At 38.6% G+C, this 57,671-nt stretch carries 62 protein-coding genes, 1 other RNA gene, 1 CRISPR repeat array and 1 riboswitch (1 of these 65 running past the window's edge); of the genes, 12 read left to right on the top strand and 51 right to left on the bottom strand.

Features of this window, described 5'->3' with window-relative positions; all coding sequences use genetic code 11:
- Positions 1–292 carry the 5' end (the start) of a LysR family transcriptional regulator gene (locus tag IEW44_RS13995; RefSeq protein WP_188615679.1) on the bottom strand. The gene continues 578 nt to the left of window position 1, outside the view, so 292 of the gene's 870 nt are visible here — the first part of the coding sequence; it begins with the start codon at positions 290–292; its stop codon lies off the left edge, out of view.
- A 110-nt stretch (positions 293–402) separates the two neighbouring features.
- Between IEW44_RS13995 and IEW44_RS13990 the strand changes: the two genes are divergently transcribed.
- Positions 403–1,539, top strand: coding sequence for an MFS transporter (locus IEW44_RS13990; RefSeq protein WP_188615678.1), 1,137 nt, complete (start codon positions 403–405; stop codon positions 1,537–1,539).
- A 57-nt stretch (positions 1,540–1,596) separates the two neighbouring features.
- Positions 1,597–2,163, top strand: a complete 567-nt coding sequence (locus IEW44_RS13985; RefSeq protein WP_188615677.1) for a YdcF family protein — start codon at positions 1,597–1,599, stop codon at positions 2,161–2,163.
- A gap of 49 nt (positions 2,164–2,212) precedes the next feature.
- On the opposite strand, the gene IEW44_RS13980 is transcribed toward IEW44_RS13985, so the two are convergent.
- The 17 genes from IEW44_RS13980 to IEW44_RS13900 all read right to left on the bottom strand — a co-directional run bounded on the left by IEW44_RS13980 (position 2,213) and on the right by IEW44_RS13900 (position 16,089).
- A complete protein-coding gene (locus IEW44_RS13980; protein ID WP_188615676.1) occupies positions 2,213–2,875 on the bottom strand; it encodes a methionine ABC transporter permease in 663 nt (220 codons plus the stop codon).
- On the bottom strand, positions 2,865–3,866 hold the full coding sequence (locus IEW44_RS13975; RefSeq protein ID WP_188615675.1) for a methionine ABC transporter ATP-binding protein: 1,002 nt from the start codon (positions 3,864–3,866) through the stop codon (positions 2,865–2,867). The genes IEW44_RS13980 and IEW44_RS13975 overlap by 11 nt, the downstream gene beginning before the upstream one ends.
- On the bottom strand, positions 3,866–4,696 hold the full coding sequence (locus tag IEW44_RS13970) for a MetQ/NlpA family ABC transporter substrate-binding protein (protein ID WP_188615674.1): 831 nt from the start codon (positions 4,694–4,696) through the stop codon (positions 3,866–3,868). The genes IEW44_RS13975 and IEW44_RS13970 overlap by 1 nt, the downstream gene beginning before the upstream one ends.
- 80 nt (positions 4,697–4,776) lie before the next feature.
- A complete protein-coding gene (locus tag IEW44_RS13965; RefSeq protein ID WP_188615673.1) occupies positions 4,777–4,923 on the bottom strand; it encodes a YezD family protein in 147 nt (48 codons plus the stop codon).
- A gap of 79 nt (positions 4,924–5,002) precedes the next feature.
- Positions 5,003–5,105, bottom strand: a riboswitch (SAM riboswitch).
- A gap of 178 nt (positions 5,106–5,283) precedes the next feature.
- Positions 5,284–5,736, bottom strand: coding sequence for a hypothetical protein (locus tag IEW44_RS13960; RefSeq protein WP_188615672.1), 453 nt, complete (start codon positions 5,734–5,736; stop codon positions 5,284–5,286).
- Between the two features lie 81 nt (positions 5,737–5,817).
- Positions 5,818–6,858 (bottom strand): ribonucleotide-diphosphate reductase subunit beta, encoded by a 1,041-nt coding sequence (locus IEW44_RS13955; protein ID WP_188615671.1) that lies wholly within the window; start codon positions 6,856–6,858, stop codon positions 5,818–5,820.
- 14 nt (positions 6,859–6,872) lie between these two features.
- Entirely contained in the window at positions 6,873–9,095 is a 2,223-nt protein-coding gene (locus IEW44_RS13950; RefSeq protein ID WP_188615670.1) for a ribonucleoside-diphosphate reductase subunit alpha, read from the bottom strand.
- Between the two features lie 353 nt (positions 9,096–9,448).
- The gene (locus IEW44_RS13945) at positions 9,449–10,129 is read right to left on the bottom strand and encodes a hypothetical protein (RefSeq protein WP_188615669.1); all 681 of its coding nucleotides are present in this window, start codon (positions 10,127–10,129) and stop codon (positions 9,449–9,451) included.
- Positions 10,126–10,623 carry an ECF transporter S component gene (locus IEW44_RS13940; RefSeq protein ID WP_188615668.1) on the bottom strand — a complete coding sequence of 166 codons (498 nt, stop codon included), beginning with the start codon at positions 10,621–10,623 and terminating at the stop codon, positions 10,126–10,128. Before IEW44_RS13940 ends, IEW44_RS13945 begins: the two co-directional genes overlap by 4 nt.
- A gap of 16 nt (positions 10,624–10,639) precedes the next feature.
- Entirely contained in the window at positions 10,640–11,026 is a 387-nt protein-coding gene (locus IEW44_RS13935; RefSeq protein WP_188615667.1) for a bifunctional adenosylcobinamide kinase/adenosylcobinamide-phosphate guanylyltransferase, read from the bottom strand.
- On the bottom strand, positions 10,966–11,568 hold the full coding sequence (locus tag IEW44_RS13930) for a histidine phosphatase family protein (protein ID WP_188615666.1): 603 nt from the start codon (positions 11,566–11,568) through the stop codon (positions 10,966–10,968). The genes IEW44_RS13935 and IEW44_RS13930 overlap by 61 nt, the downstream gene beginning before the upstream one ends.
- Positions 11,538–12,311 (bottom strand): adenosylcobinamide-GDP ribazoletransferase, encoded by a 774-nt coding sequence (gene cobS, locus IEW44_RS13925; protein ID WP_188615665.1) that lies wholly within the window; start codon positions 12,309–12,311, stop codon positions 11,538–11,540. Before cobS ends, IEW44_RS13930 begins: the two co-directional genes overlap by 31 nt.
- 12 nt (positions 12,312–12,323) lie before the next feature.
- Complete coding sequence (locus IEW44_RS13920) at positions 12,324–12,869, bottom strand: bifunctional adenosylcobinamide kinase/adenosylcobinamide-phosphate guanylyltransferase (protein ID WP_188615664.1); 546 nt, start codon at positions 12,867–12,869, stop codon at positions 12,324–12,326.
- Entirely contained in the window at positions 12,866–13,429 is a 564-nt protein-coding gene (locus IEW44_RS13915) for a histidine phosphatase family protein (protein ID WP_188615663.1), read from the bottom strand. Before IEW44_RS13915 ends, IEW44_RS13920 begins: the two co-directional genes overlap by 4 nt.
- Positions 13,426–14,481 (bottom strand): pyridoxal phosphate-dependent aminotransferase, encoded by a 1,056-nt coding sequence (locus IEW44_RS13910; protein ID WP_229704257.1) that lies wholly within the window; start codon positions 14,479–14,481, stop codon positions 13,426–13,428. The genes IEW44_RS13915 and IEW44_RS13910 overlap by 4 nt, the downstream gene beginning before the upstream one ends.
- On the bottom strand, positions 14,471–15,415 hold the full coding sequence (gene cbiB, locus IEW44_RS13905; protein ID WP_188615662.1) for an adenosylcobinamide-phosphate synthase CbiB: 945 nt from the start codon (positions 15,413–15,415) through the stop codon (positions 14,471–14,473). The genes IEW44_RS13910 and cbiB overlap by 11 nt, the downstream gene beginning before the upstream one ends.
- Positions 15,412–16,089, bottom strand: a complete 678-nt coding sequence (locus IEW44_RS13900) for an adenosylcobinamide amidohydrolase (protein ID WP_229704256.1) — start codon at positions 16,087–16,089, stop codon at positions 15,412–15,414. Before IEW44_RS13900 ends, cbiB begins: the two co-directional genes overlap by 4 nt.
- A gap of 173 nt (positions 16,090–16,262) precedes the next feature.
- On the opposite strand from IEW44_RS13900, the gene IEW44_RS13895 reads away from it, so the two are divergent.
- From IEW44_RS13895 to IEW44_RS13885, 3 genes are read left to right on the top strand one after another with little or no spacing between them, the layout of a single operon-like run.
- Positions 16,263–16,592 (top strand): DMT family transporter, encoded by a 330-nt coding sequence (locus IEW44_RS13895; protein WP_188615661.1) that lies wholly within the window; start codon positions 16,263–16,265, stop codon positions 16,590–16,592.
- Complete coding sequence (locus IEW44_RS13890; protein WP_188615660.1) at positions 16,592–16,903, top strand: DMT family transporter; 312 nt, start codon at positions 16,592–16,594, stop codon at positions 16,901–16,903. The genes IEW44_RS13895 and IEW44_RS13890 overlap by 1 nt, the downstream gene beginning before the upstream one ends.
- Positions 16,904–16,914: 11 nt before the next feature.
- Positions 16,915–17,478, top strand: a complete 564-nt coding sequence (locus IEW44_RS13885) for a TetR/AcrR family transcriptional regulator (RefSeq protein WP_188615659.1) — start codon at positions 16,915–16,917, stop codon at positions 17,476–17,478.
- Between the two features lie 37 nt (positions 17,479–17,515).
- On the opposite strand, the gene IEW44_RS13880 is transcribed toward IEW44_RS13885, so the two are convergent.
- The gene (locus IEW44_RS13880; protein WP_188615658.1) at positions 17,516–17,737 is read right to left on the bottom strand and encodes a hypothetical protein; all 222 of its coding nucleotides are present in this window, start codon (positions 17,735–17,737) and stop codon (positions 17,516–17,518) included.
- Positions 17,738–17,813: 76 nt separating this feature from the next.
- The gene (locus IEW44_RS13875; protein ID WP_188615657.1) at positions 17,814–19,172 is read right to left on the bottom strand and encodes an aspartate kinase; all 1,359 of its coding nucleotides are present in this window, start codon (positions 19,170–19,172) and stop codon (positions 17,814–17,816) included.
- A gap of 255 nt (positions 19,173–19,427) precedes the next feature.
- On the opposite strand from IEW44_RS13875, the gene IEW44_RS13870 reads away from it, so the two are divergent.
- Positions 19,428–19,811, top strand: coding sequence for a glucosamine 6-phosphate synthetase (locus tag IEW44_RS13870; protein ID WP_188615656.1), 384 nt, complete (start codon positions 19,428–19,430; stop codon positions 19,809–19,811).
- A gap of 50 nt (positions 19,812–19,861) precedes the next feature.
- Here IEW44_RS13870 and IEW44_RS13865 read toward each other — a convergent pair whose 3' ends face one another.
- The 12 genes from IEW44_RS13865 to IEW44_RS13810 all read right to left on the bottom strand — a co-directional run bounded on the left by IEW44_RS13865 (position 19,862) and on the right by IEW44_RS13810 (position 29,469).
- Entirely contained in the window at positions 19,862–20,083 is a 222-nt protein-coding gene (locus IEW44_RS13865; protein ID WP_188615655.1) for a hypothetical protein, read from the bottom strand.
- Positions 20,084–20,434: 351 nt separating this feature from the next.
- On the bottom strand, positions 20,435–20,605 hold the full coding sequence (locus IEW44_RS13860) for a hypothetical protein (protein ID WP_188615654.1): 171 nt from the start codon (positions 20,603–20,605) through the stop codon (positions 20,435–20,437).
- Positions 20,598–20,798, bottom strand: a complete 201-nt coding sequence (locus IEW44_RS13855; RefSeq protein WP_229704255.1) for a helix-hairpin-helix domain-containing protein — start codon at positions 20,796–20,798, stop codon at positions 20,598–20,600. Before IEW44_RS13855 ends, IEW44_RS13860 begins: the two co-directional genes overlap by 8 nt.
- A gap of 2 nt (positions 20,799–20,800) precedes the next feature.
- Positions 20,801–20,989, bottom strand: coding sequence for a hypothetical protein (locus IEW44_RS13850; RefSeq protein WP_188615652.1), 189 nt, complete (start codon positions 20,987–20,989; stop codon positions 20,801–20,803).
- A gap of 12 nt (positions 20,990–21,001) precedes the next feature.
- Positions 21,002–21,154, bottom strand: a complete 153-nt coding sequence (locus IEW44_RS13845) for a sterol carrier protein domain-containing protein (RefSeq protein WP_268236388.1) — start codon at positions 21,152–21,154, stop codon at positions 21,002–21,004.
- Positions 21,155–21,711: 557 nt separating this feature from the next.
- Positions 21,712–22,269 (bottom strand): signal peptidase I, encoded by a 558-nt coding sequence (gene lepB / locus IEW44_RS13840; protein ID WP_308421649.1) that lies wholly within the window; start codon positions 22,267–22,269, stop codon positions 21,712–21,714.
- A 250-nt stretch (positions 22,270–22,519) separates the two neighbouring features.
- The gene (locus tag IEW44_RS13835) at positions 22,520–23,230 is read right to left on the bottom strand and encodes an ABC transporter permease (protein WP_188615650.1); all 711 of its coding nucleotides are present in this window, start codon (positions 23,228–23,230) and stop codon (positions 22,520–22,522) included.
- Between the two features lie 2 nt (positions 23,231–23,232).
- Positions 23,233–24,132: an ABC transporter ATP-binding protein gene (locus IEW44_RS13830; RefSeq protein WP_188615649.1), complete on the bottom strand. Its 900-nt coding sequence runs from the start codon at positions 24,130–24,132 to the stop codon at positions 23,233–23,235.
- A 1,472-nt stretch (positions 24,133–25,604) separates the two neighbouring features.
- Positions 25,605–26,834, bottom strand: a complete 1,230-nt coding sequence (locus IEW44_RS13825) for a GNAT family N-acetyltransferase (protein ID WP_188615697.1) — start codon at positions 26,832–26,834, stop codon at positions 25,605–25,607.
- Positions 26,835–26,849: 15 nt separating this feature from the next.
- Positions 26,850–27,557 carry an AAA family ATPase gene (locus IEW44_RS13820; RefSeq protein ID WP_188615648.1) on the bottom strand — a complete coding sequence of 236 codons (708 nt, stop codon included), beginning with the start codon at positions 27,555–27,557 and terminating at the stop codon, positions 26,850–26,852.
- Positions 27,548–28,981, bottom strand: a complete 1,434-nt coding sequence (locus IEW44_RS13815) for a PH domain-containing protein (protein WP_188615647.1) — start codon at positions 28,979–28,981, stop codon at positions 27,548–27,550. The genes IEW44_RS13820 and IEW44_RS13815 overlap by 10 nt, the downstream gene beginning before the upstream one ends.
- Positions 28,981–29,469 (bottom strand): PH domain-containing protein, encoded by a 489-nt coding sequence (locus IEW44_RS13810; protein ID WP_188615646.1) that lies wholly within the window; start codon positions 29,467–29,469, stop codon positions 28,981–28,983. Before IEW44_RS13810 ends, IEW44_RS13815 begins: the two co-directional genes overlap by 1 nt.
- Positions 29,470–29,616: 147 nt before the next feature.
- On the opposite strand from IEW44_RS13810, the gene IEW44_RS13805 reads away from it, so the two are divergent.
- Positions 29,617–30,285 (top strand): DUF4184 family protein, encoded by a 669-nt coding sequence (locus IEW44_RS13805; RefSeq protein ID WP_188615645.1) that lies wholly within the window; start codon positions 29,617–29,619, stop codon positions 30,283–30,285.
- 56 nt (positions 30,286–30,341) lie between these two features.
- On the opposite strand, the gene IEW44_RS13800 is transcribed toward IEW44_RS13805, so the two are convergent.
- The 9 genes from IEW44_RS13800 to IEW44_RS13760 form a co-directional block, all read right to left on the bottom strand.
- Positions 30,342–31,805: a methyl-accepting chemotaxis protein gene (locus IEW44_RS13800; RefSeq protein ID WP_188615644.1), complete on the bottom strand. Its 1,464-nt coding sequence runs from the start codon at positions 31,803–31,805 to the stop codon at positions 30,342–30,344.
- A gap of 267 nt (positions 31,806–32,072) precedes the next feature.
- The gene (locus tag IEW44_RS13795) at positions 32,073–33,977 is read right to left on the bottom strand and encodes an ATP-dependent DNA helicase (protein WP_188615643.1); all 1,905 of its coding nucleotides are present in this window, start codon (positions 33,975–33,977) and stop codon (positions 32,073–32,075) included.
- A gap of 65 nt (positions 33,978–34,042) precedes the next feature.
- Positions 34,043–35,176 carry a THUMP domain-containing class I SAM-dependent RNA methyltransferase gene (locus tag IEW44_RS13790; protein WP_188615642.1) on the bottom strand — a complete coding sequence of 378 codons (1,134 nt, stop codon included), beginning with the start codon at positions 35,174–35,176 and terminating at the stop codon, positions 34,043–34,045.
- Between the two features lie 9 nt (positions 35,177–35,185).
- Positions 35,186–36,913 carry a putative bifunctional diguanylate cyclase/phosphodiesterase gene (locus tag IEW44_RS13785; protein WP_229704252.1) on the bottom strand — a complete coding sequence of 576 codons (1,728 nt, stop codon included), beginning with the start codon at positions 36,911–36,913 and terminating at the stop codon, positions 35,186–35,188.
- A gap of 102 nt (positions 36,914–37,015) precedes the next feature.
- Positions 37,016–37,389, bottom strand: an RNA gene (gene rnpB / locus IEW44_RS13780) — RNase P RNA component class B.
- A 152-nt stretch (positions 37,390–37,541) separates the two neighbouring features.
- Complete coding sequence (gene gpsB, locus IEW44_RS13775) at positions 37,542–37,841, bottom strand: cell division regulator GpsB (RefSeq protein WP_188615641.1); 300 nt, start codon at positions 37,839–37,841, stop codon at positions 37,542–37,544.
- An 80-nt stretch (positions 37,842–37,921) separates the two neighbouring features.
- Positions 37,922–39,169, bottom strand: coding sequence for a ribonuclease H-like domain-containing protein (locus tag IEW44_RS13770; RefSeq protein ID WP_188615640.1), 1,248 nt, complete (start codon positions 39,167–39,169; stop codon positions 37,922–37,924).
- Positions 39,170–39,377: 208 nt separating this feature from the next.
- Positions 39,378–41,678, bottom strand: coding sequence for a DEAD/DEAH box helicase (locus IEW44_RS13765; protein WP_188615639.1), 2,301 nt, complete (start codon positions 41,676–41,678; stop codon positions 39,378–39,380).
- A 5-nt stretch (positions 41,679–41,683) separates the two neighbouring features.
- The gene (locus IEW44_RS13760) at positions 41,684–42,034 is read right to left on the bottom strand and encodes a YppE family protein (protein ID WP_188615638.1); all 351 of its coding nucleotides are present in this window, start codon (positions 42,032–42,034) and stop codon (positions 41,684–41,686) included.
- Positions 42,035–42,198: 164 nt separating this feature from the next.
- Between IEW44_RS13760 and recU the strand changes: the two genes are divergently transcribed.
- The 5 genes from recU (at position 42,199) to IEW44_RS13735 (ending at position 50,505) form a co-directional block, all read left to right on the top strand.
- Positions 42,199–42,816 (top strand): Holliday junction resolvase RecU, encoded by a 618-nt coding sequence (gene recU, locus IEW44_RS13755; protein WP_188615637.1) that lies wholly within the window; start codon positions 42,199–42,201, stop codon positions 42,814–42,816.
- Positions 42,813–45,479 carry a transglycosylase domain-containing protein gene (locus IEW44_RS13750; RefSeq protein WP_188615636.1) on the top strand — a complete coding sequence of 889 codons (2,667 nt, stop codon included), beginning with the start codon at positions 42,813–42,815 and terminating at the stop codon, positions 45,477–45,479. Before recU ends, IEW44_RS13750 begins: the two co-directional genes overlap by 4 nt.
- A gap of 265 nt (positions 45,480–45,744) precedes the next feature.
- Positions 45,745–48,777: a hybrid sensor histidine kinase/response regulator gene (locus IEW44_RS13745; RefSeq protein WP_188615635.1), complete on the top strand. Its 3,033-nt coding sequence runs from the start codon at positions 45,745–45,747 to the stop codon at positions 48,775–48,777.
- Positions 48,778–48,854: 77 nt separating this feature from the next.
- Positions 48,855–49,436, top strand: coding sequence for a TetR/AcrR family transcriptional regulator (locus tag IEW44_RS13740; protein WP_188615634.1), 582 nt, complete (start codon positions 48,855–48,857; stop codon positions 49,434–49,436).
- Complete coding sequence (locus IEW44_RS13735) at positions 49,429–50,505, top strand: DUF418 domain-containing protein (RefSeq protein ID WP_268236387.1); 1,077 nt, start codon at positions 49,429–49,431, stop codon at positions 50,503–50,505. Before IEW44_RS13740 ends, IEW44_RS13735 begins: the two co-directional genes overlap by 8 nt.
- 307 nt (positions 50,506–50,812) lie before the next feature.
- On the opposite strand, the gene IEW44_RS13730 is transcribed toward IEW44_RS13735, so the two are convergent.
- The 10 genes from IEW44_RS13730 to IEW44_RS13690 form a co-directional block, all read right to left on the bottom strand.
- Positions 50,813–51,337, bottom strand: a complete 525-nt coding sequence (locus IEW44_RS13730; protein ID WP_188615632.1) for a glutathione reductase — start codon at positions 51,335–51,337, stop codon at positions 50,813–50,815.
- Positions 51,321–52,130 carry a class I SAM-dependent methyltransferase gene (locus IEW44_RS13725; RefSeq protein WP_188615631.1) on the bottom strand — a complete coding sequence of 270 codons (810 nt, stop codon included), beginning with the start codon at positions 52,128–52,130 and terminating at the stop codon, positions 51,321–51,323. The genes IEW44_RS13730 and IEW44_RS13725 overlap by 17 nt, the downstream gene beginning before the upstream one ends.
- Positions 52,118–52,549 (bottom strand): BrxA/BrxB family bacilliredoxin, encoded by a 432-nt coding sequence (locus IEW44_RS13720; protein WP_188615630.1) that lies wholly within the window; start codon positions 52,547–52,549, stop codon positions 52,118–52,120. The genes IEW44_RS13725 and IEW44_RS13720 overlap by 13 nt, the downstream gene beginning before the upstream one ends.
- Before the next feature lie 390 nt (positions 52,550–52,939).
- Positions 52,940–53,432: direct repeats of the CRISPR family, unit length 32 nt; unit sequence ATTTCAATCCACACTCCCATGTAGGGAGTGAC.
- Positions 53,433–53,610: 178 nt separating this feature from the next.
- Positions 53,611–54,366, bottom strand: a complete 756-nt coding sequence (locus tag IEW44_RS13715) for an N-acetylmuramoyl-L-alanine amidase (RefSeq protein ID WP_188615629.1) — start codon at positions 54,364–54,366, stop codon at positions 53,611–53,613.
- Between the two features lie 121 nt (positions 54,367–54,487).
- Positions 54,488–54,751, bottom strand: coding sequence for a phage holin (locus IEW44_RS13710; protein WP_229704251.1), 264 nt, complete (start codon positions 54,749–54,751; stop codon positions 54,488–54,490).
- Entirely contained in the window at positions 54,738–55,028 is a 291-nt protein-coding gene (locus IEW44_RS13705) for a hypothetical protein (protein ID WP_188615628.1), read from the bottom strand. The genes IEW44_RS13710 and IEW44_RS13705 overlap by 14 nt, the downstream gene beginning before the upstream one ends.
- 101 nt (positions 55,029–55,129) lie before the next feature.
- Positions 55,130–55,417, bottom strand: coding sequence for a hypothetical protein (locus IEW44_RS13700; RefSeq protein WP_188615627.1), 288 nt, complete (start codon positions 55,415–55,417; stop codon positions 55,130–55,132).
- Positions 55,418–55,515: 98 nt separating this feature from the next.
- Positions 55,516–55,629: a CD1375 family protein gene (locus IEW44_RS16035; RefSeq protein WP_268236386.1), complete on the bottom strand. Its 114-nt coding sequence runs from the start codon at positions 55,627–55,629 to the stop codon at positions 55,516–55,518.
- 3 nt (positions 55,630–55,632) lie between these two features.
- Positions 55,633–55,893, bottom strand: a complete 261-nt coding sequence (locus tag IEW44_RS13695) for a hypothetical protein (protein ID WP_188615626.1) — start codon at positions 55,891–55,893, stop codon at positions 55,633–55,635.
- Positions 55,894–55,937: 44 nt separating this feature from the next.
- On the bottom strand, positions 55,938–57,671 hold a 1,734-nt coding region (locus IEW44_RS13690), incomplete at its 5' end, for a glycoside hydrolase family 78 protein (RefSeq protein ID WP_444543219.1).

The raw sequence follows: 57,671 nt of genomic DNA, 5'->3' as shown, positions 1-57,671 counted from the left end.
ATACAGCAACACGCAAATGTCCACGATGCTCCTGTTGCAAATCTTTTAATTCCGCTTGGACATTGGCTACTGCTTGTTGAATAGCCTTTCCTTGCTTCTCTAGTATGTCACCTGCTGCTGTTTTCATGGTGCGTTTGCCAATGCGATCGAATAAAGGCATGCCAATCTCATCTTCTAATACTTTAATTTGTTGACTGAGTGTAGGTTGTGAAATACCTAATGCTTCTGCTGCTCTCGAAAAATGTAAATGCTCACATAATGTTAAAAAATAATGCAGTTGTCGTAATTCCATCATTAACTCCCATAGGTTTTTTCTATTATTATAATAGAAAAAATAGTATTGTTCTATCATAAAGCGTTATCTATAATAAATAGCACTGATGAAGAGAGGAAGTTGCTGTAATGCGTACGCTGTATTTATTACTTATTATTTTTTTAACATCCCTTAATTTAAGACCTGCTCTAACATCTATTGGACCTGTATTAAGCTTTATTCAAGATGAGCTACAGATGAGCAATGTAGCAGCTAGCTTTTTGACAACCTTACCTGTTTTTTGTATGGGCGTGTTCTCCCTTGTAGCGATTAAGATGAGTAAAACACTTGGTGTTGAGCGTTCTTTATTTATTGCCATGCTCATTTTGCTAATGACCACTGCCTTACGCTTCTTCACCCATTCTAGTGTGATGTTAATTATCACAGCGCTATTTGCTGGGGTTGGCATTGGGATTGCTGGGCCACTGATCGCAGGCTTTGTCAAAGAATATTTTCCAACAAAATTAAATGTCATGAGTGTTTACTCCGTATCGATGATTATTGGAGCTGCAGCCGCATCAAGTTTTGCGATGCCACTTTATCATATGGGGCGAGAGTCGTGGCGCTTCTCTTTAAGTTTTTGGGCAATTTTTGCTTTATTAGCAGCGTTATTGTTGTTACCACTATTACGTGACGGCAATAAAAACAAAGCACAGACCTCACCTGCTACACGCCACCCGCATATTATAGTATTAGTTTTTTATTTTGCTTGTATGTGCTCCATCTTCTATATGATGACGGCGTGGCTTGCTACCATTGCACTTGCACTTGATTTTACGCCTACACAAGCAGGGTTATTACTAAGTTTATTTACAGCTGTACAAGTACCTATGGGTATTGTTGTAACAGAGCTTGTGACACGCTTCCAACGCCGACGTTTATGGTTACTTTTATGTGCGTTTTCGGAATGTATTGGCCTATTGTTATTGATTTTCCAATTTTCACCTTGGGTAGCTACAGTGTTGATTGGCATTGGGGCGGGCGGTTTATTTCCCCTTGCATTACTCATTCCTGTACAAGATGCGATTACATCACAACAAGCTACAAATACTTCAGCGATTATGCAGTGCTTTGGCTTTATGATCGGCTCACTCGGTCCATTGGTATTAGGCTTTTTATTTGATGCGACTGACCATGTCATCTATCCTTTATTATTTGTATTAGCTGTCAATGTGATGTTAATGTTACTCATTACACGTATTAAACAACCGAAACAATTAGCATAGCGCCCACGGTTTTTTTGCGGTACAATTTGGATAACGTATACTTTGGAGGCAATGCTGATGAAAAAATCAATGATAGCTGGTATTGGGCTAGGTGTAATGACAAGTTTACACATTTTTTTTGACCGCTTAGTAAAAAATGGCTACAAAAATAAAGCAAATGGCGAGTTTGATTATGTCATTGTATTAGGCGCAAAAGTAAATGCTGGTGCAGAGCCATCAGAAGCATTAAAAAATCGCTTAAACAAAGCAGTGGCTTATGCCAATAAATACCCACACGTATGTTTTGTTGTCACAGGTGGACAAGGCGCTGATGAAGATGCCACTGAAGCTTCTGTCATGTTTCAATATATGATTCAACATGGTGTTGCACCTGAACGCATCATTATTGAAGATGCTTCCACTTCCACTTATGAAAATATTCGCAATAGCTTATATTTGTTGCCGCATGTTGAAGGCGTGACAATTATTACGAGTGATTACCATTGCGAGCGGGCAAAAATCATTGCTAAACGCTTCGGTTTACAAGCGAATGCTGTCCCTGCTGATACACCGGAAAATATTAAGTTTAAAGTTGTACAACGTGAGCGTGTACTCATTTTAAAAGCTGCAATTACAGGACGATAAAACAAAAAGTACGACTGAAACAATACAGTCGTACTTTCTTTTGGTCTAGTTAGGATTGAGCTACTTTTTTTGCTCGCTTGGCCAGGCGATCGCCTAGCCATTGAATGAGCTGTACGAGTATAATTAAAATAATAACAGTGGCTATCATAACTTCAGTTTGGAAACGGTGATAACCAAAGCGAATCGCTAAATCGCCTAAACCACCACCACCAATCATACCTGCCATTGCCGAGTAACCGAGTAAACTAATCATCGTGATGGTTAACCCTGCAATCATCCCTGATTTTGCTTCTGGTATTAAAACTTCCTTAATAATTAACCAAGAAGATGCCCCGCAAGCTTCAGCAGCTTCAATAACGCCTCTGTCGATTTCACGCAAAGCTGTCTCGACTAAACGTGCATAAAAAGGAATACCTGCAATCGTTAATGAAATACTCGCTGCTGTTGGCCCCGTCGTGGTCCCAAGTAGCCATTTTGTAAGCGGGATTAACAAAATAAGCAATATCATGTATGGCAATGACCGAAAAATATTAATAATCGTCCCTGCAAGTGACTGAATCATTTTATTTTGCCAAAACATGCCCTTACTAGTGGCAAATAGAAAAATGCCGAGTGGAACACCAATAATGATTGAAAATAAGGTAGCAATACCTAGCATCCAAGCTGTTTCCCATAATGCTGTTTGAAACTCCCCTGCCATATCAAGCAACATGAGCAAGCACCTCCAAATGTTTAATGCGTTCGTTTAGCCACGCCATAATAGTCGCATGTTGAGTGCTGCTTCCTACTATCTCAACAATGAGCGTGCCGAGTGCTTGGTCTTGAATATACGTAATTTGCCCGTGTAAAATATTTATTTTTACATTAAACTGAGCGGCTGCCTCCGAGATAATCGCTTCTTCTGCACGCGCCCCGCGAAATGTTAAGCGTACAATCGTCCCCGTTGTCTGTTGTAATAAACGGGCGGGCAACTCTAGTTTGTGTACAGTATCGACAAATTGTTTAGCAAGCTTTGTTTGTGGTTCGGCAAAGATATCATATACCTTCCCTTCCTCTACAATTTTGCCGTCCTCCATCACTGCCACACGATGACAGATTTCTTGCACTACTTCCATTTCATGCGTGATAAGTACGATAGTCAATTGTAGCTGTTCGTTAATTTCTTTTAACAATTGTAAGATAGAAGCCGTTGTCGTTGGGTCTAATGCAGATGTTGCTTCATCACATAATAACACCGTTGGCTCATTAGCTAATGCCCTTGCAATCCCTACACGCTGTTTTTGACCACCGGATAATTGTGCAGGATAATAAGCTGCACGCTCCGTTAACCCTACAAGTGCTAACAATTCTGGTACGCGCTTCGCAATTTCTGCTTTTGATTTGCCTGCACACTTTAAGGAAAAAGCAATATTATCAAACACCGTTTTAGTGGAAATTAAATGAAAGTGTTGAAAAATCATACCAATATTACGCCTTGCCAATCTTAATTGTTGTTTGGTAATAGCTGTAATCTCTACACCATCTACCATAATGCGCCCTGTCGTAGGTTGTTCTAAACCATTAAGGCAACGTAATAATGTACTTTTACCTGCGCCACTATAACCAATCATGCCAAAGATCTCACCTGTTTTAATCGTTACTGAAATATGTTGTAGGGCTTGTAATTTGCCATATGTTTTACTTACATCTTGCACTTCAATCATTATTTTGCCTCCCGTTCTTGTTGATAAGGCGGTAGCACATAGCCTTTTGCGTGTTCTTTCGTATATTCATAAAAAGCATCTGACTCATATACTTTTTGCAACGCTTTAACAAAATCTTCATTCTCATCACCCTCACGAATGGCTAAGTAAATTAAAAAGTCTTCTGATGTTTGCTCCACGTCTACCGCTTCTGTAAACTTTAAACCAGAAGCAATGGCATAATTCCCATTTACAAATGCAAAGTCGGCATCATCTAAAGAACGTGCTGTCGCCGCCGCATCTAACGGTTTGATGACTAAATTCAACGGATTTTCTGTAATATCTTTCTCACTTACTGTGACATGGTCAATATCGGGATTTACGGTAATCCAGCCGTAATTTTGCAACATATTTAAGCTGCGCGCTAAATTGACTGTATCATTAGGTAATGTAATCGTCATGCCTTCCTTGACATCATCTAATGACTGATGTGTTGTAGAGTATAAAGCAATAGGAGCACTTGGCACAGCAAATAAATAGTGCAGATGCGTCCCTTTTTCTTTATTAAAGTTAGTTAAATACAAGCGATTTTGATAAAGGTTGGCATCAATATCCCCTTCTTCTAATGCATTATTTGGTTGAATATAATCATGGAACTCTACTACTTTTAACTCATAGCCTTCTTCTTTTAATAACGGAGCAATCCCTTCTTTTAATTGGTCACTATAAGGCCCTGCTGTTGCACCAATCGTGATTGTTTTAGCATCGTTATTTTGTTCTTTTTTTGCCTCTCCCTTACTACATGCACTCAATAATAGTGCGATAGTTACTACCCATACTAGTTTCTTCATTTTTCTCTCTCCTTTGTCCATCAAAAAAGGCATTCCACTCGTGTCATGTGAAATGCCTCTAGTTTTCTAGTCAGCTCATATTATTGTGTAATGCGAATTTTTTCGGTGCGTTCAATTTGTACAACGCGCCCCTCATGTACTGTAATGTGTACAGTGCCAAATTGTAGTTGTGCCAATGCTTTTTCAATTTCCGCAAACACTGTTTTTGGCTGTTGTTGAACCGTCATGCTTTGTCCCTCCTTTTAGAGTAAACAAAAAAATCTCTATCTGTTGAGAGATAGAGACCGCTACACTAGCCGTTTACTCCTCTCATTTCCCAAAGTTTCCCTTGCTGGATTTGGCACCGTTTGACGCATCAATGGTTGCCGAGGTTTCGTAGGGCCAGTCCCTCCACCTCTCTTCATAAGAGTATTGCTTATTGGATTAATTAAAATCTTATATGATAACTTGGTTTAATGTCAAGCATTTTATTGTAAAATTAAAAATAATCGAATAATGGCATAGTACACAGGGACAAGTATTAACTTATCTACACTATTACGTAAAAAAGGTAAGGGTCACAACGTTTCCCCTTACCTTTTATTATGTTATGACTTTGTCAAATACCAGCCATACATAGTAGAATGCCCCGCTTTTTTAAGCTGCTTACCAGCTTCACCATCTATTAATTGTATTATAGCGTGTTTAGGCAACGTATTTTTACCTGTTTCATTGACAATGCCAAAAGTAATCGTATCATCATAAGGGATGCTATTGCGATCTGTAAAATTTTGATTGGCAATAGGTACGTAACGAATGGTTTTAGCCTTCCATCCAAAGAGATGCTTAGTTGCTGCAACGAAACCAAAGTCCTTCTCATTCTTCATAAAAAAATAATACGCCACTTGCTCTGTAACATGTGCAGGGATAACTTGCACAGCTCCGTCCAATTCATGTATGGCATCTACAGGGTTTTTAAAGCTTTGTTCCTTCTCGTTAATAAACCAAATACTCGCCATTACAAATAATAATACACCCGCAAACATCAATCGTCTCTTCATGCACATTCCACACTTCTTTCCACAGTATACTGCATTATATCATACTAAAAAACGAGACGACATATGTCGCCCCGCCCTTTACTATAATTCATCAAAACCATTATCTTCAACATTTACTTTGACGTATTGTCGTGACTTTTGTTCAAAGAAATCCGTTTTCCCTTGATCTACGTCTTCATATGCTTTAATCCATTTCATAGGATTTTTACGATATCCTTCAAACGGACGTTCATAACCCAATTGATTGCAACGCACATTGGCATAAAAATACACATAGTCTTGAACTTCTTCATAATCAAGCCCATCCATTTTATCGCCTATAATTTCTCGCGCCCACTCGGCTTCTAGCTGCGCTGCTTCACAGAAAATCGCTTGCACTTGCGCAGCACGTTCAGGTGTATCTAATTCGGGATGCTCTATTAAAATCTCGCGATAAATTTTAACAAATAAATCCGCATGGAGTTGTTCATCACGATTAATATAATTAATCATTGTACTTGTTGCAAGCATTTTTTGATTGCGTGCCAAATGATAAAAATAGGCAAACCCTGAATAGAAAAATAAGCCTTCCAAAATGACATCATACACAATAGATGTGAGGAGATTCTCTACAGTTGGATTTTCAGTAAAGGCGCGATACCCCTTAATCACAAAGTCATTACGCTTTTGCAAAATAGGCTCTGTACGCCAAAAATTAAAGGTCTCATCTTGTACATCTTTCGTGGCAATGCTTGATAAGACGTAACTATAAGAGTGATTATGCACCACTTCTTGTTGCGCTAAAATAATCATTAAGGCGTGTAGACTAGAGTCTGTTAAATAATCCGCCACATGCCCTGCATAATCGGTTTGAATGCTATCAAGCAGTGCTAATAAGCCAATAATTTTTAAAAAGGCATTTTTCTCATCATCACTTAACGTGGGGAATTGTTTCACATCATTACTCATATTAATTTCAAAGGGCGTCCAAAAATTGCCTAGCATTTGTTTATACTTAGGGTATGCCCAATTAAAACGTACATCATCCCAATTTAAAATATTAGAAGAACGTCCATTAATAATACCTGTTGAAGCGTTAGGTGCTTCTTTATCCATAATATTACGCTTTTTTACTAAAGTCATTATCCTCTCTCCTTTTAACTTTCACATGCATGACAATCCATTAATTCAACAGATGTAGAACGCACATAATAGGTCGTTTTTATGCCCGAGTCCCACGCATTTACATGCAGTTGTAGTAAATCTTTCGCTTTAACTGTATTTTGCACATAAATATTAAAAGAAATGCCTTGGTCAATGTGGCGAGCTCTAGCTGCATTTTGTTTAACTGACCAGTTTTGGTCAATAAAATAAGCCGATTTATAAAACCATGTCGTCTGCTCATTTAAGCTAGGTGCGGTTACTGGGATTTTATAATCCTTTTTCTCTTCCGAATAACTCTTTTGAAAGATTGGGTCGATTGAGGCAGTTGAACCTGCAATAATCGCTGTTGATGAGTTAGGTGCAACCGCCATCACATAGCCATTACGTATACCGTATTTGGCTACTTGCTCCTTTAAAGTGAGCCAAGCCTCACTTTTATAATCGCGCGTATCAAAGTAGCTGCCCGTCTGCCATTCCGAACCTTCAAACAAGGGGTACGCTCCCTTTTCCTTCGCCAATGTTTGTGAGGCTTGAATCGTTAAATAGGCAATTTGCTCATATAAGGTATCCGCATAGGCAACCGCCTCTTCTGATTCCCACACAATTTTTTCTAGTGCAAGTAAGTGATGCCACCCAAACGTCCCTAATCCAATCCCTCGATAACGCTGATTTGTATACTCCGCTTGCTTCACTGGTATCGTATTATGGTCAATCACATTGTCTAACATGCGTACTTGAATCGGAATTAAACGCGACAATACGTTGGCTGGTACAGCTCGTCCTAGGTTAATGGAAGACAAATTACAAACGACAAAATCGCCTGCGGTATGCTTTGTCATAATAATGCCATCCTCTAATTCCACACTGTCAAATGTTGTAGGCGACATATTTTGAAAAATCTCTGTACAAAGGTTACTTGAGTAAATCATACCCTTATGTTTATTAGGGTTTTTACGATTCACTTCATCACGATAAAACATAAAAGGTACGCCCGTCTCAAGTTGCGAGCGCATAATACGTTTCATAATATCAATCGCTGGCACAACTGTACGTGTTAACTCTTCATGCGCTACACATGCTTGGTATCGTTGGCGGAATGAACCTTGACCGCGTACCTCATCATAGTAATCCTCTAGGCTAAAGCCCATTACTTCACGTACTTCGTGAGGGTCGAATAAATACCAATCTTCACGTGCTACAACAGCCTCCATAAATAAATCTGGTAAGCAAAGCCCCGTAAAAATATCATGTGCTCGTAAACGTTCGTCCCCGTTATTAAGCTTTACATCTAAAAAAGGCAATACATCTTTGTGCCAAACATCAAGGTATACGGCGATGGCACCTTGTCGCTGTCCGAGTTGGTCAACAGAGACTGCGGTATTATTTAATTGCTTAATCCACGGCAACACGCCGCTTGAAGCGCCTTTAAAACCACGAATTGCAGAACCTCTACTGCGTATTTTACCCATGTAGACACCAATGCCTCCACCAAACTTAGATAAAGTAGCAACATCCGTATTGGAGTTGTAAATCCCTTGTAAACTATCATCAACTGTATCAATAAAACAGCTAGATAATTGACCATGTGTCTTGCCAGCATTTGCTAATGTTGGTGTAGCTGTTGTCATATATAACTGACTCATCGCCCAGTAAGCCTCTTGTACTTTAGCGAGGCGATTTTCAGTTTCATCCTGCATTAACGTCATAGCAATTATCATAAAACGCTCTTGTGGCAACTCTACTTGCTGGTTGTGATAATCACGCAAAACATAGCGATCTGTTAATGTTTTGAGCCCAATATAAGTGAATAACTGATCACGCTCTGGCACGATACTTTGCGCTAAGGTGGTGCGTTCAGCCCATGTATATTTTGTCATAAGTAACTCATCATACAATCCAGCCGCAACGTACTTCTCTATATTTTGTGGAAATGTGGTATATACCTCCTGTGCCTGCACACCACGAAGCTTCGCATGTTGTTCATAGAGCTTGTGCAAATAAATATGGGCTGCGACAAATGTCCAGTAAGGCTCGTCCTCATCAATCCAACCTAATAGCTGTAAAACCATGGCATCTGACCATGCCTCGTAAGTGCCATCTTTTGTTTTACGATGCCAACGTTCAGATAATCGTAAAAACGGAGCCAACTGTTCCTCTGTAAAGCGATTTCTTAGTGCCTCTACTTGTGTTGTTATTGTTGTTGTCTTTGTTGTCATATGGTTAACACACCCTTCTGTTTAAGTGGAGGGCAATACAAAAGGCATCCTTCTGTATGAGGGATGCCTGTCATATGCTATGCCGCTCCCTCAAAATAATCATGAGATTTTGGCATAATAAAAATAACATATGTGGATAAATTTTCTGTAAAAGAAATAAAAAAAAGCCATTATGAATTCATTGCACAACTCTCACGATTTTATTATTTATGTGATGATTTGAGAAATAACAAAATAATATTGTTATTTCTCAAAACACTATATATTGTGTTTATCTATAAATAATAATCTAACATATTGTGTTTATTAAAACAATGAATCAAATGACTTGCTAACAATATCACACAAAAGACTTACGCTTGAACGACAACTTTCTTTAGTGGAAGACCAAAATAATCACATAAAATATGTTCGTCCTCCACATGACTCGCTAACAATACAGCTGTTGCTGGTCCTGCTGTTTTATGTAGGTCAAGGTCTTCAATTTTAATCGTTTTATTAGGAAAGAGTCTTTCACACTCCTTAGCCACACCAGATGAACCCACAGGCCATACTTTTTTTACTAAACCACGTTGCCAACCATTGTAAATACGACCTAAGTCTGCTACAGCTTGTGGTTGTTCTAACACTTCTTGTCCCACTAATGGTTGCCCGTATACATACCATACTAACGATGCACAAGTTGTATCTTCTAACTTGCGACCAATGATGGTAATACTTAAACCAGATTGCAATGTTGACATATTTGTTTCTGTACTTCCTGTAATAGGTGGCATTGGCGCCCCAATTTCTTTAAATGCTTGATGAATGCCGTTGATATAAGGCTGCCAAGCATTGTCACCACTAAAATTGGCAAGCGAGATCGCTTGTGGCTCTGCATTTGCAGACCATTGTTCCAATAAGGCGACACGTATCGTATAATAAGCGGCTAATTCATTCGATACTTTTACAATATCGTTCTCTTTTTCTCCGATGGCGGCGGAATTATCTACGGTGATCACATGCCCGCCTGGTAAAAGTAATGCATCTCTCAATATGTTTTCGCTCCATTTCGTACCATTGCCTTAGCTATAATAGGCATGACAAGTGCTGCAACAAATAAATTGAGTGCAGTTGCTAATAATAGCCCTGGCACAGCCCCTAAATAAAAGGCTGGACTTATTAAGAAGTAAAAGGGCAACGGCGATAAAATGCCATTTGCAAGTATAGCAAACCCCCATTTTAATTTGTGCATACCTGCTTGATGCATCTTTGCAAATACATATGCAATAACAAACATCTCCACTGCAATTAGCATATGAAACGGCCCTAAAAAAAAGCCCGAAGTTGCTGCTGTCGCAAAATGTCCTAACATAGCTGATAGCCCTGCATAAGGCGCTGGTAATAATACAGCAGCAATGAAAGCTGGTGCTGAGTCAATTGCTGCCGATTGCGCTGTTCCAAGTGGTACTTTGATGAAACCACCTATAGCTGCCATACCCGCAATAAGTGCGGTCAACACATATAAACGTAGTTTCCCCTTGTCCATGTCAACTCCCCCCTCACTACTTCAATTTCTCTGTTAAGCCGTACCATACACGTGTGACACTCGTCGCTTCTTTAAATAGTTGTTGATAAAAGCGACCACAAACATCACGTAATTGACGCAACTTAGGGTCTAATGGCACAATCCCTCTCCCCACATCCGCCACAATGATATAAAGTTGGGCTGTTTGCTGTAGTTGGCGTATTCTCTCCATTAACATTGCTACTACAACATCCTCATCTTGCAAATCTTGCGTGACGAGCCAAGCTTCTAAATTATTTAATACCACGGTATGTGCTGATGTATGATGCGGTGCTACTGCGACTTGCCATTCTGCATCTTCACCTACGAGTTGTTTGACGTATGCTGTTTTGCCACTATGGGCACCACCGATAAATACTTGCATCTTCTCCCCTCCTTTACTTGTTCGATATTGTCCCACGCCAACACATAATAATGGTCGTGAGTAGCTTCATACTGCCAAAAATCTTGCTGTTGTGGCGCAAATTCTGCCAAAATAGCACGCATTACCCCTCCATGCACTACAAAAACAGTTTCATTCGCTACATGTTCAACAAAGCTTGTTAACACCCGCCTCGTAAATGCCATAAATGGCTCACCATTTGGCGGTGTATGTTTATGCGGATCATCAATCCATTGCCGATACGTAGCATTATGTTGTAAATCTTGATACGTTTTACCTTCAAAGTCGCCAAAACATAACTCGCGTAAACGCGGCTCTATAATAAGCGATGTTTGTGGAAAGTAGCCATGTGCCGTCTGGATACAACGCTGTAAGTCACTACTGACAACATGCTCTGGCAACCATTGCAAAGGCTCAACCTCTTCTATAATAGGGGCATCTGTCCAGCCCATATATTGCCGCTGTTGATTCATAGCAGTTTTAACATGACGCATCACATATACACGAACAGTATGACAAGCCATAATATGACCTCCAATCCTTCAATCCATGCACCTAATAAATCACCTGATAGCCCGCCAAAATTTTTTATCGCAAAAGAGCGATACCACATGGTTGCTAATAGGGCAATACTGATTAATATAAGCGGTACTATACTTGCCGTCCACCAGGTAAAGATACCGAGTACTATCATCGTGATGAAACTATAACTTACTAAAATATAGCGGCCATTACTTGTTGTTTTAAAGAAGTGTGCTAAACCCTTCTCTTTGGCACAAGGTGTTGTCGTAAAAAATAACGCCATCATACTACGTGTCACAATAGGCAGTAAAATTAACATCCATACCGCTAACGCATGATCTGCATAGAGCTGTTGCAGTACAACTAACTTTGTAACGAGCCATGTTAATACGGTTAACACACCAAATGCGCCAACACGTGGGTCGTCTAAAATGCTAAGTCGGCGTACAGGGTCACGATAAGAGAAGAAGGCATCGCCTGTATCAATTAAACCATCAATATGTAGCCCACCTGTTAACACTACAAGTGCTAACATAGTAAAAAACGCTTGCGTCAATGGCTGCCATGAAGTTTGGCTCACTATGACATGCACACTCGCTGCAAGCACCCCAATGAGTAAACCAATGCTCGCTAGTAACATAAACATCATAGTGACATGACGACGTGTTAATGGTAATTCACGCTTTAACGGGATAATCGTAAAAAACTGCAAGGCTAACCCGATACTCTGCAATAGCACTTTCATCGACAAGCCTCCTTACTTCCAGCGTTTCACGATTCCCTCTGTTAGTTCATATGCCTCATCACTTTGCGCCACAAACCATTCATGTAAATGACCTAACTTTTTACGATAGCGATTCATCTCATTATTAATGAGTTCTGGCTCATCAAATAATTCATTTGATACGATGATCAGCGTACATGTTTTAGGCAAGGCTATTATAGCAGCCTTTGTTTGCTCGATGGTTTTGGCTATAGTCTCCTCACTGCTTAACTGTTGATTACTAAGTGGCATATATAATAAATTGGTAAGCCATGTCGTCACACAATCCCATACGACAACATCATGAGGTTGCATCGTCTTTAAAACCGCTTCAATATGTACAGAGGCTTCAATTGTATGCCAATTATAATCGCTCTCTGCACGATCTTTTTGGTGACGTTTGATGCGTTTATGCATTTCACTATCTGTAGCCACACCTGAAGCCATGTAAACAAGCCTACCTGTCGTTACTTTTTGTTTAGCAAGTTGCTCTGCAAATGCCGATTTCCCACTACGAACACCGCCTGCAATAAAAATCATTGTATCCCCTCCCTTATACGTTGTTGTTGCCACTCCACTGTATACCCTTGCCCACCTTGAATCTCGTTATGCCACCATGTTAATAACGGTTGCTGTGTGATACGGGCCAATAAACACCTTAACGCTACACCATGTGTCACAACAGCAACATATGCATGAGGGTGACGTGCGGCAATGGCGGTACAAGCCTCATACACACGCGTTGTCAATTCGTGAAAACTCTCCGTATGTTGTGCGATATAGCGTGTAGGATCATGGCAATACGTGAGATATTCGTCGTTTTGCTGTAATGCGGCAATGGACTGCCCTTGCCACTTACCTAGGTAAATTTCTCGTAATCGCTCGTCTAAGTGGACAGGCTGTTGGAAATAATGAGCGGTCTGGATAGCACGCCCACTCGTGCTCGCATAAACGGCAGCAAGCGGCTGTGTTACATCTTGTACGGTTGCTTGTACTTGAGCACAACCGGTTGTTGTCAAAGGTGAATCTAGCCAGCCTTGTAACTTTCCTTCCTTATTCCACACCGTTTCCCCGTGACGTAAAAAATAAAAAGTTGTCATTTTTGAAACCACCTGTCTAACATGGCATAAAGCTTTGCCATACTCTGTTCATCCTTAATTCCAATACGTAGCCATTCTCCGTTTAAGCCAACGAAATTCTCCGTATGGCGTAACACAATACCTTCCCTTAAGGCAAAATAAAATAATGCCTTGGCATCTGGCGGCTTAAAACAAACATAATTTGTCACACTATTTGTCACCTTACAACCATATGTAGTAAGTGCCTTTTGTAGCTGTTGTACATGCAAACGTGCATATTGTCTCGCCTGCTCAACATATTGTGTTTCTTGTAAACAAGCTGTACCAATAGCAAGCGCAATGGCATTTACGTGCCAATGAGGCGCTTGCTGTTTTAACGCATTTATCACGTTGTCATGCGCAATAGCATAACCTAACCGAATACCTGGAATCGCATACATTTTTGTCATAGAACGCACAACAATAACATGATTAAATTGATGAATATACGTTTTAGTATCATCATACCAATCTAAAAATGCTTCGTCGATGACAACCTCACAACCATGTTGAGCTGCCATTGTGATCACAGCCTGGATTTGTTCTCTTGCTGGGTAGGCACCTGTTGGATTATTCGGTATACATAAATAAATAGCAGCCATATGTGGCAACTGTTCCTGAATAGCTGTAATAGGCAGCTCCCATGTTAAAACATCCGTTACAATAAGTTGCGTAATCGTGACATGATTCGCTTGTAATGTGGCAGCATATTCTGCAAATGTAGGCTCAATAAGTAATACATTCTTATTAGCATAACGTCTTGCCAATAGTGAAAAAATTTCTGACGCACCATTGCCAAGCACCACTTGCTGGCGTGGGACATTATGATGATGAGCGATCGCTGATAAAAACGGTTCACCTAATGGGTCTGGGTAACGCTTTACTAAGTCCACATATTGCGGAAACCTTTTTATAATTTGTGGTGGTGGGCCAAACACATTCACATTCTCACTAAAATCGTAGATGGTTTGTGGTGGTGTCATTTGTAGTGCCTCATACACATAATGAGGGTTTGCTCCGTGGCTAGGTAACATAATAGAGTATCCCTCCTGTCATACTGCCAATGATTAGTATAGCAACACTTGCTTGGTGCATTTGCCGGATCGTCTTTTTAATATCTTGTGGGGTTAGCTCTCTTTGTTTCTCTCCCATAATGGCTCGGTAACTCTTCACACCTTCATAATGATTAACACCGCCTAATTGAATGCCAAGTTGCAAAGCGGTAGCCGCTTCTAAATAACCGCCATTTGGGCTAGGGTGCTTTTTAGCATCACGTTGCCATAAACGAAGGCGCTTTGGCAATGAATAGCCACTTTCATTATATGTGCATAACAATAAGCAAAGTCCTGTGATACGACTAGGTATCCAGTTGGCCACATCATCTAATTTCGCTGCGAAATAGCCAAATGAAGCATATTTCTCATTTTGATAACCAATCATAGAATCTAATGTATTAATCGCTTTATAGCACCACAAACCTGTTGCGCCAAATAAAAAACCATAAAATAACGGGGCTGTAACACCATCACTCGTATTCTCTGATACCGTCTCTACTACACCACGCACAATCTCTGGTTCTTCTAAATGCATCGTATCCCGCCCCACAATCCAACTCAATTTATGGCGCGCTTCTTCTACATCTGCATTAACGAGCGGCACATAAACTTGCAGAGCTGCTTGCTTTAAACTTTTTTGTGCTAAACCAATGCCAATCAGTAGTGCCTCTACAAAAATCCCCACTAAAGGATGCCAAAGATAACTTACACTCACGATTGCCGCCACCACACCTCCTGTGACTACAATCGTTAACACACTTGCTATAGCACCTTTCACACGGCGATACACCCCTTTATTCAACCTTTTGGTTAGGTAATGGATAAATGAACCAATCCAGCGTACAGGATGTGGTAGCGATTTAGGGTCTCCTACGATTACATCAATAAAAAAGCCGAGTATAACCGCTATCATATCGGATTCTCCGCCTTATCTTGCAAATACTTACGTATGGCCTCGCACATCGTCTCATATACCCCATAACCAACTAGTTTACCTAAAGTTGTAATGGAACCTGCATATTGATGAAAACGCCCTTGCTGCGAACTGGCAATTAACACACTATCTGTAGATGTACCTGTCGCTAATGTTTGCGTTTCACGATCCCTAATATTATAGCGATAAAGGGCTTTAGATTTGGCCTCTGTTGCGGATATTAGCGCTTGAAGTAGTGCCTCGTCAGATAATTTACCATGAATAAACACCCACATATTAATCGTACCTGCATGATAAGCTTCTTGTCTATGAATCGCTCGTGTAATATCCACAGCATTACCAAGCCCTGCTGTAATCATAACTGTGATCTGATCCTCACCATAGCGAAAATCACGCACAACGGCAAAGCGCGCATAAACAGCAGTCATCATCGCTACAGTTTGTTCTAAAGGAAAATGATGCTGCACCATATACCTTTCCAACTCTTGATGTGGTTGCCGCTCATCATAAGTATACGGCACTGCGCGATTTAAAAAATGTGTGTAATAACCAATCCCTGCATTATGCATAGCTGAAGACACCACTTTGTAAGGATGTGGTGTAGTGAGGCGTACTTTATCTTCTTCTATTATAATGGCTTCTCTTGTAATCAAATCACCATCTCCTGTAGCGTCTTTCTTTACTTCACTAAAGTTAATGCTTTGAATAGTTTACCATGAAAAAAAAAGGAATAACAGATTGTATTCATTGACAACTGTAACGTAATGTGAAAAAATAAACTGACACAATAACTGACGACCGTTCGTCAATAAGGAGGATACACGATATGAAAAACAACCGTTATTGGTTGCTCGTTGTACTTGCTGGTGCATTTGAAGTAGGTTGGGTCATCGGATTAAAACATGCACATTCGATTTTTACTTGGGGGCTTACAATTGTAGCTATTTTCCTCAGTTTTTATTTATTAATTCAAGCCATGAAAAATTTACCTGCTAGTACAGCTTATGCGGTATTTACGGGGCTTGGTACTGTTGGCACTGTATTACTTGGCATCATGTTGTTTAATGAGCCTGCAAATGTGATGAAACTTATTTTAATTGGCACGCTACTAGGTGGTATTTTAGGACTAAAAGCTGTAACGAAGGAGGATGCCTGATGAGCTGGATTTATTTAATTATTGCAGGGGTGATGGAAGTCATTGCTGTGTATGGGATGAATCGTGCTGCTAATAAATACAAGGATGGTTATATTGTCATGCCTATTGCTTTTGGCATTAGTTTAATTTTATTAACACTTGCTATGGAAACGATTAATATGGGCGTAGCTTATGCGGTCTGGACGGGCATTGGTACTTGTGGTTCTGCTATAATGGGCATGATTGTATTTAAAGAGTCTCGCGACTGGCGTCGGTTTTTATGTATTGGCATCATCGTTGCATCAGTGATTGGTTTAAAATTAGTTAGTTAAGGAGGATGTCTGTGAAAAAACAAGAAATTCAAGAAGTCGCTCTACAATGTTTTGCACAAAATGGCTATAATGGTACGTCACTCTCACAAATTGCGGAGGCTGTACAACTCAAAAAACAATCCTTATACACCCACTTCAAAGATAAAGATGCTATTTTTCTATCGGCATTACGTCATGCAAAAGAAGTAGAAGTCGCTTTTTACGATGATTTCTTTAGCGTAAAGAAACCTTTACTCACAACATTGCATGATTTTGTTGAAGCATTAGATACGATGTTTTACACAAGCCCTACACAACAATTTTGGCTGCGCATGAACTTCTCACCCCCTGCACATTTAAGTGTAGAAGTGAAAGAAGAGGTGCACCAAATCAATGAGGCACTTCGTGAAAAATTGCGTCCATTATTTGAAGAAAATAAAGCGTTATTACATGTCGATACAGCTATTGCGTTAGAGGCATGCATTGCCTTAATTGATGCTTGTATTTTACACTTAATCTTTCATGAAGAGACAGCCATTATCGCAAAGAAACGCGAAGCTTTATGGCTTGTGTATGAGCGTGGTGTGTTACAATAAAAAAAAGTGAAGCTGAGCACGCTCAACTTCACTTTTTTTATTTGTTTTGTTGTTGTTTTTGTTGAGCTTTCATTTCTTTATGTTGTGCAGATAATGCTTTATAACGCATAACCGAACCAATAATAATGAAAATCCAGCTAATCCCCACAATCGTTAACTTCATACCTTCTGAACTAGTTGGGATAATTTTCAATACAGTAAACGCAAATAATAAAATACCAAACGCTGAAATTAAAAAGCCTACTAATACTTTGTTCATGTTAAACCTCCATTGTCACATTAGATTATATTGTAACGTATTTTAAGGCAAATAGACATGAAGAACATCTGGCAATTTAAGCAGTTACTGTAGCAAAAAATTCGGCATATAACGCTTGTAAAATTTGATTTTCGTACTTTTGCATAACCCCAAACACTAAACTCACTTCTGATGAGCCTTGGTTAATCATTTCAATGTTTGCGCCTGTCTTTGAAATAGCAGATGCTGCACGTGCCGCTAAACCTGTATTATGGCGCATACCCTCACCTACAATAACAATCATCGAAAAACCATGACGAAACTCTACATCATCCGCATATAACTCTTCTTTAACACGGCGTAAAATACGTGCTTCTATCTCATCTGATAGCTGTGTAGAGCGCATAATGACAGAAATATCATCTAAGCCTGATGGCGTATGTTCATACGAAATGTTTTCGTCTTCTAAAATTTGCAATAATTTGCGACCAAAGCCCACTTCACGATTCATTAAATATTTAGAAACATATAAAATGGAAAACCCACTATCGGCTGATATACCTGTCACAGGACGACCTGTCGTAGCACGTTTTGATACAATCTTTGTACCCGCAGCACTTGGGTTGTTCGTATTTTTAATATTCACGGGTACACCTACTTTAAATACAGGCATTAACGCTTCATCATGAAAAACAGAAAAGCCAGCATACGATAACTCACGCATTTCGCGATAGGTGATTTCTTTAATTTCAACAGGGCAGTTAACTACTTTAGGATTAGCTGAAAAAACACAGTCAACATCAGTAAAATTTTCATACATATCAGCGCGCACTGCTGCTGATAAAATGGAGCCTGTAATATCTGAGCCCCCGCGGTCAAATGTGCGTAACACGCCACTTGCCGAGTAACCAAAGAACCCTGGGAATACGATAATCTCATCTGTTTTTGCTAACGCAGCTAATTGCGTATACGCTTCTGGCAACGCATAGGTGCGCTCAGGCAATTCATTTACGATTAATCCTTCTCTTGGGCTAACATAACGTGCTGGCATGCCAATACTCGTAAAATATGCAGCAATTAATTTTGCGTTATTATCTTCGCCACTCGCCTTAATGGCATCCACATATAACTCAACGTTAGAAGCATCCGCTTGCAGTCGCTCTTCTAAGTCTGCCTGAATAATCTGGCAAATCTCCTCACCAAGATGCAATCCTTCTGCAATTGCACGATAACGTGCCATGACAGCAGCTAATTTCTCTGTTACAGCACCATCCATTAAAGCAGCATCGGCTAAATCAATTAATAAATCCGTCACTTTAATATCATCTGGTGTACGCTTACCAGGCGCTGACACAACGACGATTTTACGTGCAGGATTACTTTCAACAATACTTGCTACTTTTTTAATTTGCTCTGCACTCGCTACAGAAGTACCACCAAATTTACATACAATCATTCGCTATCATATCCTAACTTCTTTTTTATTTGTACTCTCAAGATAAACAGTTGAATGTACACAGTGTACAAATTTAACGAACCTACGTCAATACTATTTTATTAAATGTTCATATAATACACATATTTCGCACGTATTCCAACCATTATAGAGGGTCTTTTTCAAATAGTTAAGTATTTTGTGCTATTTTTCTGAAAAAAGCTATAGCCTTCAAAAAAAGGGATGTTACAATATGTGAGAGATGGAGGGAAATCAATGGGTAAGCTAACAAAACGCAATATACTTTGGGTCATTCCCATCGGCATTTTAATTACATTTTTCTTTGTATTCGGGCCAAAAGCGGAAATCAATGACCACCAAGCTATTAATTATGTGAAAACGGTAACATTGCCAGATTATGATAAGGCACTTGGTCAATTGGAGCGCATTTGTACAGATGGTAAGTGGATTTATTTTGAAACATCTAAAAATCAAGCCGTCGTCGAATTTCAAGGTCAATGTGAAAAAACCGCCATTAAACAACAATTTCTTGTAGACGATAAACGCACAAATGTACGAGTGGGCGCTATGATTAAAGAGAGTAAAGAAGCAAGTAGTGAGGAACGTGATCAGTTTTTGCAACAACTCTTACAATCTTAAACAAACAAAAAGTCGCTTTCTATTTAGAAAGCGACATCATTAAACATCTATTAGCTTACGGCTTGGCAATCATAAAGAAGGATGTTGCGCTCGTGAATACGTACAGCAACTTCTACGCGTTCAATCTCTTCTTCTAATGAATTATATTGTTGAAGTCTTTCTTCTGTTAAGCCTTTGCGTGTAATAACTGCTGTCAGGTTTTTCTTTGAGTCAATTAAACGCTCTAATTGCTCTGCCTCTGCTAAATAATTACTCCACTTTCGATGTGGCATCACAATAACCCCCTCACGCTAAATTCCTTTGGTTTGTCACTTTACTATCGAAACATACCTTCTCTTCAAAAAATGCTCATCTATTTTGTCTTAGCATAATACGTTAATGGAATGAATGTTCTTAGCTATATTCTAACCGTATTCAAGCTAAATTAAACCACTTTTCATCACATTTTTTTATCATAACCGTGACGTTGTTCACAATTTATGCAAAAAGACTATAACAAGATGCAACTTTTTCCTTACTTAGAATTTTTTAATAAAGGGTGTTTATCCTTCTTTTTAACTAGTTTAGATATGAAATGGCTCATTTGGTTTTACTTGGTAGTTTATTTTTGTAATATATCGTTACTATTTTTGCCATTTTTTACGCCATTTACGCGTATATACCATACCTATCCCAATAAAGAAGAGTAACATCATAGCTTTTAATAGAGGAAACATAACGAGTTTGCTAATCAACACTACTGCTACAATATAATAAATGGCCATCGCTATTATAAATAAAGCGATTTTAGGCATCTTTTGTTTCCTCATAACATAAAGAATAGCCGCGCTCTTTTAACGCTGCCTCAATTGTTTCGATACCTTTTGTTCCAATACCATGCAGCGCAATCACGTCACGATAAGATACACCATTCAATGACTCAAGTGAGTCATAGCCCGCAATGTGAAGTGCACGCACAGCAGGTTTAGCTAAACCTTTTGGCAACATGGTCACACCTTCTTTCTTTTATAAATTTCTGAGCCAATTAAACCAACGATTAATAATACCATAGATGGGATTTGAGTGGCGCTAAAAAATGTTGTAAAAGCGACATCCATCTTAGTTAAAATCGCGGTTACAATCCGTCCCACCAGCATCACTAATCCGATAATCAGCATGATGTCAAATATTTTTTTCATATTATTATCCTCTTAGAAGTAATCAATAAAAGTGGGAATGCCGATGGGAATAATATCTTCTAATAAACCAATTGCCATCGCATTACCCTGTAGACGTTCCACTTTTTCTAAATAGCTAGGTCGTTTATACCCTAAAAACATCGTGGCTAATGTTTGCACATTCAGATCAATCGTATATTGATATCCTACTATATCATGCGTATTTTTTGATTTTCACCTTACTATAAAGCCATTTTTTCACCATCATAATAATAGTACATATCATCTTAACGGTTGTGAGCTTTACACAAAGAGTGTTTCCTGTTATTTAATCTGAAAACAACAGTATAAATTTATTATAACTAAATGGTCAATATTTATATACCCTGTATCAACCAATGTTAGTTCATTATACTATGCTATTAAGCTAAGTTATATTGTGCTACTTTGTCTGTTAACTTCAAATTCAACTTGACCCAGTACCTTCATTTATATACTGGGGTGATTTTTGATTCTTTTTAATTATCGGTTTGACTTTAATTTTTAATTCTCACCTATGTTTTTGATGTGTATGAGTTCTTTTTTCTCAGTTTACAGCAACAAAAGACTTAAAATATATCATTGATTACAAGATATTCTTAAGTTTTCTAATAAAAAGTGACCGAAATCACAGCAAAATTATAGGAACTTTTAAATCTTTTAGACTCCTCTTTTAATAGGTTTTACTAGAAATATAATAGAGTTTATTTAGTATATCTAAAATTATCTAGTGGCCAATAAATAATATTTGTTTTTCCTACTATATCTTCTATTGGAACTAATCCAATTATTCGACTGTCTAGACTGTTTCTTCTATTATCTCCCATAACGAATACATATCCTTCTGGGATTCTTGTTTCTCCAACAATATCTTCAAGGGTAAAATCTTCGGTTAATGTACCTTCACCTTTAAACAGATCTTTTTTTCGAGATTCTAAATAAGTTTCATTCATATTTTCCCCATTTATATATAATGTGTCATTCTTATAAGCAATATGTTCTCCTGGTAAAGCAATCACTCGTTTAATATAATCTTTTTCTTCCGTTGCATGGAACACAATAAGATCATAGCGTTGAGGCTCACCTAATTTGTAACTCAACTTGTTGACTATCATACGTTCTTTATCATAGAGGGTTGGATCCATTGATTTGCCATCCACCGTAACAGGCGCAATTAAAAAGAAACGAATTAGAAATGCAATTATACATGCAATGAAAAGTGCTTTTATCCATTCCCAACTTTCTTTTTTGTGTTTTATGATTTTCATAATATTTTCATCTCCTTACATATTTAAAATAAGAGCTACTTTCTATAGTAAACGTAATATAATTAGAAGAATAATCAATTGAATTTCTCATAGTAGATAGCTCTTTTTGTTAACTTCACTCTTTTTATGTATTAACTGTTCGATCATAGTTTACATGAGACACTTCTAGTTCAACTATGAGCTAATCGATTATTACTACTCATTTTATTTTTTGGTTAAAAATTGGAGGGTCTCAAATTCCCTTTTAAATGATTCTTCTTTTTTGAACAATTGCAATATAGATTGAAATCAAAATCAAACTATAAATAAAAACCCAACCAAATTCCCTATAAATCTGTCCAGAAAGATGGATGACCTCATCGTCAATACTCATAATATCTAAAGAGTAACGCAACGGTGGAAGAAACCAGTTTATTAGCTTTATTTTTAAGATATCTATATTTGCCACGGCTAAAACTAAAGAAATAACCAAGATACTAATAACGCCCCACCATGTGTTTATATCATTTTTTACGAACTCCCTTGTAAAAAATAAGGATAATGCGATTGAAAGAAGAGATAGACTAAAATGCGCAAAAAAACCAATGACAATATGAGCAATACGAAGGTCTGGTGAAAAGAAATTAAAAATAATAGGATAAGCTACAGCTAAAATGCTAAACAGCAGACCTACTATTATACAGTTGATGACAAGGGCAAGATAATATTCTCTTATACTTTTGGCGTGCATAATCGTAATTTCTTTTTGATTTTTGTCCTCCATATGAAAAATGGTAATTACAACCCAGCCCATTATAAAAAATAACATAAGTGAAGTGAATGAGTAACTACTCATTATCGGATTAGGTGTGTAGGAGTAATTAATGACAAGTATTATGATAAAGATTGAAACTGGTGGAACATACTTGTATGTTCTAAAATAATTAGCAAAAAAATAGTGAATCAAACCCTTCATTACTACCTTTCCCCTTCTTTTAGAAATTGCTTAAAAAATATTGTTTCTTTCTTATTTATCGGAGATAAAAACTTAATTGAAGCTCCCCGATTCAAAAATTCCTTCACAATCATATTCGTTTGTTCTTCATTGACATTCAATTCAATTAACTTTCGCCCAGGGCTAATTTCTTCTTCTTTGTCAATAATCACTCTATCTTTTAATGTACTGATTGAAATGGTATTAGATAGTTCAAAAACAATCCTGTTCATAATTTCACCTTGTTCGTGTTGGACACTAGTATGGGAGATTTGTCCCTCATGAATGACGAGTAATTGATCTACAACTTTTTCAAGCAACTTTGCCTCATGGCAGGTTAAAATGACGCTAATATTCCTTTCTTTCAAGGTCATTAATAGCTCTTCAAATTCAGTTTGTGCCTTTGGATCAAGGCCTGAAAGTGGTTCGTCCATAATGAGAAGGTCTGTTTCTTCTAACATCGCCTGCATAATAGTTACCTTTTGCTTCATCCCTTTTGAAAAATGAACAATCCTATTGTTACGATCTTCTTTCATATGAAATATTTCTAGCAATGTATTAATCCGCTGCCACAACCACTCTTTGTGTAGTCCATGAATTGTACCCATATGTGTGAGATATTCTACCAATGTAAAAGGAATTACTGCAGGAGTCACCTCTGGAACATACCCAATACGAATAGGCTTGCCATTTTGAAAAAGTATTTCTCCTGTATTTGGCTTAGACAATCCAGCAATTAATTTCAATAGCGTACTTTTTCCTGATCCGTTCTTTCCAACAATTGCCGTAATCTGATTTGCTGGGATAGAAAGCGATACCGTTTCTAGGATTAGTTTATTTTTAAATTTTTTAGTTACATTTTGTAGTTCTATAATAGATTCCATTTTTTTATACATCCTTTATCTCTTCATTTTTAACTACCCAATCAAACACATCCTTTAATAAAAAAATACTAAATAAGTTAACACTTACTTCTCAACCACCAATATTTTAATTCTTTAAACAGTTTGATTTACAATAACTAGACTAACTTCTACAAGGGGAAATCAAACTATGAGCTAACAATGTTCATTACAAGTCAATTGGACTTCTCCATCCACTCTTTGTCATTGGTAGACTGACCAATGACTTTTTGAAAGTTCATTACAACTTGACAACTAGATATCATACTATATTGTAGCTTTTCTCAGTCGCATGCTTAAAAGTTATAAAGACAACTTCAAAAACTATTCATTTGCACAAATAAACAATAAATGGCTATTTCACACACTTTTTGTGAGTAATATGAGCGAAACGAACCTTCTCCTTACAAACCACTGTTACATCTTATCAATGGTAGGCACAATGTAATATTTTATTGAAAGAAACAAAGAAACAGCTTTGATTTAAAACAGATGAAAATTTATGCTTGCCTTCCCAATAAAGTATTAGATAGTAGCAATTCTACTTATTTTTCTGACTACTTATATTGAGATTCCTAAAGCAATATAAGATATTCAATTCTTCAATATTTGGATTTATTTATTTAACGCTCAAGATACTATATACCATATTTGTTATCTTCAATTATCGTATTTAAGGAATATTAATCTATATTGATAGCCACAATCGCTATATATCAGAAACTGTTCGTCCTTTTTAAATCTGGTATAGCTAATATCATCACCTTAAAAATACGTTTATTAATGACTATAATTTACAAACGAATTATCCTATAGCCCAATACAAAAACTAAATAAGCTCTCTTCCAATTGCCATACTGGGTTTAGCTCACATCTGTACACTATTTTTGCTTGGTTTATAGTTATTTAAAGTTCATATTTATCCATCCTTATTTTACCACGTTTTTTTAAAATATCTCTATTTGTACAGTGATATTTTTATTTTTGTAGTTGCGCTTTATTTAATAATTTCTCTATGGACGAATTAAAATAACATTATTTAAAATATGAACCTTGAAGTGCCCCCTATTGTTAGACACGCCTAACAATAGGGGGCACTTCACTTCTATATTATTTTTACTATATATCATTGTTGCAAATATTTTGGTATGTCTAGTAACAACAGCATAATCAGTAAGATCAATAAAGAGCAATTCTTATTAACACTTCTTCCCATTCAATAACATAAAGCTTTGTAATATAAGGTACAGCGACTAAAAGCAATATATATAACTACAAATAATAGCAATTAATTTTTTTGTGCAATAAGAGCAACTGATACATCATAAAAATGTTATAATCCAGCATTACCAAGTCCATTTCGGCATACAGTACCCTACTAACCATGCCTTATTCTGCAATAAAGAGGCATTTTATAAAAAAAATTTGTACAGGTTTCCCCTGCACAAATTCTTTTAAAAATAATCAATAAAAGTGGGAATGCCGATGGGAATAATATCTTCTAATAAACCAATTGCCATCGCATTGCCCTGTAGACGTTCCACTTTTTCTAAATAGCTAGGTCGTTTATACCCTAAAAACATCGTGGCTAATGTTTGCACATTCATATGGATGGCATGCTGACTCTTTGTCACAGTATCTGTTATTCTTTTAACGGTAACAGCGCCGTCTTGTGCTGTGATTTCAAAAATGCCGTTATTCCATGCCACAACACTATCTGTAACAGCTAACTGCAATTGGAATGTGGAACGTGCGTAAGGAAATTTTTCTAAAAAGGCAGCCACATCTACTACACGTGCCATAAAATAAGGGGTTACCTTTTGAATGATTTCACTATCTTCAAGTAGGAAGGCAACGGGTTCATTCCCTGTTGTTTTACCATAAACGTTATCAATCATAGACTGATGTGCGTATACAAAGTTCCATAGCCCTTTACGTGCATCCTCACTTAAATATACAATTTCATCAATGTAAAAGTTATCTTCCATGATGCGATAAAACAAATAGCCTTGTGGTGCGTCTTGCTCATCATAATACACGCCTGCTTGAAGTTGAATATCTGAATCAATAAATTTCTCTTCCCAAAAATCTTCGTAATATTTTTCATTCCATGCAATTTGATTACGCACCATCACACCATGTGTCACTTGTGCGTAACGACTATAAATATCAAAAATATGCGCATGTTTAACATCGACACGTCGCATTTTTCCTGGTACATCTTTATAATGTGGAATTTGAGTATCTTTAATTTCAAATTCCACAATGTCACTCATAATTTCCCAGCCTTTTTTGCGGTAATACGGAATGGAATAAGGGAATAAAAAGGATAAATATTTGCCCTCATCACGCATACGTTGTAAACATTCCTCTAACAATTGTTGCATTAAACCATGACTTGAGTATTCTGGGTATGTGCCAACCGCTGTAATACCCCCCATATCATAAACTGTACCATGTACATTTACTTCAAATGGTAAACTTAATACTTGCGATACTAATTGGTCGCCATCAAACCAACCAAGCGCATGCCCTACATCAAATTGTTTACTCTTTTTCATAACAAAAAATCGGTCTTTGTTCATGGATAAAGAGTCTTGGAATACGTAATTCAATAATTCAATTGATTGCGCCATCTCCTGTTGCTTAATTTCTCTCATTATTAAGCCTTTCCGCTGGTTAATCATAATTCCCCGTCCTTAATCTTCAAATAAGTGTTTTAACATCACATCTCGTGCATTCAAAAACTGTTTCGTTACAATATAATGTGTTGTCTCTTCATATTGTACTTCGTTTATACCCGTTTCATCAAATTCGTAAATCGTGGCATGTGGATATCCCAGTAAAATTGGCGAATGTGTGGCAATAATAAACTGCGCCTCATGCTCAAGATCTTTCATAATACGAAGTAAACTTAATTGACGTGTAGGTGATAGGGCTGCTTCTGGCTCATCGAGTAAATAAATCGCTTTACCTTTAAAAGCTTGAGTAAATAATGTTAAAAATGACTCACCATGTGACTGATCGAGTAACGATTCTCCACCATAATTAGCATACCGTTTATCACTTTCCATTTGGTCAAGATGCTCAGCAAATTGATAAAATGTTTCTGCTCGCAAAAAGAATCCTCTTGTAATTTTAGGTAACCAAGCTAAACGCAAATACGCACCCATATCAGATGATGATTTATGCACATCGTAGAGATGATTGCGACTACCACCTGCTGTATGGAAACCACACTGCCATGCAATGCCTTCCAATAAAGTTGATTTACCAGAGCCATTCTCCCCTACAAAAAAAGTAACGTTTGTTGGAAAAGTTAACGTCTCTAATTGTCGTAGACTCGGAATAGTGAAAGGAAACGCATTGCGCTTTTTTGTTATAACAGCACAAGATTTTAAATACATACCGTATCTCCTTCATATGTCATATCATTTACACGCGCTTTGTACCACGTAACAAATTGCTCTGCCTCTTGAATTGGTATATCTTTTAAGCAATGTTTGGCATAAGGCTTAGCTTGAATGACGGTGTGTATCGTAGCCACACCAAATAAACGTTGCCAAGCACTTTGTGTCACTTTGACCTCTGTAATAGTAGCGCGAATGTGTATGCGTCTTTCTGTCACGAATGCACCCTGCTGCCACTGTAAATGGCTTTGTGCCATATCATAACGTGTGTTACGCCATTTAAAGAAACGATAGCTAGTTAGAACAATCGGCCAAATAAAGGCGACATACCAATAAGGTGATGCTAAATATAACAACACAATTAAGGCAATAATAAAGAGATAGCTTGGTTTTAACAAGCGTGACCATAAAGCGGTAAGGGACAGTTTTTTTTGTGGGCTCTCTAGCACAAACTGCGGCAAAATTTGTTGCATAATTTGCTCCGCCTGTTTCACAGGCATATAGGGATATATCTCATTTAATGCCGTTTCACTTAGCGTCAACTCGCCGGTCGTCTCAAGCTTTATACTTACTAAACCTAACATGCGCTTTAATAAAGATTGCTCATATACAACCGCTTGCACACGGGATTTTGTAATCGTAAATTTTGTTTCACTCAGCACGCCTTTTTTAATGTACAACGTAGTCGTATCACTGCGTAATGTATAACCCCAATATGTTAAAAATACTTTAATAATACCAATACCTACAGCCAAAACCGCAATCCCAATAATCATGGGGATCATAAACCAGCTCGATTGCAATAGCTTATTAAGCCAACCTATACTGACGTTATAATCATCTAGCATGTTCCATAATTTAATACCCAGCGGAATAATAACTAAAAAGCTAAAAGAAGTGAAAGTAGCTTTTAATAAATCATTAGCAGTTGGTGTAAAAATTAGTGGCGGTTCTTTTTCCTCTGTACCCACTATCGTTAATTCACTAACTACCTCTTGATTCACAATAGCTGTAATACGTTTCGCTTCTGCTATCTTTAGCGATGAAAATGTAATCGTAGAGTCAGAGGCATCTAACATCTCAAGCTTCAAAGTTGTTAACCCGAATAGGCGCTGTAAAAATGGTGTGTCTGACTGTACATTTTGTATATGTGGGAGTGGCACAATTTGCTCAGTACGACTGAATAAGCCTCTGCGCACCTCAATTTGTTGGTCATTAATGCGATAACGAAATGTCACCATCGTAAAGAGATTGACAATACTTGATAGCACAACAAACACGACGAATAAATAACGTACAATCGTCATAGCAAGTGACGTACTCTCTGACACAATAAATAATAAAAAAGCAGGAATGATAAACATCTTTATCAAATCTGCTATATCATATAAAACTTTGCTTAAAGGATAACGTAACCACATCATGCCACTTCCTTTACTTTTGCATAGCGTGCAATCTCATCGCGCAAGATGCGTGCCTCTTCTGTAGAGAGAGCAGGGATGGTATGTGCATCACTTAACGTATCAATTGTGACAGCCATTAAACCATACCGACGCAAAAAAGGCCCTTGTTGCAAACGAACGGATTGTATTTTAGCTGTTGGGATTACAACATGCTCATACGATAGGCGACCGTAGCGCAATTGAATATAGGTTTCGTCTACATGAAAACGCCAATATTTTTGCAACAGAATAGGCGCTATACCAACTGTCCAAACACTCATACCCATATCAAGAACAAGTAAAATAACGAAAAGCCAACTCACCCATGTTTTCCATTCAAAATATAAACTCGCACCGTATAATGCAAGCAAAATTGTCATTGTAATCAATAATGTCACGCCTTCTGTCCATCTTTGTACATTCACAAAGGTTGGCGCAATCGTTCTTGTTAGTTGTGTCTCATTCATACCCCTCACCTCACAAAAAGTATATCAACTCTTTCTTAACTGTAGCTTAAAACTGGCTGAAACTTCATGTGCTTTTTAACCTTTTTGCAACATTTTAGTTAACTTCTCGTCCCTATTGACACAATTTATAAAGAAAGAAGCGATAGGATGCCTTTAACTTTTGCTCATCCAGCCATTGCTATACCATTTGCTCATACACGCTCGCTTCACTTCACTGCTTTTGTTATTGGTACAATGGCTCCAGACTTTGAATATTTTTTACGTGGCTATCCTTTTGGTACCATCGGTCACACTTGGTTCGGTATGTTATGGTTGAATTTACCACTATGCTTTATCACGTACGTTGTGTGGCAATACATACAGCCTACCTTGTATCACTATTGTGCGATTGCTAACACTACGCTTCCTTTTACAATGACATTTTTTGTGCGTAGCGCTGTACTCGGAATGATTACACATATTTTATGGGATAGTTTTACACACCGCTCTGGTTTTTTCGTCACACACTTTAGCTTGTTACGTATGCCGTTGTACTTCCCCCTCTATAAATGGTTACAACATGGCAGTACAGCAGTTGGTTTAATGATAATTGGTTACTTTTTATGGCGACAGATCACATGGGTTTTGCATGACACAAACCAAGCTATTTTACAATTTTGGTTGTGTTACGTTGGGCTGATAGGTTGCTGTATGTTTGTATGGTATATGGTGGATTCTGTACCACTACACGCTTATGGTACACATGTCGTACGTTTTATTGATAGTAGTATTTTAGCACTTGTTATTACTTGCTTATACGCACGAACAAAAGTGTGATGAATTAACAGATTACGTAAAAAGCGGTAAGAGGAGTACGATCCTCTTACCGCTTTTTATGCTTGAATAGCCCTAGCGTTTTCATAGGTGGAATGAATATAATGTTCAATTTCTTGTTGTTTTTCTGCTAACTGTACTAACGTCGCACTTAGCTCGTCTGTAGCAGCTGTACTCTCTTCAATAAGCGCTGCAAACTCTGCTGTACGCTCTTCCACATCGACACTATTACGCGCGATTTTTTTAGCATCCTCTAATGACTGTAACGAAAATTGTTGTAGCTTTTGCATTTGGTCAAACAGCACAAGGAAAGCCTCATTTGTCGCTGTTGCAATCGTTGTCTGTGCTGTCATTTGGTGATGACCTTGCTCGATTTTTTTAACAGTGAGCTCGTTATATGCATTCACTTCTGCTAAGTTTTCATTGATTTGCAGTAAGGTTTGGTCTGTCATTGTGGCTAAGTTGCGTATTTCATTTGCCACAACTGCAAAGCCTTTGCCAGCCTCTCCTGCACGTGCTGCTTCAATGGAAGCATTCAATGATAATAGATTCGTCTGCTCTGTAATAGCACGAATGGATTCGGCTAAATGGTTGGTTTCTTGAATTTTATTGGTTAATCCACCGAATGCTTGATGAATATCTTCAAACATTTGTTGTGATCGTTGCATACTTTCTTGCATCTGTGCCATTTGATTTGCACCTTGTGTCGCTTGATGTTCAGCATCATTTGCACTTTGCACAACATCATCTAACTGCTCTGTCATCGTATGAATGGCTTGATTTGTGCCTGTTGTTAAATCCGCAATTTCTGTAATATGCTGTTCTTGTTGGTGACTGCCTTCACTTACCTCTTGCACAGCTACTAACATCTCCTGTTGTGAAGCATTAGACGTTTCCGTATGTAGGCGAATTTGATGCAGATTATGTGTGATAGCTGTAACCGCTTCATTTAACTTTTGCGCTGCACCTTCTGCTTGTTCTTTCGCTTTTGATAGGGCAACTACTTCTTCGACTTGACGAAACACAGCTTGGCTTTGTCGCACAACTAAAATTAATGCTAGCGATGCTAACGTATGGACAAATACTAAGTTAAAGCCACTCACTTCAACAAGCTCTGGCTCAACAAAGACCATGTTATTGTATAATAATGCACTTAAACTTAAAAGATAGCCGTAAATCATCACTGACATTTTACCATGAATGCTTGAAATAATAAGTACAAAATACACAAGGGCAATCGTTCCTAAATTAGCTTGTGAAAAAGTGATGGTGCTAATCGTTACAATAAAAGCTAACGTAATTAATACATATGGAAAGATGCGCGCCATCTTTGTTTGATAGCGACTATAAACATATGTAATCAAACTTGCAATAAGCGGTATCGATACCGATAAAATAATAGCGGTATTATTGCGGATAATGAGTTGAACCATTACACCTATGCCACATGCTAAACCGAAAGCTAAAATTAGTATGGCATTTTTTTTGTGCCAATCCTCTTGTTGAATGGTCGTAATATTCATGAATTAACCTCTCCCTCATACTTCTATTATAAAATGAAAAAAGCATCCGTTCAAGTACATTAGACCTAAATAATTGTGATTTTTGCGACACAACCATGATTTTTTAACTAGTTCATTTTATTGATTATTAAAAAATAAGGGGCGCTATCATAGGGTATGATGATATATAAATTATATGTTAATGATATATGATGTTGGTCTCTATAAAATGAAAAATATAGAAATCCTTATAATAAGAAAAAGCTAGCGAAAATTCGCTAGCTTTTTTTATGCAAGTTGTGGTGCAACAGCACATAAATTTTGTAACGTTGGCAGTAATGTTGCTTCTTCCTCATTTAACAAAAGCTCGATGGTGCCATAATCATTCGCTGTGCGAATTAAACGTCCCATACCTTGTTGTAAGCGCAGTTGCATAAATGGCAATTCCACTTCTTCAAATGCATCCTCTGCAAAAGCACGCTTGGCATCAAATAATGGGTCGTTTGGCGGGAATGGCAAATCGTAAATAATTACCCGTGTTAACATTTGCTCAGGTAAATCTAATCCTTCCCACAAATGATACGCACATAAGGTTTGAATGTCACCTGCTTGAAAATCACGTACAATGGCTGATAACTCACGGTCACCTTCAAATGCCATCGTTAATTTAGTCATCATCGAGACAGTAGCTCTAAAAGCATCCATAGCTTGTTTAGACTTAAATAAAATTAATGTTTGCTTAGGCTGTTGTAAGAGACGTTCAACCATTGTTGCCTTCTGTTGTTGTGGTACTTGATGAGCGTGGATTTGCATGACACTCTCATAATCAAATGGTGACGCCACAGTAAATGATAAGTAATCCCGAATACCTAAGCTGTAAGCAATGTAAGAAAAATCTTGATCTACAGATAAGGTAGCTGATGAAAAGACAATCGGTAACTTTTTAGAGAACAATGTTTCTTGCAACACTTCTGTAATGAGACGTGGCATTATTACTAGCGTAAAGCCATCTGTACTCTCCTCCACCCAGTCAACAGCGTCTTCTTTCTCCACAAAGATACGCATAGCTGCCACATAATGCTCTAAAAATTCCTCTGCCATATTTAGTTCATATTCAGGAATCATGTACATTTCTGACTCAAACACAAACTCCTCCATTAAGGTATCGACATCTTGTATTAATTGACGACCATACGTTAATAATGTTTGTGATTTAGTAATGCGCATACGCTCTTCGCCTAATGTCACCACATCGCGCAACTCATCAAAGAATAACTCATGATGGTCTTGTAGACGCTCCATAGCATACAATGTTTTTTCACGGACACCATCTACCATTAAACGCTCTAACATGGAGACAATGGTACGTGCTTGCACTTTATAAGTCATCGCCTTTTGTGCAGCATACTCTAGCAAATGCCCCTCATCAAGTACCATCATAGATACCTCTGGTAACAGTGCCAGCTGCCCTTCACGTTCACGTGACGCCTTAGTCGCTAAATGCTCCATTAAAAAATCTTGTGAACAAATAATAAGATCCCCTGCTGCGCGGTAATGTGTACGATGTAGTGTTTGTCCGCAACGATTGCGCTCATCACAAACCGCACATTGCATTAACTCATTATAATTTACAAATTGCCAATCCTCATCACTGACAGTTGGATAATCACTGCGATCACCATACAATGTAATGTCACGCATAGGTCCATGTGTAATTACCGCTTCTGGCATAGAGAAGGCAATATCATCAATCCAGTCTTCTGTAATGATATTTTCGGCTTGTTGAAAACGTTTAAGACATAAATATTGGTCACGTGACTTGGCAAGGCGTACATCAATATTTAAGGCTAGTGCCTGTTCTAACTTTTCAATGTCGCCACCTTTTTTCACTAATTGGTCAATCAATGTTTCATCGGCACACGCAATTAAAGCAGGTCGCCCTGTATAACGGGCATAGGCAATAGCAGGTAATAAATAGGCAATTGTTTTACCTGTACCTACACCTGCCTCTGCAAAGAGTACTTTCTTTTCTTTTAATGCCTTTTCGATTTGATAGGCCATAAAGATTTGCTCATCGCGACAGTCAAATCCTTTCTCAGGTAACTCATCATATAAAACATCGCCAATCCAATCACCTAATGATTCAAAAAAAGAACGGTCTTTTGCTAACTCAAATGGTAGCTTTTGTCGCATTGTTTAATCCCCTCTCACATAAGAAAGGCTGTCACAGATGGACAGCCATTACACTTAACTTACATTTATCGTTTTGACTTTTGACCCCAGAATTGATAATAATCTGTGCGGATAAAGCCATTAAATAGCTTGCGTTTTTTCGTTGCACGCTTGCCGTATAATTTCTCAAAATTCTCCATAGACGACAGCATATAAACAGACCATGTTGGATAATTTACCATGACTTCGCCTAAATCGCCAATGACTTGCTCCACAACTTCTACTTCACCAATACGCTCTCCGTAAGGTGGGTTACCAATCATCACACCATCTGTTAATGGCGTTGTAAAGTCGCGTGCTTGCATTTGTTTAAATGAGATAATATCTCCAAACCCTGCTTCAAGCGCATTCTCTTTAGCAATTTCAATCATACGGTGGTCAATATCTGTACCTAAAATGGTGAGCTCTTGATCGTAATTCGCGGCATTATCCGCCTCATCACGCGCTTTATCCCAAATGCTTGCTTTCATCCAAGGCCACTCTTCGCTCACAAACTCACGATTATACCCTGGGGCAATATTTTGACCAATCATAGCTGCCTCTAATACAATTGTGCCTGAACCGCAAAATGGGTCTACAAATGGACGATTAGGTTGCCATTTTGAAATCTTAACCAATGCCGCAGCTAGCGTCTCTTTTAAAGGCGCCTCCCCTTGTAATTGGCGATAGCCACGTTTGTGTAACCCTGCGCCTGATGTATCAATCGTAATGGTTGCCACATCTTTTAAAATGGAAATCTCAATTTTAAATAACGCGCCAGACTCATCTAAAAAGCCTAAGCGTTTATACGATTGTTTTAAACTTTCTACAATCGCTTTTTTAGTAATAGCTTGGCAATCTGGCACACTATACAATTTTGACTTTACAGATTTACCTGTTACAGGGAAGTTAGCATCGACAGGTAAGTATTTATCCCATGCAATCGCTTTTACCCCTTCAAATAATTGTTCAAATGTCTTAGCTGGAAATTGCGCCACAACAATTTTCACACGGTCAGCTACGCGCAACCATAAGTTGGTGCGTGCAATAGCTAACTCATCACCTTCAAAATAAACTTTGCCATTATCTACTGTTGTTTCATATCCTAATTCACGTACTTCTTCTGCTACAATGCCTTCTAAACCCATTGCTGCGGTTGCAACTAATTTAAATGTTGTCATTTTACACCTCTACATATGCTCGTCCCAAAAACTTAAAAATGCGATAAGTTCTTCAAAAGGTAACGGTTTACTATAATAGTACCCTTGAATAATATCACAGCCCATCGCTCGTAACAAATCGACTTGTTTTTCTTGCTCTACACCTTCTGCTACTACTTTCATATTTAAGCGATGTGACATTTGAATGATCGCATCAACGACTGCTTGCTTTTCATCCAATGTAGTAATTTGTTGAATAAAACTACGGTCAATTTTTAAGAAATCAAGCGGAAATTTAATTAAATAACTTAAAGATGAATACCCTGTACCAAAATCGTCAATAGAAATTTTAAAGCCTAGTTTCTTTAATTGCACTAATTTTTCAATGGTACTTGCGGAATCATTCATTACGGTACGCTCTGTCACCTCTATCTCAAAGTGTTTAGCGGCAATATCATAAGCCCTTAACGTTTCAAGTAATTGAGGAATAAAGCTGCGTTGCTGAAAATGAATACTTGATACATTAATAGCCATTGGTAAATGAATACCTTGTGCTTGTAAATCACGTTGCGCCTCACACGCTTTTTCAAAAATAATTTCACTCAGCGGTATAATTAATCCTGTTTCTTCTGCATAATCAATAAATTCTGCTGGCGAGACGAAGCCAAGATGTTCATTTTGCCATCGTACTAGTGCCTCTAACCCTAACACTTGTTGTGTTTGTGCACAAACCTTAGGTTGAAAATGCAAAAAGAAATCTTTTGCGTCAATCGCTTTACGCAACTCCGTATCAATTAAAATTTTACGTTTTGCATTTGTTTTCAGCTCTTCAAAGTAGAACTCAAAACCGCCTCTACCTGTCGTCTTTACATAATGCATCGCTTTATCTGCTTGATGTAATAATTGTTCTGTTGATACGGCATCATAAGGATATAAACTAATGCCAATACTTGCCGTTAAGTAAATCTCACTCTGCCCTAATAATACAGGCTCTTGAATGATTTCTTGAACCCTTTTAGCAAAAATGGAAGCTTCCTTAGGTGTGCGTAAATTAGTGAGTGTGATAACAAATTCGTCACCGCCATAGCGTGCAATAATATCTTTATTTTTGATAAGCCCTTTTAAACGAGCGGCTACCATTTCTAAAATATCATCACCAATGCCGTGACCAAATGTATCATTGACACTTTTAAAACGATCGATGTCGATGACGAATACCGCATGTTCAAAGGAGTGAGTAGTGGTAGTAGCGGAGGATAATAAGGCATCCATACGCTCAACAAAATTACGTCGCGTACTAATATTTGTTAAGCTGTCGGTTCCTATTGTTTTTTCTAGTTGGATTTCGACATTTCGTTGTTCGGATAAATCTGTGAAAATACCGCAGTAGTTAATAATTGTTCCTGCTGCATCACGTACTTCAGAAATTTTCAAATGCTCAGGATATACATCTCCAGCTTTACGACGATTCCAAATATCGCCTTGCCATACCCCTTGCTCTTTAATAATACGCCACATCCCTTGATAAAAATGTGGCTCGTGCATGCCAGATTGTAAAATAGCGGGGGTTTTACCGATGACTTCATCACGCGTATAACCTGTTACAAACTCAAAAGCGGGATTCACATGTTGAATGCGCTTATACTCGTCTGTAATCATAATCCCCTCACTTACACTTTCAAAAATCTTATACATTACCTCATCTGCAATGGTTTGGACTGATGAACATAATACTGTAGAAAGACCTGTATTCCCCACTTACTTTCATCCTATCTCTATATAATCTGTGCTATTTATTATTAAGAAAAGCTCTCCACGCATGATGGAGAGCTTACATAAGCTATATGTATCATTAACCCATTCTGTAAGCCATGTTTTGTTCTCGCTTACTCAAACGGCAGTTGCCTCGTAAATCGAGCAGTAATCATCTGTCTACGATCATTGACCGTCTCTCTATCCGTTCAATTCCTTTTAGAGAGTGCCCCTACCTAATTTGGGTTTCTCACTCGCGGGGTTTACCTCGTTCCACCTTTACGATTTCTCGTAAAGCTTCGTCTCTGTGGCACTTTCAGGAAGCGTCTACCATGCCTAAAGGTTTAGGTATTACTTCCGCCGTCAGCTGTTACACTGCCATACCTTATGGTTTCAGTATGCACGGGCACTACAGGCATCTCAGCACTGTGTGAGCATGGACTTTCCTCTACAATACAAGATTGCAGCGATTACTCAAATCGATTAATGATAAGAAAATTATACTAGAGAAACGGCATAAAAACAACTATCAACTTAACTTCATAACATTTCGACAATTCATTGTGCAATATCATAGGTCAAAAGTATAAAACAGCGTGACAAAAGAGGTCGGCTCTTTTATCACGCTGTTATGTTACTCTTCTTGTAATTTGTCACCAAAGACATGCTTTTCTAAATTAGAAATACGTTTTAAAATATCAAAGTTTGTCGTATTTGTGCGGCTCATCGTTGGCGATTGTCGTGGTGGAGCCTCTGCTGAAATTGATTTCAATCGTCTGTTCTCCTCTTGTAAATCCGCCAACAATTTTTCCATTGTGTTGTAATCTTCAATAATGATATCTAAAAAGTCGTTCACTTCATCTGTGTTATAACCACGAAAGCTTACACTAAATTCTTTTTCAAAAATTTGATCTGCTGTTAATTTTCTTTCCATAATTATCGCCCTTCCATCCAAGCCATATCTGCTTGTTATTATAGCATAACGAGCCTTGTACTCCTACTGTAGCTATCGCACTAATTTATCTTTGTTTGTTGTGCGATTTTAGTACCTAGTCGTCTCTGTCTTTTTTGCCATGCCACTAATTTATTGGCACGCGTTGGATTTTTAAGCCTTGTACTCATCATAATACATTGTATGGCCTCGTTACAATATTCAAGTGCTTTTTCGTAATCTTTATACGTATGTTCACTTAACTTTGCTAATTCCTCATACGCTTGTAATTGTTGCACCTCTGCAAGTTGTGGCAATGCTTGTTGAAAAGCTTCATACGCTTGTTGTGGTTGTTTATTTTTTTTATATTGCCATGCTAAGTAAAAATAAGCGTCATATGTGTCTTGATAGGCTGTATTTGTTGTCACACGTTGTAAAATAGCTTGACTGCGCTCATGGTCTTTTAAATCGGCATACCATTTGCCAACGTTCGTATGTGTGATTACATTATCTTTTGCCTCTTCTAACACTAAATAAACAGATTGTGTATACAGTGTAATTAACGATAATAAATCCCACTCATTATGTTGCAATACTGCCATTAACTGATCCGGTACACCGCTTCTTACTGCATCCGCATAAATAATAGGTGCGAGAAAGCCTGGAATATCATTATCTCTTGTAAATCCTAACTTATCTTCTTCAATAGTAGTTAGCTTCATAGAAGTCATATCTTTCTTCCATAAGCGACGCGTTGTATGAAGTAAATCAATATGTGCTCTTTTTTTTAGAGGTGGTAATTGTTGACGATGTAAGGTAAAACGGGTTTCTAGTTGTGGCCAATCAAAACTTTTACCATTGTACGTCACAATCGGCGTTGATTCACGCCACATAGATGTAGCGAATAACATCGCTGCTTCGTGCGCTGGGTCAGCTTGCACATATTGCTTTAAACGAAAGCCCTCTTCCTCTTCATGCAATTCACCCATCAAAAAAATTTGTGTCCCCACACCTTTTAACCCTGTCGTCTCTGTATCAAAAAAGACGAGCTCTTGGTCAGATACTAAAGGATGGATGACTTGTGCCTCTTGGATTTTTTGTTTTGCTGTAAAGTATTCGGCTAATGTAAAATGACCATGTATCATTGATTTGTCATAATACACTTCTCGCAAAAAATAGGTGCCAAAATCATTAGTATATGCGGTTAAACCTGCCTTTTCCCATGCTGCCACATAGGGTGGTGGGATGGGTCTTTTAAAAGTTGGTCGAGCTACGTCCTTCGCCTTTTTTAATTGTTTTTTTAACAACATCATTTGTTTCTCATATGACAAGTTACTCACCACCTTATTGTCCTTTAATTATACATGATATTAATCCTACCTAGCAAAAAAGTGCAAGAAGCATACGCTCCTGCACTCATTGCACGTAAAGCATACTATAACGCTTACGAGTAGTCATCTTCAACTTCTCACCTACTAAAAAGATAAGGTGAATAAAACCTTTATACTTTTCGTTACATCACATCATGCATATTTATTCCTATATCTCATCATGGCCTGCCTCATCAGCTTGCGCCACTTGCTGTAATTTTTTCAACAATGTTTTAACATTTGCTTTAGCATTAATAAACGTTTCTTGAGCGCCAATACACGACGGGCAACCTGCATCACAAGCGCAATGGGCAACATGTTGGTATGTTTTTTCTATGAGTCGCGGCCAAATATCATATACTTTTTCACTTAAGCCAATGCCACCAGGGTATTTATCATAAATAAAAAAGGTTGGCATCTCACTATGTGTCGCTTTCACTTGTGGTACAACCGCAATATCATTGCTGTCGCATTGAATAAAAATGGGGATGAAGGCGCTCATTGCATAGGCTGCACCTGTCATCGCATCTGTTAATTCTTCTTCATTCCATTCATTAAATGACATAAAAGATAACCACGTCGCGCTAGTATGCATTTCATCTGGTGGTAAGTGTATCGGGCCAGAGCCAATATTGTCATGTGTGTTAAAGCGTATTTTTTTGAATATTGTCGCTTGTGCGACTAGCCCCACATCCCCATAACCAATAGCATTACCTTGCCACTGTGTAGAACGGTCTTCATCTAATACTTTCATTTCCACAGCAAGATTAGCATCTGTATAATAATCCACATCCACTTCTCGCACATACGCTTTTTTCTCTTCCCAGTCCAGTTCCTCTACTTGATATTGAATGCCTTGGTGTAAATAAATAGCCTCCTCATGTAATAAAGTCATCGCACTATGACGGTCCATCTCGCCAATCACAGTTGTGCTAGCAGGGATTGTTTTGTCAATAATAATTACATTCTCTTGTGAGGCAGAACGCAAGCTGATGTCATGTGCTGGGAAACGGTCACTCATCCAATGCCATTGGTCACTCGTTTTAAATAACACGCCTTGTTCTGCTAAGTAGGCTAATAAATCTTGTATATCATAGCCACCATAACTATCTGTTGTCATAAAAGGTAATTCAAATGCAGCACATTTTAAATGATCCATTAAAATCATCATATTCTCAGGATAAATACGCGCTTCTTCTGGTGCTTGCCCGAGTAAGAATGCCGGATTTTCAATAATGTATTGGTCAAGTGCAGTAGATTGTGCAACATAGATAATTAAAGCTTCGCTTTGGCGTCTGCCTGCGCGCCCAGCTTGTTGCCAAGCACTCGCTATAGTACCGGGATAACCCGTCATAATACAAGCTTGTAGCTGTCCAATATCCACGCCTAACTCGAGCGCATTTGTGCTGACAACGGTCTGAATACTACCATCACGTAGTCCTTTTTCAATAATACGACGCTCAGACGGTAAATAACCGCCACGGTAACCTTTTATCGACTCGTCTTGAATCTTGCGCTTAGTGAGCTCTTGTAAATACGTAACAATCATTTCCACACGCACACGACTCTTTGCAAAAATAATCGTTTGAATGCCTGCTGTGTATAGTTGCTTAGCTACATGACTTGCCTCTAACACAGCACTCCTTCGCACACCAAATGCAGGGTTAACAAGTGGTGGGTTGTAAAAGATAAATGTTTTCTTCCCAACAGGTGCTCCTGAATTTGCAATTAATTGATGCGGTGTCGCAGTTAAAGTTTCCGCTAACTGTTTAGGATTTTTAATGGTTGCCGATGTACATATAATAGTAGGGGTTGAACCATAATAACGACAAATGCGCAACAAACGTCGTATAACGTGTGCGACATGACTGCCAAATACGCCTTTATACGTATGTAGCTCATCAATCACAATAAAGGCCAGGTTTTCAAATAAAGATACCCACTTTGTATGATGTGGCAAGATCCCCGTATGCAACATATCAGGGTTCGTCATCACAATATGTCCTGCCTGTCGCACTTTTGTGCGTAAGCCAGGCGCTGTATCCCCGTCGTACGTATAGCTTAAAATAGGCACTTCCATCGCTTCAATTAAGGCACTTAAATCATTCATTTGATCCTGTGCCAATGCCTTTGTAGGAAACAAATATAAAGCACGCGCCTTATCGTTATGCAAAATGGTTTGTAACACCGGTAAATGATAGCAATATGATTTCCCTGAAGCGGTTGGTGTAATGGCAGTAAAGGATTGCCCTGCCATAGCTAAGTCAAAAGCTTCTCTTTGATGCGTGTATAATCGTTCAATACCTCGCATCGTTAAAGCGTGACGTAAAGATGCATGTAGTTCAGGTGGAAAAGCCGCATACTTTGCTGGTACGGCGGGTAAAGTTTGTTGATAGGCAATACGAGCTTGCATAGTGGCATCTTGTTGCCATTCTTGCAGTAACATCGCAATTGTTTTATTAGCTAGCATATGCTTCATTCCTTTATGAGTCGTTGTAAAGTTTGTAAGGTGTATCTTGCGGCAAAAACGGTATCTGTAAATCGCTTTTTACTCGTCTTTCTAAAAAAAGATTGCACGGTTAATTGTTCTAATTGATCTTTAGTATTGTCAATTTGAATGGCATGTAAATACTTTTGTGGGTGACTTTGTAACCATGTTTTTGTTTCTTCCGCCCACTGTGCAATTTTAGGATGCCATTCATCCGCATAAGGCTTTACTTCTGTATAAAAGTCGGCATCTCGTTCTTGTTCACGCAAATCAAAAAAACGCGTTAATGCCGCTTCACATTGTGTAATAAGTTGCTCTGTTAATAAGGAAATTGTCATATTGATACCCCTTTATGATTTCATCTTACTTTGTAGTGTAACAAACTTTGAAGCGAACGTATATTCTTTACAACGCCTTAACTTTTTGTTACGATTTCTTGTTGAAACAACCACTTTGCGATATGCTAAAGTGTAGTACTACTTTACGAAAGCGAGGAGACATTTTGACGATTCGATATCCAAATGGCAAACCATTCATCGCCACACCTACGTCGTCGAAGCAAGTAAAAAACTCGTTCAGTAATCGGGGGCAATCCTTAGAAGATGATTTAAACGAGACCAATGCCTTCTATCTTGCTCACCAACAAGCAGTTGTGCATAAGAAACCTGTTCCTATCCAAATCGTCAATGTAGAATACCCACATCGCAGTGCTGCTGTTATACGTGAAGCTTACTTCCGCACGCCATCAACAACAGATTATAATGGGGTATGGCAAGGGCATTACATTGATTTTGAAGCGAAAGAAACAAAAAACAAAACGTCTTTTCCGTTGCAAAACATTCATGAACACCAAATGTCACATATGGCAGCTGTTCAAAATCAAGGCGGATGTGCGTTTTTCATTATTCGCTTTACCAATTTAGCGCGTGATTATTTCGTTCCTTACTCAGCTATTGCTCCTTGGTGGGCAGGTATGAAAAAGGGCGAACGTAAATCGATTCCGCTCAGCTTTTTTGAAACGCAAATTTGCATTTCAAATAAGTATGCACCGCGCATTGACTATTTACAGGCGCTACGTACGTTTGTAAATCGTACAGAAAGTGAGGAAAACAATATATGACTGAAAAAAAACGATCTCGTGCTGACGCACATAAAAGTGCGAAACGCCCTAGCAGAGGTCAAAAGGCTAAAAAGCCAAAAAGTGGTATTGGGACTATCATTAAACGTATCTTTTTAACACTTATTGTACTTGGATTTTTAGGTTTATTGGCAGGCGGTGGCTTATTTGCCTACTACGCAAGTACAGCGCCCTCGTTAGATGAAGAGCTTTTAAAAGACCCTTTGTCTACTACTTTTTATGATAAAGACGGTGAAATTTTTGCAACAATTGGGGCAGAAAATCGCGAGTATGTAAAATATGAGGACATCCCTCAAGGTATGATTGATGCGATAATTGCTACCGAAGATTCACGTTTCTTTGAGCATCATGGTATGGATTTCTATCGTTTAGGTGGCGCCATTGTAGCTAACTTTACAAGAGGCTTTGGTTCAGAAGGGGCAAGTACAATTACACAACAAGTTGTAAAAAATGCCTTCTTACACAATGAAAAACGTTTGAAACGTAAAGCACAAGAAGCTTGGCTATCGTTCCAACTTGAACGTAAGTATACAAAAGAAGAAATTTTTGAAATGTACTTTAACAAAGTATTAATGTCAGGTCGCACATATGGCTTTGGCACAGCCTCAAAATATTTTTACAATAAAGAACTAAGTGAACTATCTTTAGCTGAATCTGCATTACTTGCAGGGATGCCTCAAGCACCAAATGGCTATAACCCTTTAAAATATCCAGAAGAAGCCAAGAAACGTCGTAATATTGTGCTTAGCTTAATGAATCAACATGGCTATATTTCAGAAAGTGATATGAAAGCAGCTCAACAAGCGCCTGTAACAGATGGCTTAACGACTGAAGAGCAACGTCAAACATTTGTCGGCTCTAAATACGAAGCCTTCCTAGATGTAGCGTTAAATGAGCTAGAAGCAAATGGTGATGGCACAGCATTAGATGAAGGCTTAAAAGTGTATACAACACTTGACCCTAATGCCCAAGAAACCGTGGAAAATGTTATGAACAACGATGCATTATTCCCAACAGAGAAAATTCAGTCTGGGATTTCAGTCATCGATACTCAAACAGGTGCTATTAAAGCAATTGGTGGCGGACGCAATTATCAGTTTGGCTTTAACTATGCCAACTCCTTAGACCGTCAACCAGGTTCCACAATTAAACCAATCGTTGATTACGGCCCAGCTATTGAAAATGAACAATGGTCAACAGGTCATGCCATTGTCGACAAACCTACAACATATACAGGGACTAACATTGCAGTTAACAACATTGATATGAACTATCTTGGCACATTAACGATGCGACAAGCCTTGTATATGTCACGTAATACAACAGCTGTTCAAGCTTTACAAGAAGTCGGGACAGAAAAAGCACAAAAATTCGCGGAAAACTTAGGCATGAAGCCAAAAAATGGTTTAGTAGAATCCGATGCACTTGGCGGTGGTGAAATTAGTACATCACCTGTTAAATTGGCAGGTGCTTATGCCGCATTTGGTAATGATGGTGTTTATAACACACCACATGCTATCGAAAAGATTGTGTATCGTGACGGTGTCTCTTCAAAATCTTATAAACCAAAATCAAAAGTAGCCATGAGTGATTATACGGCTTATATGATTACCGACATGTTACGCGATGTTGTTGGTGATAACCCTGGTGCTTCTGGTACACGAGCTAATATCCCAAGTATTGATATGGCAGGTAAAACAGGGACGACTAACTACTCGGATGACGAATTACAGCGCTACGGTTTACGCAGTGACAGTGTGCCTGAAACATGGTTTGCAGGTTATTCAACGGAATATACCATTGCTGTGTGGAGTGGCTACGAAAAGCGTTCTGATGCTATGACAACATGGGATGAACGTTATTTACCACAAACATTATTCCGTGAAGTGATGGGCGAAATCGCCACTAACCCTAGCAAGTTTACAAAACCTAGCTCCGTAACAGAAGCGGTGATTGAAGTAGGCTCTAATCCTGTCCGTTTAGCAAGCAGCTCAACACCTGCTGAGAAACGTCGTACAGAATTGTTTGTTAAGGGCACTGAACCTAAACAAGCAGTAAAACCTAAGGAAAAAGAAAAAGACAAGGAAAAAGAAGAAGCACTACCAGCACCTGGTGTGAGCGCTTCTTACGATGAAGCTACTAATCAAATTGCTGTCAACTGGTCATACGACAAAGAGGGCGCCACATTTGAATTAAGTGCTAATGGTATGAACATTACAACAACAAGCGATAAAGCCTTTACTTTTGCTAACCCTGGTACAGCCGAAAGTTATACGATATCTGTAGTGGCTATTGTAGATGGCAAACGGAGTAGTCCAGGCTCAGCTACAGTTACTGTAAAAACGGAAACAGAAGAACCTGAGGAGCCTGAAGAACCTGAAAATCCTGACCCTGAAGTAACCGATCCTGAAACGCCTGACCCTGGCACAACGGACCCTGAAACACCTGACCCTGGTGATGGTTCTGGTAATGGGACAGACAACGGCAATAATCAAGGTGGTGGCACTGAGAACGGTGGTAACACTGGCGGTAATCAAGGCGGTGGCACTGAAAACGGTGGTAATACTGGTGGTAATCAAGGCGGTGGTAATACTACCCCACCAACGAACCCCAACACGCCTAATCCACCTACCAATAATCAATAATAAAAAAACAGCTGAGCTATTATGCCCAGCTGTTTTTTATTATGTGCTTTTAAGCTAATTTCCCTATGTTCTGACTTTACCTTCTATATTACAATAAACTGTAAAATAGCACGACCTATCATTACCTTTGTTTAGGTATAAAGTTCTTGATATACATAGAAAACAAGGTATTATAGCTTACACGATATTTACCATATCGAAATAAAATTTGCATTTATAGTTAAATTAGCGTAGTTTTATAGGTGTTTGAAATGAGGTGAATACCATGATTAAAAAAGAAAAACGTCGAAATTCGCTTATTATTTTACTTTTTTTAATTGGGATTTTTATAGTAAAACTATTGTGGGTATACTATTTCACATCAGAAGACTCGCCTGACATTAGGAATGGTCAGTTAGATTTATCCGATTATACATTAGCGAAAGAAGAGCCTTTTACATTGGATGGGGAGTGGTCCTTTTCCCCTTATCAGCTCTATGATGATCATCCCGCCAAAAATACTGTACCCATCAAAGTACCTAGTCACTGGAATACCACATTAAACCCGAGTAGCAAAGAGGCTTACGGATATGGAAGTTATTATTTAACGATTACAGTAGCACCTTCCAATCAATTATATACTTTGTATTTCCCTAGCGTACGCAGCGCCGCTACGGTATTTGTCAATGGCGAAAAGTTATATCAGGCAGGTCAAGTTGCTACTACAAAGGCAAGCTACGAAGCGGATAATATCCCTTTTACTGTGAGTTTTAAAGCACCTGATGGCCAGATTCATATCGCTGTTGATGTTGCCAATTATCTCGACCCTAGGGGTGGTGGCATTGTGCGTTCTGTTAAATTTGGCGCCAACAGTGAAGTGTTTTCCGCCATTAATGTGGCTAACTCCATTCAATTACTAACTAACATGGTATTTTTAACACTCGCTTGTTTAAGTATTTTATTGTATATCATCGGTGTGCGTGACAAACGTTTATTATATTTTGCAGGTGCAGCATTTGCCATTAGCATTTTTATGAGCATCCTCAACGAAGAAAAAATTTTAGCTAAACTATTACAACTCTCTTATACACATGGGTTTATCCTTGTTAATATCACACAATTATTTTTAGCTGTCATGCTCATTCAACTAGGGCGCATTGATTGCTCGGCAAAGTGTTATCGTTATAGTCAATATTACATTTATATTGGTGCATTACTCACGCTTCCTATCGTATTGTTGCCCTTGCATTTAGTCATTACAATGAGCCCTATTTTCTCTGCGTATTTGGGGATAGCATTTTTATGGTTACTGATTCGCCTAACCTATAAAGAACGTCACTATATGCAGCGCACCCTGCTCATACGATTGGTCATCACTGGGATATTACACCATCTCTTATGGTCTGTTTATTTTATGTACACAGGTATTAAAGTACTGTTTTTCCCATTTGATATTTTACTACCTTTATTATTATTAACAGCACTTTGGCTTAAACGTTACCATGAAATTTATATCCAAAAAATTGAGCTCACAGAGCAATTACATCATGCTAACCAATTGAAAGATGAGTTTTTAGCTAATACATCACATGAACTACGCAACCCTCTACACAGCATACTCGCCTTAACAGAGACTGTCATGCAACGTGAGAAAGAGACTTTAAGCTCAACAAGTCAACATAATTTACAACTTATGATGGCTGTTGGCAAACGTATGCGCTTATTATTAGATGATTTATTAGATATGTCCTATTTACAGCATGGACAACCAAAGTTAAACGCTGGGAAAGTGCGTATTCAAGCACAAATTAATGGGATTATGGATATGCTAACGCCTATTCAAGACGCTAAAAAATTAACATTCCATAATAATATCCCTAGTTTTTTACCTGCTGTTTATGCAGACGAGAACCGTGTCATTCAAATCTTATTTAATTTATTACACAATGCGTTTAAATATACCGAGCACGGAAATGTCACGATTGATGCTTATCAAGTGGATGACTATATTAAAGTAACTGTTCAAGATACAGGGATTGGTATTGATGAAGCAACATTAGCAAAAATCTTTACACCTTATGAACGCTCACAGGAAGCTATTGCTATGTCAAATGGTGGTTTTGGCTTAGGTTTAAACATCAGCCGCAATTTAGCACTCATTCAAGGTGGTGATCTAAGCGTACATACCTCCCCTGAAGGTTCAACGTTTACATTAACCCTACCCCTCTATGTAGGAGAGGATCAACAAGTTGCAGCACCAAGTCCTGCACCTGTCATTTGTATGGATAATGAAGCAACTCCTTTATCCACTGCAACTTCTTCATTCACGAAAGGGCGTATTTTACTAATTGATGATGACCCTATTAACTTACACGTCATCCAACAAATTTTGATAGAAGATGGACATGAGGTCATCACTAGTCTAAATGGTTTAAAGGCGTTATCCTTAGTGCGGAAACATCATATTGATCTAGTCATTTGTGATGTGATGATGCCACGTATTTCAGGTTATGAACTTACCAAACAACTGCGTGCACATTACTCCCTGACAGAGTTACCGATCTTATTATTAACAGCTCGTACCCAAACAGAAGACTTAACCACAGGCTTTAAGAGTGGCGCTAATGATTATGTTGTGAAGCCTGTTGATATTACAGAGCTTCGTGTGCGTAGCAATGCGTTGCTAACGGTTAAAAAATCACTACAAGACCATTTACAACTTGAAGCATCTTGGCTACAAACACAAATTCAGCCACACTTCTTTTTCAATACGTTAAATACGATTTTAAGTTTAAATGTTATTGACCGCAACCGAATGGATGAAGTGTTAGAAGCCTTTACTACCTTTTTGCGCAGTAAATTTAAATTTACCCATTTTACGCAAGAGATTCCTTTACAAGAGGAGATTGACCTTGTAAAATCCTATCTTTTTATTGAGCAACAACGGTATGAAAACCGTTTGCATGTAAAGTGGCAAGTGGCAACTACAGATGCATTTATTTTACCATTAACCATTCAGCCACTTGTTGAGAATGCCATCAGACATAGCATTATCAAAAAACCTGAGGGTGGTACTTTAACCATTATAATTCGTGAGCAACCTACAACCTTGCACGTCACTATTCAAGATGATGGCATTGGTATGGATCAAACATTTGCCGACCAACTACTCACACGTAACTTTAGCTCACAACACGGGATTGGTTTAATCAATACTAATATGCGCCTGACAAAGAAATATGGAGAGGGCTTACAAATTACAAGTGCTTTGCATCAGGGCACAACCATTACCTTTAAGCTCCCTAAAAATAAGGCATAGTCTTTTGACTTGCCTTATTTTTTATTGTAGTTTATTATTTTACCTACTGGTAAGTAAATTATAAGGAGTGAAGTAGTATGACTTCCAAAGAACAAACGTTACAAGCCATTAAAGACACTGCCTATACACTTTTTGCACAATTTGGTATTGATAAAACAAGCTTTGCCATGATTGCTAAAGAAATTGGTGTCTCAAAGCCTGCGCTCTATTATTATTTTGATTCTAAAGAGGCTTTAGTTACAGCGATTTTCGATGAATTATACGTAGCCATAGAAAAAGATTTAACCATTGATTTACGCTCAGTCACAACTGCCAACTATGTCACTTCATTGATTGCCTTTGGTGACAAACAAATTGATGACCAACTGCAAAACCCGCTATTTAATCGCGTATTCAATGAATATCTATTATTAGCAGCACGTGATGTACGTTACCATGAACGTTTACAAGCGATACAGCGCATCTATTTGCATACTTTTCAGCAATATGTTGATACTGGTGTGACACTAAAGCAAATGAGCGCTGAAAATGCTACACATAAAGCTACTATTTTAGCTATGGTGCTTGATAATATTAGCAATTATATTTTGACAGGTTATGAACTGGATTATAAAAAAATATGGGCCGTTACTGTACAACAGATACTATGTAGTGAATGAGCGTATCGAAGGTTTAGATGTAGCTCGAGCACTTGCTATGTTCGGCATGTTAATTGTGAATTATACCGTCATCACTCATACATCAACAGAAGGCGACCATTTTCTCGCCATCTTTATGCATTTATTTGAGGGGCGAGCTTCCGCATTATTTGTTATACTCGCAGGTGTAGGGCTCACATTACTAACAAAACAAGCTTATTTGACACAGGAAGTCACACTATTAGCCAAGAAACGACGTGACATACAAAAACGTGCTGCCTTTTTATTTGGGCTGGGATTACTCTTATATCTGATTGGTTGGACAGGCGATATTCTTCATTATTACGGGGTTTATTTGTTTATGGCTTCGTTTGTTTTTCAACATTCGAGTAAGCGCCTACTAGTCGGAGCAGGTAGTCTTATCGTTTTTGCACAACTTGCACAGATAAAATGGGACTATTTAGCGGGTTGGCATCCCGAGCGTCCTCTTCTTGAATATCTGGACTTTTGGACAGCACAAGGTTTTTTACGCCATCTCTTATTTAATGGCTATCACCCGCTGCTCCCTTGGTTTAGTTTTTTACTTATTGGTTTAGTGTTGGGCCGTTTATTACAGCGTAGACAATGGCGCAAACCGTTATGTTGGTGGAGTATTTTTGTACTAATAAGCGTAGAAACTTTAGCTCGTTATTTGCAACATAACAGCACTTCTTGGCTAGATGCTGACAGTGCCTTCTTTTTATTTGGCACAGGCCCCATTCCTCCTAACATTGCGTATCTATTATCCAATACAGCTTCTTCTATTCTACTAATCATTATTGTTTTATGGTTATGTGAAAAATGGGGGCAAACGATCATATTACAAGCGCTCGCTTATACAGGGCAATTAACTTTAACACATTATGTCGCACATATTTTAGTTGGGGTGACAATTTTAGAGGTATGGGGACGTACATCACAACAATCTTTACGCTTCGTTTTATTATTTGCTGTGGTCTATTTTATCATCAGTGTACTATGTTCTTACGTATGGCGTAAACAATACAAACGTGGGCCGATTGAGTGGTGCATGCGTAAAATCATTCAATAAATTGGACAAGGGGCACATTCATTTAGAATGTACCCCTTTAGTATTTAATAGATGCTACCTACAATTATCAAATTTATTTACTCGTATCAACTCAATCATCTGAGGAAAATTTCTTTACCGCGGTAATCTTCCACTGTGTTGTCTTCTAACTTAAGCAACGCAAGCCCTACCTGCTCTTACGTCCTTGTAGCCCCGAAGCTACGCCAGTGTGAATAAGTGTCTGTCAAAAACATTCGCAGAATGCCAATGATAGCACCTAAAATAGCACGTCTACTATTATAGCACAGTATACCATTTATGCAAATGGCTAGGCGTCATTTGACTGTGCACGTGCCGCTAACAAACCCTCTACTTCTTCCATGGACATATTAAACATCTTAAGCGCTGACGTTACAGGTGTGAAATAGTGCAGCACCTTAGCCTTACCATAGGTTGCCTCCAATTGTGCCCAGGCATCATTAGTTAATACAACAAAGGCAAGTGTGTCACCACCTAATGATTCCATATACCAGCGAATTTGGTAATGTTCAGCCATCATTTGTTGCATCGCTTTTATCGTAATATCTCGCTCTGTATAATCTGTGTGATAGGGAATCCTCATTTTTACACCGTTATGTTGTAAAAAAATATCTACTCCCCTTGCTTCTGTCGTAGTTTCAAATGTCACAGTGATTTGGTCTTTTGGGAATAGTTTTTCATTAAAATAGTCAATGGTGGCTTCATCACACTCTTTCCAGTCCACCCAAACCAAAACATCGCCATCTTCAAATATTTCTTGCTCCTCCAGTGGATTTTGTAAAAATGCTCCTATTTGCTCATAGCAACCCTTCATCTCGTCTCTCCTTTTCTATCACACCATAATGAAATTTAGCTGTTGTTCTTGTCATTTGTTGAAAACCATAGGATGCAAACCACGTCGAGCGAAAATGCGCTTTCAACACGACACGCTTTTTAGCTACCCGCACAGCATGTTGTACCCATTGCTCTGTTAATCCCGCTTGTACACCCGCATGACGCAACGTTGTAAAATTGGTAGCTTCTTCAATCGTCTCTTCAAACATAGGGTCCATATAAACCACGTCAAATGAGTTGTCAGGCAGCATTAATAAATAATCTATCGCCTGGGCATGAATGACTTCAATGCGACGCATACAAGCCGTCAATGGCAATGTTGTCACATCATACTGTTGCAAACCTTGTTTTACAATAAAGGCTACATTTCGATTACCTTCTAGCCCTATCACACGACCCGTATCCCCCACTTGATAGGCACCTAACATGGCATCTGCTGCGAGTCCTAACGTACAATCTAATAACGTCTCTCCCTTACTTAACTGTGTTGCCACTAAAAAAGGGTCTGTCTCACCTCTCGCCACACGCTTCAAACGAAAAGCCGCAGAATTTGGGTGAAAGAAAAAAGGCTCTATCGCACTCAAAGGATAATAAGCAAATCGGTCTTTGCCTGCCACAATAATATGGGCGTGCAATTGCTTTGCCATCGTAGTAATCGCTCGTTTACGGCGTGGTTCATAAACAATATGTAATTGTTCACAGACAAAAGCAGCGAGCGCCAACGATCTCTCGTCTGGTCTGCCCGCTGTCGTTACAATTGTTATTGGCTGCATGTTTGTTTAAGCACACCTGTTAAGTGGCTAATAATTTGTGCTGGTTCAAAACCTTCAATTTGCTCGCGCGGGATAAAATACGCCAATTGCCCATCTTGTAAAATCGCCATAGATGGCGAACTAGGTGGTACTTCTTCAAAGTAACCACGCATCGCTGCTGTCGCCTCTTGATCTTGCCCTGCAAATACCGTAACTAAGTGGTCTGGTTTCACCTGTGCTATAGCTTCTCTTGCAGCAGGTCGTGCTAAACCAGCGGCACAACCACAAACAGAATTAATCACGACTAAAGTAGTTCCTTTAGCTTCTGGTAAAAACTCATGTACCGCCTCTGCCGTAGTCAGCTCAGTAAAGCCCGCTTCTACCAATTCTTGACGCATCGGTTGTACTACTTGCTTCATATATTCATCGTACGCGTTCATATTTTCGCCCTCTTTCTTGTCTATTCACAAAGCCTATTATAACAAGGATTACAAGCGATATCTAGTAAGGGAACTTTCACACTTTCCTTCCTTATTTCATGCTTTTTGTGACTTTCTCGTGATTTTTTGTGACTTTTATGTGATTTTTCAGCCCCTTAAATCCCCTTCATTTATTCCTCCCTTTTAAAAATTACAAAATAAGCCTTTGATAATTTTTTGCGATTTAACTGCCATTCTTATCCTAGTTAAAAAAGCGCAAAATAAAAAAGTCATGCGCTATTGTGAATGATACCAATAACACATGACTTTTATTCCGTGTGGCTATTTTATTTGTCATATTATCGTGGAGGGATGACGTGTTAACTACAGCAAACCGCACCCAAGTACACGATTTCAATCCACACTCCCATGTAGGGAGTGACAGATATGTGGCTTGATCCTAGCAAATACCCTTTATTTCAATCCACACTCCCATGTAGGGAGTGACGGAGTATATTGTGGAATTTGCTAAAACTACTTTTATTTCAATCCACACTCCCATGTAGGGAGTGACAGATAAATTTGGTGTTGTTTGTGGCGTTGAATATATTTCAATCCACACTCCCATGTAGGGAGTGACACCTAGAACTTTAGGAAAAGTTATATCATACGGAATTTCAATCCACACTCCCATGTAGGGAGTGACATAGCAGAGGCAGAGGCAGCTAAAGAGCGAAATATTTCAATCCACACTCCCATGTAGGGAGTGACTTTCGGTTAAATTCTTCATTAGATATTTAAAAGTGATTTCAATCCACACTCCCATGTAGGGAGTGACCGACGCCATGTGGGCAGTGTTAGGACCAATACTTATTTCAATCCACACTCCCATGTAGGGAGTGACTGCGAGATATGGTTATCTCACGCTTTCATTGTACTATATCTAGGGATTATTGGAAAGTTCTTTATTCTCTTCGATTTCATCAACTCTTTATTTTGGTCATCTGGTGTGCGAACCCCCCAGGGATTTCATGGGCACTTCGGGTTCGCCACATGAGGTTCGCACAAAATGACACCTACATTTATTTAAACTCTCGATTAACTACTGCCGCTTGATAACTTAATAATTGTATATCATTGTATTTCGCAATTTTATCATCCGTGTGATACTTGGCATCAATGATACCTGCAGCACGTGCTTTTTTGAGTAGCTCTCTAATCTCTTTGCGTCCTGTACTATTTAACATCGTTACAGCCTCCTTTTTATCTTTGATAGGCGCAATAGGCTTTGCGCCTTGTAAAATCTCACGTATACGTAAGGTAAAACGTAAGACATAAGCTGCCTCGGTGTATCCTCGACTGACTGCGCCTGGATCTCGACCGCCATGTCCTGGGTCAACACATACTGTGCCATTGGGTTTACCTAAATTGGCAAGGGCCTGTTTAATCGCACTGGCATGCGTTTGGGCCAATAACTCAAAGTTCGTTTGACCAACGATGGTGTTATACTCGCTTGCGTTTGTAATAAAGCCCAACTCAATTAAATAGGCTGGCATATTGGTCTCACGCAATACGGCAAAGTTGGCGACTTTTTTACCGCGATTAAACTGTTGTAGCGCTCGCAATGCAGGTAAAATCGCACCATGATATATGTTACGACTGTTAATGGTTGCTTTATTTTGAGTAGGATAAGTAAAATCTTCATACCCATAGGCTGTCGCTGTAGCAGCATTCAAATGATACGACACAAATAAATCCGCCTTATTGCGATTAGCAAAATAAGCACGCTCGTTAAGCCCAACGTAAACGTCTGTGGTGCGTGTCATAACAACTTTCATCAGTCAAACACCTCGTTTTCTGGTGCTTGGTAGCACTCCTGGCACATCATTTCGCCATTGAATGTTTCTAACACATCAATTTCTCTACAACATACTACGCATTCTGTTTTGTGTTCCATTATTATTCACCTTCCTTCCGTGGTTTTTTATATCGCAATGCTTGCTCACTATCTTTGACACCATCTGTTGTTGGGTCAATCACAATACCTAACAAAACTAAGATGGCTAGGATTGTTTCAGCCAACGTTGTGATTTGGTCATTGTAAATTGTGAAATCGGCATTAAAAATCGCTGCCACTTGATTGCCTAATAATAGAAGCAAACTAAAAAGCGACACAATAAAGGGCTTGTGTCGCAAACGTGCTTTCCAGTTAATTTTCATCATCACATTTATCCTCCAATTTATTAATACGGTGATGGGCTTGTTTGCTCGACTCCTCCACACGTGTAATACGCTCACCGTAAATCATCATTTGACGCTCACTGGCTTTTAAATCAATACGGATGTCGTTAACACCCTCGCTGATGTGCTGTAGTTGTGCGCTCACTTGCGCGTCCTGTTTTGTATCGCTTTTGCGGTCTCTATCTCTATTGATGATGTAGCCTAAACCAGCAACTACTAGCCCTAGCACACCAACTAAAACAGGTACATCTATTGTCATAAATTATCTCCTTTTCTAAATAATAAAAACACCCTCTGAGTAAAGGGTGTTAAAATCAATAAATTCTTTCTCTCCTATTACATGAAAAAACTTCTAAATGTTCATTGAACTAAATCAATTATAATCGCCTTAAGATTTTTCAAGTCCTTTTCCAAAACTATAATGAAGCCATTCGAGGAAAACTCTTCGCCCTCGATATTGAATACACAAGGTGCCTTTTCTCTAGTAGTATCTAAAGGCGTTTGACGACAGAAATCTTCTAGAAATTCCATCTTAATCAATTTTTCTTTTATTACCTCTCCTACTTCAACAACCTCATAAAGACCTTTTACTTCAAAAAAATATTCTTCATTATTGTAAATAACAGAAAATGATGCAAATTTATTCATGTTACACCTCCTATAGTATTATACGATACAAAATATAATATCTATAGGAAATATAAAAATAACACTACCTTATGCTGCGTCCTCTTGCATTACATCTTTTACTTTTTGTTTTGGGCTAATAAAATCTCAACTTGATCACGTAGCGCCTGAGGCTGTACGTCATTTAGTTTGCGTAGACCTGCTTCAATTAGCTTTTGGTATACTACTGCCATTTGTTATGCCTCCTTTACGTTATGCATTTCATAAATTTCTGCTATTGCCAACATGGTGCGTGTTTCACTGTCTGTAATCGTTTGCTTTAGTTCTTCATTTTCTTGCGCCAGTTTCACAGATGCTTCATAGGATTCTGCTAAGGCGGCCATTAGCTGCATATTGGTTGATTCTAGTTCCGCCATGCGCCCAGGTAACATTTCTTTTGTCTCTTTTTGAGCACGTTCTGCCTCTAGTGATACATGTGCTAAAAATTTCAATGCCACAGTCTCACCCCCTTCTCATATAAAAAGAAGCCTAAGCTCCTTTATCAGTCGAATGTAAATCCGTGGGAAGCAATGAAAATATCGCCCATGGTGTCATTGGCCACTACCTCTACTTTTAATGCCACCGCCCACGTTTCTGCTGTTTTAACGTTGTTTGTAAACGTATAGTAATCCATGTTTAAAAAGTCTGTGGTCATGTCCTCCCACGTTGGGATAATGTCATTGGCGTTGTTACAAATCCAAACTTTAATCGTAGCTGGATTACTCCCATCTGTTGCAATAGCATAATCTAACGCAACAAGTACTCGATTAGCTGGTGCTGCAGCTGTATCAATGGGCTGTTTTAACGTATCATACGCTAATTTATTACCCGCTCTAATATGTCGCACTTCGCCATACTTTCCTATTGCCTTTGTGCTAGCGTCAATAGCTGCCATACGCCAGTAATATTTGGCATTCATGTCAATCTGCTCTTGTACTGTGTAGGACACGGTTTGCCCTGCTTGGTCATTTTTAACACCCTCTTCGGGAATATCGTAACCATTGACCTTCCATCCTGCACGATTTTCGTCGGATCGATGGGTTAACACCTCTCCTGTAAAATCAGCGTTCTTAGAAATTTGTACGATAAAATGTTGGCCATCGTCCTCTTTGTCGGTGCCTACAATACCGTTTAACGCAGGCTTTAGCGTTGTGCGATAGTTGTTAATTGGTGTTGTTAATATCGGTGCTGTAGGCGTCGCATTTGTCACGATATAGGCTTTATCACTTACACCTTCTATACCATTTGGATCCCATACGGTTACCTGGGCGTAATACGCTGCACCTTGTGTTAACACAAAATCAGGTATCGTATGTTCGTTCACATTTTTATAGATTTTATTAGTATTATAAATTTCTGCATCTGTATCCGTCATGCGTACAGCCAATTGATACGCGGCTTGCGCTTCTAAATCGAGGTCTTCAAAATCCCACTTGAAAGTGGGCGTTAAAGACGTGCCTTCAGGTGATGCTTCATGATTACTTCCTGGACGCAAATTAGCTACATTTGGTGGTCTATTAGGCAGAAAAAACTCGTCGAATGTATAATCTGACGGAACATCGTATTTATCCCACACACGCACACGCCACTTATAACGTACACCCCACTCTAATTTTATGTTATCTGGCAGCTGATAAAACGATTGTGCCGTTTGTCTTTTGCCAGAATCGTGTACGATTTGAGCATTCGTATTTTCGATGATTAATTGCATTGCCGTTTGGATATCGCCTGGATCTGTATCAATAAATTGATAGACAAAGGTAGGTGTAATCGTCGAGACGATGGCGATATTAGCTAGGTCACCTTTAGGCTCGACCGTTTTTGCTACAGGTGGCGCATTGGTTTTTGTGAACGTATACACACGTTCTGATTTAGCGCCCTTCTCATCAATCGCCTCAATCGTTATTGTTGATTGTTGGTTGAGTGGAATCTCTGCCCATTGGTCAAGTGTGACTACCATCTCTAAATCTTGCTTTTGCGGCACGTTGTTTTTTGTAGCCGCAATTTTTCCATTGATTTTTTCTGTGACATTAACGGAATGTCCTTCAGGGTCTGACACCTGGTACACCACACTAAACGGGCCTGTTTTATTACCTAAATTTTGAGACCCTCCAGAGATCAGAGGTGTAGAGTTCAGCACTTCAAGGACCGGGCGCCAACCGAAGTACGCGTTGCGAGTCGACGCGTCATACCAATACCAATGACGCGCCGAATTGCCGCCACGGCGCGCACGAAT

It is taken from the genome of Lysinibacillus alkalisoli (assembly GCF_014643595.1).
GTDB lineage: Bacteria > Bacillota > Bacilli > Bacillales_A > Planococcaceae > Metalysinibacillus > Metalysinibacillus alkalisoli.
Note: the sequence above shows the minus strand (reverse complement) of the source record. Positions and strands in the feature narration are given on the sequence as shown.

What these genes read in the sequence shown, in the direction of transcription:
- IEW44_RS13990 (WP_188615678.1), top strand. Translation starts at nt 403, where the DNA reads ATGCGTACGCTGTATTTATTACTTATTATTTTTTTAACATCCCTTAAT.
- IEW44_RS13985 (WP_188615677.1), top strand. Translation starts at nt 1,597, where the DNA reads ATGAAAAAATCAATGATAGCTGGTATTGGGCTAGGTGTAATGACAAGT.
- IEW44_RS13980 (WP_188615676.1), bottom strand. Translation starts at nt 2,875, where the DNA reads ATGTTGCTTGATATGGCAGGGGAGTTTCAAACAGCATTATGGGAAACA.
- IEW44_RS13975 (WP_188615675.1), bottom strand. Translation starts at nt 3,866, where the DNA reads ATGATTGAAGTGCAAGATGTAAGTAAAACATATGGCAAATTACAAGCC.
- IEW44_RS13970 (WP_188615674.1), bottom strand. Translation starts at nt 4,696, where the DNA reads ATGAAGAAACTAGTATGGGTAGTAACTATCGCACTATTATTGAGTGCA.
- IEW44_RS13965 (WP_188615673.1), bottom strand. Translation starts at nt 4,923, where the DNA reads ATGACGGTTCAACAACAGCCAAAAACAGTGTTTGCGGAAATTGAAAAA.
- IEW44_RS13960 (WP_188615672.1), bottom strand. Translation starts at nt 5,736, where the DNA reads ATGAAGAGACGATTGATGTTTGCGGGTGTATTATTATTTGTAATGGCG.
- IEW44_RS13955 (WP_188615671.1), bottom strand. Translation starts at nt 6,858, where the DNA reads ATGACTTTAGTAAAAAAGCGTAATATTATGGATAAAGAAGCACCTAAC.
- IEW44_RS13950 (WP_188615670.1), bottom strand. Translation starts at nt 9,095, where the DNA reads ATGACAACAAAGACAACAACAATAACAACACAAGTAGAGGCACTAAGA.
- IEW44_RS13940 (WP_188615668.1), bottom strand. Translation starts at nt 10,623, where the DNA reads ATGGACAAGGGGAAACTACGTTTATATGTGTTGACCGCACTTATTGCG.
- IEW44_RS13935 (WP_188615667.1), bottom strand. Translation starts at nt 11,026, where the DNA reads ATGCAAGTATTTATCGGTGGTGCCCATAGTGGCAAAACAGCATACGTC.
- IEW44_RS13930 (WP_188615666.1), bottom strand. Translation starts at nt 11,568, where the DNA reads ATGGCTTGTCATACTGTTCGTGTATATGTGATGCGTCATGTTAAAACT.
- cobS (WP_188615665.1), bottom strand. Translation starts at nt 12,311, where the DNA reads ATGAAAGTGCTATTGCAGAGTATCGGGTTAGCCTTGCAGTTTTTTACG.
- IEW44_RS13920 (WP_188615664.1), bottom strand. Translation starts at nt 12,869, where the DNA reads ATGATTTTTATTGCAGGCGGTGTTCGTAGTGGGAAATCGGCATTTGCA.
- IEW44_RS13915 (WP_188615663.1), bottom strand. Translation starts at nt 13,429, where the DNA reads ATGACAACTTTTTATTTTTTACGTCACGGGGAAACGGTGTGGAATAAG.
- IEW44_RS13910 (WP_229704257.1), bottom strand. Translation starts at nt 14,481, where the DNA reads ATGTTACCTAGCCACGGAGCAAACCCTCATTATGTGTATGAGGCACTA.
- cbiB (WP_188615662.1), bottom strand. Translation starts at nt 15,415, where the DNA reads ATGATAGCGGTTATACTCGGCTTTTTTATTGATGTAATCGTAGGAGAC.
- IEW44_RS13895 (WP_188615661.1), top strand. Translation starts at nt 16,263, where the DNA reads ATGAAAAACAACCGTTATTGGTTGCTCGTTGTACTTGCTGGTGCATTT.
- IEW44_RS13890 (WP_188615660.1), top strand. Translation starts at nt 16,592, where the DNA reads ATGAGCTGGATTTATTTAATTATTGCAGGGGTGATGGAAGTCATTGCT.
- IEW44_RS13880 (WP_188615658.1), bottom strand. Translation starts at nt 17,737, where the DNA reads ATGAACAAAGTATTAGTAGGCTTTTTAATTTCAGCGTTTGGTATTTTA.
- IEW44_RS13875 (WP_188615657.1), bottom strand. Translation starts at nt 19,172, where the DNA reads ATGATTGTATGTAAATTTGGTGGTACTTCTGTAGCGAGTGCAGAGCAA.
- IEW44_RS13870 (WP_188615656.1), top strand. Translation starts at nt 19,428, where the DNA reads ATGGGTAAGCTAACAAAACGCAATATACTTTGGGTCATTCCCATCGGC.
- IEW44_RS13865 (WP_188615655.1), bottom strand. Translation starts at nt 20,083, where the DNA reads ATGCCACATCGAAAGTGGAGTAATTATTTAGCAGAGGCAGAGCAATTA.
- IEW44_RS13860 (WP_188615654.1), bottom strand. Translation starts at nt 20,605, where the DNA reads ATGCCTAAAATCGCTTTATTTATAATAGCGATGGCCATTTATTATATT.
- IEW44_RS13855 (WP_229704255.1), bottom strand. Translation starts at nt 20,798, where the DNA reads ATGTTGCCAAAAGGTTTAGCTAAACCTGCTGTGCGTGCACTTCACATT.
- IEW44_RS13850 (WP_188615652.1), bottom strand. Translation starts at nt 20,989, where the DNA reads ATGAAAAAAATATTTGACATCATGCTGATTATCGGATTAGTGATGCTG.
- IEW44_RS13835 (WP_188615650.1), bottom strand. Translation starts at nt 23,230, where the DNA reads ATGAAGGGTTTGATTCACTATTTTTTTGCTAATTATTTTAGAACATAC.
- IEW44_RS13830 (WP_188615649.1), bottom strand. Translation starts at nt 24,132, where the DNA reads ATGGAATCTATTATAGAACTACAAAATGTAACTAAAAAATTTAAAAAT.
- IEW44_RS13820 (WP_188615648.1), bottom strand. Translation starts at nt 27,557, where the DNA reads ATGTATTTAAAATCTTGTGCTGTTATAACAAAAAAGCGCAATGCGTTT.
- IEW44_RS13815 (WP_188615647.1), bottom strand. Translation starts at nt 28,981, where the DNA reads ATGTGGTTACGTTATCCTTTAAGCAAAGTTTTATATGATATAGCAGAT.
- IEW44_RS13810 (WP_188615646.1), bottom strand. Translation starts at nt 29,469, where the DNA reads ATGAATGAGACACAACTAACAAGAACGATTGCGCCAACCTTTGTGAAT.
- IEW44_RS13805 (WP_188615645.1), top strand. Translation starts at nt 29,617, where the DNA reads ATGCCTTTAACTTTTGCTCATCCAGCCATTGCTATACCATTTGCTCAT.
- IEW44_RS13800 (WP_188615644.1), bottom strand. Translation starts at nt 31,805, where the DNA reads ATGAATATTACGACCATTCAACAAGAGGATTGGCACAAAAAAAATGCC.
- IEW44_RS13795 (WP_188615643.1), bottom strand. Translation starts at nt 33,977, where the DNA reads ATGCGACAAAAGCTACCATTTGAGTTAGCAAAAGACCGTTCTTTTTTT.
- IEW44_RS13790 (WP_188615642.1), bottom strand. Translation starts at nt 35,176, where the DNA reads ATGACAACATTTAAATTAGTTGCAACCGCAGCAATGGGTTTAGAAGGC.
- gpsB (WP_188615641.1), bottom strand. Translation starts at nt 37,841, where the DNA reads ATGGAAAGAAAATTAACAGCAGATCAAATTTTTGAAAAAGAATTTAGT.
- IEW44_RS13765 (WP_188615639.1), bottom strand. Translation starts at nt 41,678, where the DNA reads ATGCTAGCTAATAAAACAATTGCGATGTTACTGCAAGAATGGCAACAA.
- IEW44_RS13760 (WP_188615638.1), bottom strand. Translation starts at nt 42,034, where the DNA reads ATGACAATTTCCTTATTAACAGAGCAACTTATTACACAATGTGAAGCG.
- IEW44_RS13750 (WP_188615636.1), top strand. Translation starts at nt 42,813, where the DNA reads ATGACTGAAAAAAAACGATCTCGTGCTGACGCACATAAAAGTGCGAAA.
- IEW44_RS13745 (WP_188615635.1), top strand. Translation starts at nt 45,745, where the DNA reads ATGATTAAAAAAGAAAAACGTCGAAATTCGCTTATTATTTTACTTTTT.
- IEW44_RS13740 (WP_188615634.1), top strand. Translation starts at nt 48,855, where the DNA reads ATGACTTCCAAAGAACAAACGTTACAAGCCATTAAAGACACTGCCTAT.
- IEW44_RS13730 (WP_188615632.1), bottom strand. Translation starts at nt 51,337, where the DNA reads ATGAAGGGTTGCTATGAGCAAATAGGAGCATTTTTACAAAATCCACTG.
- IEW44_RS13725 (WP_188615631.1), bottom strand. Translation starts at nt 52,130, where the DNA reads ATGCAGCCAATAACAATTGTAACGACAGCGGGCAGACCAGACGAGAGA.
- IEW44_RS13720 (WP_188615630.1), bottom strand. Translation starts at nt 52,549, where the DNA reads ATGAACGCGTACGATGAATATATGAAGCAAGTAGTACAACCGATGCGT.
- IEW44_RS13715 (WP_188615629.1), bottom strand. Translation starts at nt 54,366, where the DNA reads ATGAAAGTTGTTATGACACGCACCACAGACGTTTACGTTGGGCTTAAC.
- IEW44_RS13710 (WP_229704251.1), bottom strand. Translation starts at nt 54,751, where the DNA reads ATGATGAAAATTAACTGGAAAGCACGTTTGCGACACAAGCCCTTTATT.
- IEW44_RS13705 (WP_188615628.1), bottom strand. Translation starts at nt 55,028, where the DNA reads ATGACAATAGATGTACCTGTTTTAGTTGGTGTGCTAGGGCTAGTAGTT.
- IEW44_RS13700 (WP_188615627.1), bottom strand. Translation starts at nt 55,417, where the DNA reads ATGAATAAATTTGCATCATTTTCTGTTATTTACAATAATGAAGAATAT.
- IEW44_RS16035 (WP_268236386.1), bottom strand. Translation starts at nt 55,629, where the DNA reads ATGGCAGTAGTATACCAAAAGCTAATTGAAGCAGGTCTACGCAAACTA.